Source organism: Williamsia sp. 1135, from assembly GCF_002095395.1.
In the GTDB taxonomy this organism is placed as follows: domain Bacteria; phylum Actinomycetota; class Actinomycetes; order Mycobacteriales; family Mycobacteriaceae; genus Williamsia.
Genome location: NZ_MJEI01000071.1, coordinates 1 through 56,439, shown reverse-complemented (window position 1 = coordinate 56,439; position 56,439 = coordinate 1). Strand labels below are relative to the sequence as shown.

General features: G+C 64.6%; 56 protein-coding genes and 1 pseudogene (1 of these 57 only partly in view). 30 read left to right on the top strand and 27 right to left on the bottom strand.

The genetic code is table 11. The annotated features are described in order from the left end of the window. Window positions 1-572, bottom strand: the 5' portion of a protein-coding gene (locus BFL43_RS05985) for a sigma-70 family RNA polymerase sigma factor (protein WP_084891677.1). The gene continues 7 nt to the left of window position 1, outside the view; only the first 572 of its 579 coding nucleotides appear in the window; it begins with the start codon at window positions 570-572; the stop codon falls past the left edge of the window. A gap of 375 nt (window positions 573-947) precedes the next feature. On the opposite strand from BFL43_RS05985, the gene BFL43_RS05975 reads away from it, so the two are divergent. The 3 genes from BFL43_RS05975 to BFL43_RS05965 all read left to right on the top strand — a co-directional run bounded on the left by BFL43_RS05975 (window position 948) and on the right by BFL43_RS05965 (window position 3,112). Next, complete coding sequence (locus tag BFL43_RS05975) at window positions 948-1,508, top strand: type 1 glutamine amidotransferase domain-containing protein (RefSeq protein WP_084891675.1); 561 nt, start codon at window positions 948-950, stop codon at window positions 1,506-1,508. A 61-nt stretch (window positions 1,509-1,569) separates the two neighbouring features. Then, a complete protein-coding gene (locus tag BFL43_RS05970; RefSeq protein WP_084891674.1) occupies window positions 1,570-2,430 on the top strand; it encodes an SDR family NAD(P)-dependent oxidoreductase in 861 nt (286 codons plus the stop codon). Window positions 2,431-2,476: 46 nt separating this feature from the next. Continuing rightward, window positions 2,477-3,112 carry an LON peptidase substrate-binding domain-containing protein gene (locus BFL43_RS05965; protein ID WP_084891673.1) on the top strand — a complete coding sequence of 212 codons (636 nt, stop codon included), beginning with the start codon at window positions 2,477-2,479 and terminating at the stop codon, window positions 3,110-3,112. A 39-nt stretch (window positions 3,113-3,151) separates the two neighbouring features. Here the strand turns inward: BFL43_RS05965 and BFL43_RS05960 are convergent, their stop codons facing one another. Further along, window positions 3,152-3,646, bottom strand: a complete 495-nt coding sequence (locus BFL43_RS05960) for a DUF4190 domain-containing protein (protein ID WP_168176537.1) — start codon at window positions 3,644-3,646, stop codon at window positions 3,152-3,154. Between the two features lie 89 nt (window positions 3,647-3,735). Continuing rightward, window positions 3,736-4,416 carry a hypothetical protein gene (locus tag BFL43_RS05955; RefSeq protein ID WP_143695127.1) on the bottom strand — a complete coding sequence of 227 codons (681 nt, stop codon included), beginning with the start codon at window positions 4,414-4,416 and terminating at the stop codon, window positions 3,736-3,738. A 19-nt stretch (window positions 4,417-4,435) separates the two neighbouring features. On the opposite strand from BFL43_RS05955, the gene BFL43_RS05950 reads away from it, so the two are divergent. The 4 genes from BFL43_RS05950 (at window position 4,436) to BFL43_RS05935 (ending at window position 9,025) form a co-directional block, all read left to right on the top strand. Next, complete coding sequence (locus BFL43_RS05950) at window positions 4,436-5,293, top strand: rhodanese-related sulfurtransferase (RefSeq protein WP_084891686.1); 858 nt, start codon at window positions 4,436-4,438, stop codon at window positions 5,291-5,293. Further along, on the top strand, window positions 5,290-6,318 hold the full coding sequence (locus tag BFL43_RS05945; protein WP_084891670.1) for a GTP-binding protein: 1,029 nt from the start codon (window positions 5,290-5,292) through the stop codon (window positions 6,316-6,318). Before BFL43_RS05950 ends, BFL43_RS05945 begins: the two co-directional genes overlap by 4 nt. 522 nt (window positions 6,319-6,840) lie before the next feature. Further along, on the top strand, window positions 6,841-8,046 hold the full coding sequence (locus BFL43_RS05940; protein ID WP_240498092.1) for an N-acetylmuramoyl-L-alanine amidase: 1,206 nt from the start codon (window positions 6,841-6,843) through the stop codon (window positions 8,044-8,046). A 28-nt stretch (window positions 8,047-8,074) separates the two neighbouring features. Beyond that, complete coding sequence (locus BFL43_RS05935) at window positions 8,075-9,025, top strand: SDR family oxidoreductase (protein ID WP_084891668.1); 951 nt, start codon at window positions 8,075-8,077, stop codon at window positions 9,023-9,025. On the opposite strand, the gene nadE is transcribed toward BFL43_RS05935, so the two are convergent. Further along, on the bottom strand, window positions 8,994-9,818 hold the full coding sequence (nadE, locus tag BFL43_RS05930; RefSeq protein ID WP_084891667.1) for an ammonia-dependent NAD(+) synthetase: 825 nt from the start codon (window positions 9,816-9,818) through the stop codon (window positions 8,994-8,996). The two genes, BFL43_RS05935 and nadE, sit on opposite strands and share 32 nt — an antisense overlap. Before the next feature lie 45 nt (window positions 9,819-9,863). On the opposite strand from nadE, the gene BFL43_RS05925 reads away from it, so the two are divergent. Continuing rightward, the gene (locus tag BFL43_RS05925; protein WP_240498090.1) at window positions 9,864-10,631 is read left to right on the top strand and encodes a fructosamine kinase family protein; all 768 of its coding nucleotides are present in this window, start codon (window positions 9,864-9,866) and stop codon (window positions 10,629-10,631) included. After that, the gene (locus BFL43_RS05920; RefSeq protein WP_084891665.1) at window positions 10,628-11,182 is read left to right on the top strand and encodes a nucleosidase; all 555 of its coding nucleotides are present in this window, start codon (window positions 10,628-10,630) and stop codon (window positions 11,180-11,182) included. The genes BFL43_RS05925 and BFL43_RS05920 overlap by 4 nt, the downstream gene beginning before the upstream one ends. 20 nt (window positions 11,183-11,202) lie before the next feature. Here BFL43_RS05920 and BFL43_RS05915 read toward each other — a convergent pair whose 3' ends face one another. The 5 genes from BFL43_RS05915 to BFL43_RS05895 all read right to left on the bottom strand — a co-directional run bounded on the left by BFL43_RS05915 (window position 11,203) and on the right by BFL43_RS05895 (window position 16,029). Next, window positions 11,203-12,021: a DUF6542 domain-containing protein gene (locus BFL43_RS05915; protein WP_143695125.1), complete on the bottom strand. Its 819-nt coding sequence runs from the start codon at window positions 12,019-12,021 to the stop codon at window positions 11,203-11,205. 128 nt (window positions 12,022-12,149) lie between these two features. Then, complete coding sequence (locus tag BFL43_RS05910) at window positions 12,150-12,650, bottom strand: hypothetical protein (RefSeq protein WP_084891663.1); 501 nt, start codon at window positions 12,648-12,650, stop codon at window positions 12,150-12,152. 149 nt (window positions 12,651-12,799) lie between these two features. After that, window positions 12,800-13,951: a DNA recombination protein RmuC gene (locus BFL43_RS05905; protein ID WP_240498089.1), complete on the bottom strand. Its 1,152-nt coding sequence runs from the start codon at window positions 13,949-13,951 to the stop codon at window positions 12,800-12,802. 30 nt (window positions 13,952-13,981) lie between these two features. Next, a complete protein-coding gene (locus BFL43_RS05900) occupies window positions 13,982-14,506 on the bottom strand; it encodes a methylated-DNA--[protein]-cysteine S-methyltransferase (protein WP_084891661.1) in 525 nt (174 codons plus the stop codon). Further along, a complete protein-coding gene (locus BFL43_RS05895; RefSeq protein ID WP_084891660.1) occupies window positions 14,503-16,029 on the bottom strand; it encodes an AlkA N-terminal domain-containing protein in 1,527 nt (508 codons plus the stop codon). The genes BFL43_RS05900 and BFL43_RS05895 overlap by 4 nt, the downstream gene beginning before the upstream one ends. 194 nt (window positions 16,030-16,223) lie before the next feature. Here BFL43_RS05895 and BFL43_RS05890 point away from each other — a divergent pair, with 194 nt between their 5' ends. Next, window positions 16,224-16,463, top strand: coding sequence for a hypothetical protein (locus BFL43_RS05890; protein WP_084891658.1), 240 nt, complete (start codon window positions 16,224-16,226; stop codon window positions 16,461-16,463). A 3-nt stretch (window positions 16,464-16,466) separates the two neighbouring features. Here BFL43_RS05890 and BFL43_RS05885 read toward each other — a convergent pair whose 3' ends face one another. After that, on the bottom strand, window positions 16,467-17,570 hold the full coding sequence (locus BFL43_RS05885; RefSeq protein ID WP_084891656.1) for a crosslink repair DNA glycosylase YcaQ family protein: 1,104 nt from the start codon (window positions 17,568-17,570) through the stop codon (window positions 16,467-16,469). Window positions 17,571-17,688: 118 nt separating this feature from the next. On the opposite strand from BFL43_RS05885, the gene BFL43_RS05880 reads away from it, so the two are divergent. From BFL43_RS05880 to BFL43_RS05860, 5 genes are all read left to right on the top strand, one after another. Further along, entirely contained in the window at window positions 17,689-18,915 is a 1,227-nt protein-coding gene (locus BFL43_RS05880) for an AI-2E family transporter (RefSeq protein WP_143695124.1), read from the top strand. A 79-nt stretch (window positions 18,916-18,994) separates the two neighbouring features. Then, window positions 18,995-20,074 carry a redox-regulated ATPase YchF gene (gene ychF / locus BFL43_RS05875; RefSeq protein ID WP_084891685.1) on the top strand — a complete coding sequence of 360 codons (1,080 nt, stop codon included), beginning with the start codon at window positions 18,995-18,997 and terminating at the stop codon, window positions 20,072-20,074. Between the two features lie 98 nt (window positions 20,075-20,172). Next, window positions 20,173-20,361 carry a type II toxin-antitoxin system VapB family antitoxin gene (locus BFL43_RS05870; RefSeq protein WP_084891655.1) on the top strand — a complete coding sequence of 63 codons (189 nt, stop codon included), beginning with the start codon at window positions 20,173-20,175 and terminating at the stop codon, window positions 20,359-20,361. Window positions 20,362-20,366: 5 nt separating this feature from the next. Continuing rightward, window positions 20,367-20,735, top strand: a complete 369-nt coding sequence (locus tag BFL43_RS05865) for a type II toxin-antitoxin system VapC family toxin (protein ID WP_084891684.1) — start codon at window positions 20,367-20,369, stop codon at window positions 20,733-20,735. A 63-nt stretch (window positions 20,736-20,798) separates the two neighbouring features. After that, on the top strand, window positions 20,799-21,362 hold the full coding sequence (locus BFL43_RS05860) for a dihydrofolate reductase family protein (RefSeq protein WP_084891653.1): 564 nt from the start codon (window positions 20,799-20,801) through the stop codon (window positions 21,360-21,362). A 15-nt stretch (window positions 21,363-21,377) separates the two neighbouring features. On the opposite strand, the gene BFL43_RS05855 is transcribed toward BFL43_RS05860, so the two are convergent. After that, window positions 21,378-22,190, bottom strand: a complete 813-nt coding sequence (locus BFL43_RS05855; protein WP_143695123.1) for an alpha/beta hydrolase — start codon at window positions 22,188-22,190, stop codon at window positions 21,378-21,380. A gap of 229 nt (window positions 22,191-22,419) precedes the next feature. On the opposite strand from BFL43_RS05855, the gene BFL43_RS05850 reads away from it, so the two are divergent. After that, window positions 22,420-23,544 (top strand): acyl-CoA dehydrogenase family protein, encoded by a 1,125-nt coding sequence (locus tag BFL43_RS05850; protein ID WP_206186620.1) that lies wholly within the window; start codon window positions 22,420-22,422, stop codon window positions 23,542-23,544. 10 nt (window positions 23,545-23,554) lie between these two features. Further along, a complete protein-coding gene (locus tag BFL43_RS05845) occupies window positions 23,555-24,709 on the top strand; it encodes a CaiB/BaiF CoA-transferase family protein (RefSeq protein WP_084891649.1) in 1,155 nt (384 codons plus the stop codon). 4 nt (window positions 24,710-24,713) lie between these two features. Here the strand turns inward: BFL43_RS05845 and BFL43_RS05840 are convergent, their stop codons facing one another. Further along, complete coding sequence (locus BFL43_RS05840; RefSeq protein WP_084891648.1) at window positions 24,714-25,454, bottom strand: GntR family transcriptional regulator; 741 nt, start codon at window positions 25,452-25,454, stop codon at window positions 24,714-24,716. Window positions 25,455-25,656: 202 nt separating this feature from the next. Here BFL43_RS05840 and BFL43_RS05835 point away from each other — a divergent pair, with 202 nt between their 5' ends. From BFL43_RS05835 to BFL43_RS05825, 3 genes are read left to right on the top strand one after another with little or no spacing between them, the layout of a single operon-like run. Then, window positions 25,657-26,502: a CoA ester lyase gene (locus BFL43_RS05835; protein WP_084891646.1), complete on the top strand. Its 846-nt coding sequence runs from the start codon at window positions 25,657-25,659 to the stop codon at window positions 26,500-26,502. A gap of 5 nt (window positions 26,503-26,507) precedes the next feature. After that, window positions 26,508-27,506 carry a MaoC family dehydratase gene (locus BFL43_RS05830; RefSeq protein ID WP_084891644.1) on the top strand — a complete coding sequence of 333 codons (999 nt, stop codon included), beginning with the start codon at window positions 26,508-26,510 and terminating at the stop codon, window positions 27,504-27,506. 54 nt (window positions 27,507-27,560) lie between these two features. Continuing rightward, complete coding sequence (locus BFL43_RS05825; RefSeq protein ID WP_084891683.1) at window positions 27,561-28,397, top strand: enoyl-CoA hydratase-related protein; 837 nt, start codon at window positions 27,561-27,563, stop codon at window positions 28,395-28,397. A gap of 19 nt (window positions 28,398-28,416) precedes the next feature. Here the strand turns inward: BFL43_RS05825 and BFL43_RS05820 are convergent, their stop codons facing one another. Further along, window positions 28,417-29,688 (bottom strand): benzoate/H(+) symporter BenE family transporter, encoded by a 1,272-nt coding sequence (locus tag BFL43_RS05820; RefSeq protein ID WP_084891642.1) that lies wholly within the window; start codon window positions 29,686-29,688, stop codon window positions 28,417-28,419. 183 nt (window positions 29,689-29,871) lie between these two features. Here BFL43_RS05820 and BFL43_RS28425 point away from each other — a divergent pair, with 183 nt between their 5' ends. Then, window positions 29,872-30,066 carry an iron chelate uptake ABC transporter family permease subunit gene (locus BFL43_RS28425; RefSeq protein ID WP_276206093.1) on the top strand — a complete coding sequence of 65 codons (195 nt, stop codon included), beginning with the start codon at window positions 29,872-29,874 and terminating at the stop codon, window positions 30,064-30,066. Window positions 30,067-30,104: 38 nt separating this feature from the next. Here BFL43_RS28425 and BFL43_RS05815 read toward each other — a convergent pair whose 3' ends face one another. Next, on the bottom strand, window positions 30,105-30,614 hold the full coding sequence (locus BFL43_RS05815) for a DoxX family protein (RefSeq protein ID WP_084891640.1): 510 nt from the start codon (window positions 30,612-30,614) through the stop codon (window positions 30,105-30,107). A 133-nt stretch (window positions 30,615-30,747) separates the two neighbouring features. Here BFL43_RS05815 and BFL43_RS05810 point away from each other — a divergent pair, with 133 nt between their 5' ends. From BFL43_RS05810 to BFL43_RS05790, 5 genes are all read left to right on the top strand, one after another. After that, on the top strand, window positions 30,748-32,103 hold the full coding sequence (locus tag BFL43_RS05810) for an aromatic acid/H+ symport family MFS transporter (RefSeq protein ID WP_084891638.1): 1,356 nt from the start codon (window positions 30,748-30,750) through the stop codon (window positions 32,101-32,103). A gap of 98 nt (window positions 32,104-32,201) precedes the next feature. Beyond that, entirely contained in the window at window positions 32,202-33,617 is a 1,416-nt protein-coding gene (benA, locus tag BFL43_RS05805; RefSeq protein WP_084891637.1) for a benzoate 1,2-dioxygenase large subunit, read from the top strand. 2 nt (window positions 33,618-33,619) lie between these two features. Continuing rightward, entirely contained in the window at window positions 33,620-34,135 is a 516-nt protein-coding gene (gene benB / locus BFL43_RS05800) for a benzoate 1,2-dioxygenase small subunit (protein ID WP_084891682.1), read from the top strand. Between the two features lie 11 nt (window positions 34,136-34,146). Further along, complete coding sequence (gene benC / locus BFL43_RS05795; RefSeq protein WP_084891635.1) at window positions 34,147-36,876, top strand: benzoate 1,2-dioxygenase electron transfer component BenC; 2,730 nt, start codon at window positions 34,147-34,149, stop codon at window positions 36,874-36,876. Window positions 36,877-36,916: 40 nt separating this feature from the next. Beyond that, complete coding sequence (locus BFL43_RS05790; protein WP_084891633.1) at window positions 36,917-39,580, top strand: LuxR family transcriptional regulator; 2,664 nt, start codon at window positions 36,917-36,919, stop codon at window positions 39,578-39,580. Between the two features lie 31 nt (window positions 39,581-39,611). On the opposite strand, the gene BFL43_RS05785 is transcribed toward BFL43_RS05790, so the two are convergent. Then, window positions 39,612-40,274: a lipase family protein gene (locus BFL43_RS05785; protein WP_276206092.1), complete on the bottom strand. Its 663-nt coding sequence runs from the start codon at window positions 40,272-40,274 to the stop codon at window positions 39,612-39,614. After that, window positions 40,202-40,873, bottom strand: coding sequence for a lipase family protein (locus BFL43_RS29735; RefSeq protein ID WP_276206091.1), 672 nt, complete (start codon window positions 40,871-40,873; stop codon window positions 40,202-40,204). The genes BFL43_RS05785 and BFL43_RS29735 overlap by 73 nt, the downstream gene beginning before the upstream one ends. Window positions 40,874-41,050: 177 nt before the next feature. Between BFL43_RS29735 and BFL43_RS05780 the strand changes: the two genes are divergently transcribed. Next, entirely contained in the window at window positions 41,051-42,121 is a 1,071-nt protein-coding gene (locus BFL43_RS05780) for a glycerophosphodiester phosphodiesterase family protein (protein ID WP_240498087.1), read from the top strand. A 408-nt stretch (window positions 42,122-42,529) separates the two neighbouring features. Here the strand turns inward: BFL43_RS05780 and BFL43_RS05775 are convergent. The 7 genes and pseudogenes from BFL43_RS05775 to BFL43_RS05750 all read right to left on the bottom strand — a co-directional run bounded on the left by BFL43_RS05775 (window position 42,530) and on the right by BFL43_RS05750 (window position 50,344). Continuing rightward, window positions 42,530-43,813 (bottom strand): annotated as a pseudogene (locus BFL43_RS05775) (lipase family protein). 322 nt (window positions 43,814-44,135) lie between these two features. After that, the gene (locus BFL43_RS29365; protein ID WP_240498086.1) at window positions 44,136-44,411 is read right to left on the bottom strand and encodes a hypothetical protein; all 276 of its coding nucleotides are present in this window, start codon (window positions 44,409-44,411) and stop codon (window positions 44,136-44,138) included. An 8-nt stretch (window positions 44,412-44,419) separates the two neighbouring features. Next, entirely contained in the window at window positions 44,420-45,298 is an 879-nt protein-coding gene (locus BFL43_RS05770) for an epoxide hydrolase (RefSeq protein WP_240498085.1), read from the bottom strand. 142 nt (window positions 45,299-45,440) lie between these two features. Further along, window positions 45,441-46,454, bottom strand: a complete 1,014-nt coding sequence (locus BFL43_RS05765) for a magnesium and cobalt transport protein CorA (RefSeq protein ID WP_084891631.1) — start codon at window positions 46,452-46,454, stop codon at window positions 45,441-45,443. Between the two features lie 477 nt (window positions 46,455-46,931). After that, window positions 46,932-47,261 carry a hypothetical protein gene (locus tag BFL43_RS05760; protein ID WP_084891629.1) on the bottom strand — a complete coding sequence of 110 codons (330 nt, stop codon included), beginning with the start codon at window positions 47,259-47,261 and terminating at the stop codon, window positions 46,932-46,934. A gap of 103 nt (window positions 47,262-47,364) precedes the next feature. Next, window positions 47,365-48,657, bottom strand: coding sequence for an amidohydrolase family protein (locus tag BFL43_RS05755; protein WP_084891627.1), 1,293 nt, complete (start codon window positions 48,655-48,657; stop codon window positions 47,365-47,367). A gap of 25 nt (window positions 48,658-48,682) precedes the next feature. Continuing rightward, complete coding sequence (locus tag BFL43_RS05750) at window positions 48,683-50,344, bottom strand: alpha/beta fold hydrolase (protein WP_084891625.1); 1,662 nt, start codon at window positions 50,342-50,344, stop codon at window positions 48,683-48,685. Between the two features lie 176 nt (window positions 50,345-50,520). Here BFL43_RS05750 and BFL43_RS05745 point away from each other — a divergent pair, with 176 nt between their 5' ends. Then, window positions 50,521-51,195, top strand: coding sequence for an FCD domain-containing protein (locus tag BFL43_RS05745; protein ID WP_084891622.1), 675 nt, complete (start codon window positions 50,521-50,523; stop codon window positions 51,193-51,195). Between the two features lie 46 nt (window positions 51,196-51,241). Here BFL43_RS05745 and BFL43_RS05740 read toward each other — a convergent pair whose 3' ends face one another. The 3 genes from BFL43_RS05740 to BFL43_RS05730 all read right to left on the bottom strand — a co-directional run bounded on the left by BFL43_RS05740 (window position 51,242) and on the right by BFL43_RS05730 (window position 54,092). Next, window positions 51,242-52,240: an NADP-dependent oxidoreductase gene (locus tag BFL43_RS05740; RefSeq protein ID WP_084891620.1), complete on the bottom strand. Its 999-nt coding sequence runs from the start codon at window positions 52,238-52,240 to the stop codon at window positions 51,242-51,244. 37 nt (window positions 52,241-52,277) lie between these two features. After that, entirely contained in the window at window positions 52,278-53,123 is an 846-nt protein-coding gene (locus BFL43_RS05735) for an alpha/beta hydrolase (RefSeq protein ID WP_084891618.1), read from the bottom strand. Window positions 53,124-53,201: 78 nt separating this feature from the next. After that, complete coding sequence (locus BFL43_RS05730) at window positions 53,202-54,092, bottom strand: alpha/beta hydrolase (protein WP_084891616.1); 891 nt, start codon at window positions 54,090-54,092, stop codon at window positions 53,202-53,204. Window positions 54,093-54,220: 128 nt separating this feature from the next. Between BFL43_RS05730 and BFL43_RS05725 the strand changes: the two genes are divergently transcribed. Further along, the gene (locus tag BFL43_RS05725) at window positions 54,221-54,805 is read left to right on the top strand and encodes a TetR/AcrR family transcriptional regulator (protein WP_084891614.1); all 585 of its coding nucleotides are present in this window, start codon (window positions 54,221-54,223) and stop codon (window positions 54,803-54,805) included. A 13-nt stretch (window positions 54,806-54,818) separates the two neighbouring features. On the opposite strand, the gene BFL43_RS05720 is transcribed toward BFL43_RS05725, so the two are convergent. Continuing rightward, window positions 54,819-55,166, bottom strand: a complete 348-nt coding sequence (locus BFL43_RS05720) for a hypothetical protein (protein ID WP_084889720.1) — start codon at window positions 55,164-55,166, stop codon at window positions 54,819-54,821. Window positions 55,167-55,266: 100 nt separating this feature from the next. Between BFL43_RS05720 and BFL43_RS05715 the strand changes: the two genes are divergently transcribed. Then, window positions 55,267-56,409, top strand: coding sequence for an IS630 family transposase (locus BFL43_RS05715; protein WP_084889713.1), 1,143 nt, complete (start codon window positions 55,267-55,269; stop codon window positions 56,407-56,409). Window positions 56,410-56,439: the final 30 nt, after the last annotated feature.

Here is a 56,439-nt window from a genome sequence, read left to right as displayed (position 1 = left end):
TCGGAGCGCATCTGCGTCCGTAACCGCAGGACCCCGTCGCGCAGCCGTGTCTTGAGGGCCGGCACGAGAATGTTCAGATGCTTGGCGGCCTCGCGCTGGGTGAGATCGGCGAAATAGACGAGGTTGATGCTCTGGCGCTGCAGGTTGGTGAGTGCGCTGAGATGCCGCATGAGTCGCTGATACTCGTCGCGCAGGAGAACCGGTTCGTCGGCACTCGCGGCGTCGACGTCGCACGAGATCATTGCCAGCAGCGCGGTCTTGCGGCGCAGTCTTTCCTCGGACCGGACGCGGTCCACCGCACGACGATGGCAGAGCATCATCAGCCAGGACAGGGGCTTGCCCAATTCGGGCCGATACGTATCGGCCTTCATCCAGATTTCGAGATAAACCTCTTGAAGAGTTTCCTCCGCGTAGCCGACGTCGCGAACGACCTTGTATATCAACGCGAATAGCCGTGGTCGTGTCGCATCATGCAGTTCGCGGAACGCCTGGGCATCTTTATCCGCTACTCGCGCAAGCAAATTTGCGAAGTCGACTGGCGTGTCCCGGTCAGGGTCCGACTCCGCGGTCATACTCCATTATAGGGAGCCGTCTGGGATTTGTTACACCTCGACGAGAGTTACGGAACATAACTTTACTTATATAAATGTTGCTTAGTTTTGGTAACTTCTGCACTGGGGATTGACGCAGTGGGGTTCAGACTTCGTCTTGTGGATTTCCCCGCCGAAGGTGCGGAACTCCTTGACTTCGACCTCCATGGATCGGCCGCAGTCCTCGCAGTGGTGAATGACGTGCTTGCTGTATGTCTTGGTAGCCATGACCCACGATAGGACTGTGACCCAGGTCACGTCCAGGGGGCTTGTTCGGGTGACGCCGAATCGTGTCAGGTGGGTCGGCTCCACCCCGCGAGGCGTTTGGTCCTCATCGGGCGCGGGTATTTGCCCGGCATGGCAAACGAACTTCAGGGGCAGCGGATTGCGTTTCTCGTCGCGACCGAAGGCGTCGAGCAGATCGAGCTCACCGATCCGTGGGCAGCGATCGAAAAGGCAGGGGGTACCCCAACGCTGGTGTCCACCGAGACCGGTGAGATACAGGCGTTCGATCACCTCGACAAGGCCGACACATTCCCGGTCGATGCGGTGGTCGCCGACGTGCCTGCCGCGAGCTTCGACGCACTTGTTCTTCCGGGTGGCGTGGCGAACCCGGACAACCTGCGCACCGATCAGGCGGCGGTGAAGTTCATCGCTGACTTCTTCACCGAGGGCAAACCTGTGGCGGCGATCTGCCACGCTCCGTGGACACTCGTCGAGGCCGACGTGGTGTCAGGTCGCACGCTGACGTCATACCCGAGTGTGCGCACCGACATCACCAACGCCGGAGGCACGTGGACCGATCACGAGGTGGTTGTTTGTGCCGCCGGCCCCAACACACTGATCACGAGCCGCAACCCAGGGGATCTACCGGCTTTCTGCTCGACCCTGGTCACGCACTTCGCAGCCGACAGGTAGCCGGCTGTTTTCTAGGTAGGTCATCACGGTCGGACAGACCGATATGCCAGGGTGGTCACTCATGACCACCGCTCGCCGCCTCGCAGCACGCATTGCGCAGATCGGCCTCGATCGGCCGATCTCGCTGAACGATCGACCCTTCGCTTCGTCACCCGCAAGGCTCGACGCCAAGAAGATTCTGCTGACCGGTGCGTCGTCCGGCGTCGGAGAGGCCGCGGCAGTGGCGCTCGCCGCGCAGGGAGCAGAGCTGATTCTTGTCGCACGAGGTGCCGAGGAACTGACGCGCGTCCGCGACATCATCGTCGCCCAGGGAGGCGCGGCGACCGCGTTTACCGCAGACCTGGCCGACGAGGATGACGTCGAACGTCTGGTGGCGACGGTGTCGGAGACCCGCGGGACGCCGGATGTGCTCATCAACAACGCGGGCCGTTCGATCCGGCGATCGGCGATCGATTCTGTCGACAGATTGCACGACTACCGTCGCACGATGGCCGTGAATTACTTCGGGCCCGTGGGACTCATGCTCGGGTTCTTGCCGGGGATGAAGCTGCGCGGCAGCGGCCACATCGTCAACGTCTCCACCTGGGGTGTACCTGCAGGCACCATGCCCAAATTCTCGGCCTACGCGGGGTCGAAGGCTGCGCTGAGCATCGTCGGTCGCAGCATCGGTCTCGAACTCGGAGCCGCGGGGATCGCGGTGAGTACCATCTACTTCCCGCTGATCCGAACCCCCATGATCGCGCCGACCGCCGAGTACGACACGCTGCCTGCGCTCACCGCCGAGCAGGCCGCGAGTTGGATCACCCACGCGGTCCACCACCGCCCCGAGGAACTGATGCCCCGGTACGCACGAATATTGCAGCGCGTGGCGGCGATCCGTGCGGCCGGCGCCGGAGTGGTGCTCGGTCGCCTCCCGACCTGACCCGGGCGGGTGGTTGGGTTCCGACCCGGACGGGCATGCTGGAGCCATGAGCGCACATCCGATGTTTCCGCTCGGGATGACGTTGCTTCCCGGCGAACCGCTGAGCCTGCAGATCTTCGAGCCCAGGTATGTGCAAATGGTTGCGGACTGCACCGCTGACACCGGTCACAACTCCTTCGGAGTCGTGCTGATCTCCCGCGGCCGGGAAACGGGTGGCGGCGAGGAGCGGGTCGACGTCGGGACGCTGGCACAGATCGAAGAATGCAGTCCACGCCCGGACGGTCGATTTCACCTCTCCTGCGTGGGCACCGACAGATTCCGCGTCCGCTCCTGGCTACCCGACGATCCGTATCCCCAGGCCGAGATCGAGCTGTGGCCCAGCACCGATCCGATTGCTGTGCCCGGTGCGCTCAACCCGGTGATCGCGCGGCTCGGACAACTCGCCGCGACACTGGACCGGGTGCGCGGCATCGAAGTCGGCGATCGGCTCACCGAACCCCTGGAAGCCGAGGAACCGCTGGACGCGAAGGTGTACGGCACCGCGGTTCGACTGGGTCTAGGGCCCGCCGACCGACAGAAGATCCTCTCTGCCCCGGGCACCCCTGCCCGGATCGACGCACTGTCGCAGGCTCTCGACGACTTGATAGCCGTCATCGAGTTCTCGGGATTGCCGAGCGATTAGAGACGTGGCGAAACGTTGTGAGGGCCCCCGACCCACCGATCAGGTCGAGGACGAGGCGGCTGCTGCAATGAAGATGAGGGCGAACAGAACGATTCCGATGACCCACATCGCAACAGCGACCCAGCCGATGATCTTGCCTGCCTGGGCCATCCCGCGGCCGTCCTGCCTGCCACCGGATGCGTCGATCTCGGCGATCGCTCTGTTGCCGAAGATGATCGCGGGAATCGCGCCGAGTCCGCAGATCACGAACGCGCCGATTCCGCACACCAGCGCGATGATCGCGTTCGAGTTGGTCTCCGACACCGGCGCTCCGTAGACCCCGGGAAAGCCTGGCTGCTGGTAACCCGGTTGCTGGCCGTACTGCTGCTGGCCGTATTGCTGGCCGTAGTCGAAGTTCGTCGGCTGGAAGTCGGGTTGCGGGGTGAACCCGGGGTCGGCCGGTGGTGGCCCCGACGCACTCTGGTCGTCGCCGCTCGGATCGCGCTTGCGTAGCGGGTCGTTTGACGGTGGATCGTACGGCGGAGGATAAGTCACGGCCATCACCTTTCGAGAGTGCAGATACCGGACAGGTGATACGAAAATGTGCCCTGCGACCGGCTCGTCTGCCGAGCAGTCTATCGGCCCTACCGACCCGACGTGGTGATCGTCGGCTCTGCGCCGTCGACGAGTGCGGCGGGAGCGGGGTCAGCACCCGAGACCGTTCGATATGTGCCGTCCCGCAGCGCAAAACCGTTGTCCGAACGGGTGTTGAGGCAATAGAGACCGGAGAAGTCGCTCAGGCACTGGAACGTGCCCACCGAGATGGTCGACCCGAACGGCAACACTGATCCGCGGGTCCACACCCACGGGGTGTCCGCGCAGGTTCCCTGGGAAGCCGTGTCGGTCAGCACGATGTAGCCGGCCTCCCACTTGCAGTAGTCCCGGGTCTGCGCGGGCGTGTCCGTCACGTCGCACGCCAGCGTCGGGACGTCGCGCTGCACCGTCGAACAGTTCACGGCAGCGTCCGGGGTGGAGAAGTGGAACTCAGAGGTGTCCTCGAGGCGGCCGCCCTCGAGTGCGGCCTCGTGGAAGTCGCTGTTGTTGACCCGAGCGGCCGTACTGATCGCGGTCGCGAGAGTCAGTCCGGTTGATCGGTTCGCCGTCGTGCTCCGCGTGGTGGTCGTGGTGGTCACCGATGTCTCGGTCGACAACTCGTCGATGGGAGGGATGTCTTTGGTGCTCGGGCCGTCCTCAGGGAAGCAGCCCGCGAGCACCGCTGCGGCCGCCCCCGCCGCAGCCACCATGCCGATCGTTCTTGTCCACATGTTCAGTACCCTTACCCCTGTGTCGACACCCAAGATTGTGCTTTTCTATGTCTTCACGCCGCTGGCCGACCCCGAAGCAATCCGGCTATGGCAGCAAACATTATGCGAAGCGGCCGGGGTCACGGGTCGGATCATCATCTCCGAGCACGGAATCAACAGCACCGTCGGCGGCGACATCAAGGCCGTCAAACGGTATGTGCGGGGGACACGCGCGTATGCCGCGTTCTCCGGCGCCGACATCAAGTGGTCCGACGGCGTCGGTGATGACTTCCCACGCCTGAGCGTCAAGGTGCGATCTGAGATCGTCACATTCGGGGCGCCCGACGAATTGCACGTGGATTCCGGCGGTGTGGTCGGGGGTGGAACTCACCTGAGCCCGGAGTCGCTGCACGAACTGGTGGCCGACCGCGGCGACGACGTCGTCTTCTTCGACGGGCGCAACGCCATCGAGGCGCAGATCGGGCGGTTCCGCGACGCCGTCGTGCCACCGACCGAGACCACGCGCGACTTTGTCGAGCTGATCGAGCGCGGCGACTACGACCACCTCAAGGACAAGCCCGTGGTCACCTACTGCACCGGTGGAGTGCGGTGCGAGGTGCTCTCGGTACTGATGCGCAATCGCGGTTTCAACGAGGTCTACCAACTCGACGGCGGCATCGTTCGTTACGGCGAGCGGTACGGCGACGACGGACTGTGGGACGGCTCGCTCTACGTCTTCGACAAGCGGATGAGCGTCGACTTCACCGATCACGCCAAGGTAGTCGGCACCTGCACCCAGTGCGGGGCCCCGACGAAGAACGTGGCGAACTACCCGGACGCAGGCGGTCGCGAATTGGTGGTGGTCTGCCCCGATTGTCTCGCTGGTCAGGCGTCGTGAAACGAATACCCGTTGTGATCGTGGCCGGCTTCCTCGGTGCCGGTAAGACAACGATGCTCAACCATCTGTTGCGAACACGGTCTGGTCTGCGGATCGGGGTAGTGGTCAACGACTTCGGAGCGGTCAACATCGATGCCATGCTGGTCGCCGGCCAGGTGGATGGCGCCGTGTCGCTGGGCAACGGATGCATGTGCTGCACCGTCGACGACGACGGCCTCGACGCCACCTTCGCCTCACTCGTCACACCACGCGCCGGTCTCGATCTCATCGTCGTCGAGGCCAGCGGTCTCGCCGAACCCCGCAATCTGATCCGCATGGTCGCCGGCAGCGACAATCCGAGGATCGAGTACGGAGGGTTGCTGTACCTGGTCGACGCTCGTAACTACGCAGAGACGAGGCAGCAGCATCCGCGGATCGATCAGCACCTCGCACTCGCCGACCTCGTCGTCCTGAACAAGACCGACCTCACCGGCGCTGACGAGGTGGAGCGGGCTCGAGTGCTGATCCGGGATGCGAATGCCGGCGCGCCGATCATCGCCACACAGGATGCGGTGGTCGACCTCGCGCTGCTCGCCGACCTGGAGTCCGCGCCGCGCGACGACGATTCCGCGCCGCGACAGCTCGGCCTCGACGAGCTGCTCGCCGACGACGGTGACGACGACGATGACCACCGTGGCCACCTGCACCACGACTATCAATCCGTCAGCTTCGTCGATCCCGCGTCGATGAACCCCCGGGCGCTGGCAGCGTTCCTCGAGCAGCCGCCGACCGGCGTGTTCCGGGTCAAGGGGTTCGTCCACTTCGACGTGGCGCGGCACCGTCGCAAGTATGTGGTGCACACCGTCGGGAGCTACGTCAGCGTGCACGCTCAGCCCTGGGACCCCGAGGAACCCCGCCGCACCGAACTGGTCGTCATCGGCGCCGGGATCGACGAAGAGGAAGCGAGAGCCGCCCTCGAGAAAGCTCGCGCCGACGATGTCGTGGACGCCCAATCGATGCTGAGTATCACGAGGTACGTGCGTTAGGTGGGTCTTGGGCTCGGTGTTCGTTACGTTCCCAGGTCGTCTCACCGCTGTGTTTTTTCGCTCCGCTTCGCTACGCGGGGCGTGCGGCCGCTATCGCGTCGTCTTCCTTCCTCCTCGCATCGCTTCGCTCGCTCCTCGTCTGTCCAGACAACGCGGCCGCACGCCGGGCGGGGCGAGTTCGCTCTGCTCACCGCCCCTGGTCGGCAACCGTCGAGCGTGCCAATATCTCCGCCGAGCGTGCCAAAGATGCCGTCGAGCGTGCCAAAAATCCTGAAGAGTACCGACGTCAATGCGGTCCGTCATCGTTGTGCGCCGCACGATTGTGCATCGTCCCGATCACGACCCCACAACGGTTTGCAGACCGCAGGTCCAGCATTTCCCAAAAGTCTCAACTACTGCTTCACTGTTACTGAAGTGAATATTTTGACTGATGTTGCGTCTGTTGACGCACCCGAAAGGAACACCGTGACCAAGAAGGACCTCCGCGTTGCCGGGCTCACCTGCCTGGCTCTCGCGGCCTCGCTGATCGCGATGCCCACCACGGCCTCGGCCGATCCCGCTCCTGCACAGGGTAATTCGCTGGCAGGAAAGACCGTCTTCCTCGACCCCGGGCACCAGGGGTCGGCAGCAGGCAATGACCTGAACAAGCCGGTACCCGACGGTCGTGGCAGCACCAAGCCGTGCCAGACCACAGGGGCAACCAGCCCGGACGGAATCGCCGAGCACACGGTCAACTGGGACATCACCCAGCTGGTCAAGGCCGGTTTGGAGAGCCAGGGCGCGAAGGTGGTCCTCAGTCGCCAAGACGACACCGGGTGGGGCGGATGCATCGACGAGCGCGCCAACGCGGCCAACGCCTCCAAGGCCGACATCGCCGTCAACATTCACGCCGACTCGACCTCGCCGGGCACGGACGCGGCGAAGAGCGGTTTCCACATCATCGTTCCTGAATTGCCGATCCCGGACGCCACCGTCAACGAGGTCCAGTCGGGTCCGGGCCGCAAAGCCGCAGAGCAGATGCGCGATGCGTTCAAGGCAGCCGGCCTCGTGCCCGCGAACTACGCCGGCGCCCAAGACGGTCTGCAAACCCGCGCCGACGTTGCCGCGGTGAACCTGACCAAGGTTCCTGACGTGTTCGCCGAGCTCGGCAATCTGTCCAATCCCACCGACGCCGCAACGCTGTCCAGCAAGGACGGGCAGCTCAAGTACGCCGTCGGACTTGTCGATGGCATCCTGCGCTTTCTGCTGACGGGATCGACCCCGGCGGCCTCGGCCACGACCACCGCACCGCCGGCGACCACTGCGCCCGCCACCACCCCTGCGCCGGCGACCACCACTGCGCCTGCCGCGACCGCGCCGTCGACCACGACACCCCCGACCACGGCACCGCGCACCACCGCACCCTCGGCACCGTCGACGTCCGGTCGAACGACAACGACCCCGTCCACCAAGACCACCACGACCACGCCGGTCGTTCCCGGACTGGGGCTGCCGAGCCTGCCGATCGAAGGTCAGGACCCTGCGACGCCGGGTGCCACGGGTGAGTCGGGACTCGACCTCACCGGGTTGCAGTCGATCCTGCCGCTGCTGAGTGAGCTCTCGGACACCAAGGATCCCAAGGTGATCGAGGGGCTTCTGTCGAGTGAGGGCAACGACGCCTCGTCGCAGGTTCTCAAGGCGATGCTCTCGGTGATCTATCAGATGTTTGGCGGCAAACTACCCATCTGAGGGCTGACGTTACCCGTAGGGTTGAGTCATGAGCATCAAAGATCTCCTGGTGATGAGCGTGCCCGTGAAGAACCTTCAAGGCAAACGGGTCCTGATCACCGGCGCGGGGAGCGGGATCGGCAAGGCGACTGCGATGGCGGCGGCGCGTGATGGCGCGGCCCTCGTGCTGACCGACATCGCGGCGGAGAATCTCGACGAAACCGTCGCCGAGGTCAAGCGGGCCGACGGGAAGATCCTGTTCCATCGCGCGGGCGATGTGTCCGACTACGAGTGGGTCCGCCGGTTCGCCCAGCAGGTCGACGCCGAGGTGGGCGTGATGGACGTCGTCATGAACATCGCCGGTGTATCAGCTTGGGGCACAGTAGAAAACCTCGAGCATCGGCACTGGAAGAAGATGGTCGACGTCAATCTGATGGGGCCGATCCACATCATCGAATGCTTCGTCCCGCAGATCGTGCGACGGGGCCGCGGCGGTCATCTGGTGAACGTCTCGTCGGCGGCCGGGCTGCTGGCATTGCCGTGGCACGCTGCCTACAGCGCGAGCAAGTTCGGAATCCGGGGCGTATCGGAGGTCCTTCGCATGGACTTGCGCCGCCACAAGATCGGGGTGTCGCTGGTCTGCCCTGGTGGCGTCGACACCCCTCTTGTCGGCACCGTCGACATCGCGGGTCTCGACCGCGAGAATCCGGTCATCCAGCGTGAGATCGGGCACTTCCACAAGGTCGCGGTCTCCCCGGAGAAGGCGGCCGAGGCGATCCTGACGGGGATCCGCAAGAACCAGTTCATGGTGTACACGTCGTTCGACATCCGGTTCGGCTACTTCGTGGCACGCAAGTTCGCGCTGCCCTACGAGATCGTCATGCGGATCGCGAACAACCGTTTCGACCACTTGGCCCGTATCAGTGGCCGCAATCTCGAAGACCTTGCGGCGCCGTCTGATTCGAGCTCTAGCTCTTCCACCACTCGTCAAAAGGGGTGACCGGCACGGTCCGCTTGTGCCTGGTCCGAACGAACAGTGATTCGATCCGTTCGGCGACGGCGTCGTCGACCTGGTCGCCTTCGAGGTAGTCGTCGATCTGGCTGTAGGTGACCCCGAGCACTTCTTCGTCAGGCAGCGCCGGGCGGTCGTCCTCGAGGTCGGCGGTGGGCACCTTGGACGTCACCGACTTCGGTGCGTCCAGATGCCAGAGTATCTGTGCGCCTTGCCTTTTGGTCAGACCGGTCAGAGGTGTGACGTCGACTCCGCCGTCCCCGAACTTGGTGAAGAACCCTGTGACCGCTTCTGCGGCGTGGTCGGTACCGACCACCAGGAGGTTCTCCTGGCCGGCGACCGCGTACTGCAGCACCATGCGTTCACGGGCCTTGATGTTGCCGCGGACCAGATCGAGCAGCGGCTCACCCAACGTCTGCACCACCTCTTCCGCGGTGGAGTCGGAGCCCGGTTTGACGTTGTAGACCGCGCTGCGGTCGGGCTTGATGAACTGCAGAGCGATCTGGGCGTCGTCTTCGTCGGCCTGCTCACCGTAGGGGAGGCGGACAGCGAGGAAGGTCGCCTCGCCACCGTCGGCGCGCACGGCCTCGACCGCCAGCTGGCACAGACGTCCGGCCAGGGCCGAGTCCTGTCCGCCACTGATACCGAGAATGAACCCCTTCATCCCGGTCGACGTCAGGTACCCCTTGAGAAAGCCGACGCGTCGGTCCACCTCCGACCGGGGGTCGATGGTCGCGGACACCTCGAGTTCGGCGATGATGCTCTTCTGCAGGCTGGCCATGAGCCGATGGTAGTGCGACCGACGGTGATCCGGCACGCTGGAGGGGTGACCACCGCAGAATTCGTCAAACGCCGCCCTGGCGCCCACCCCGACTTCTTCGCCGCTGAAGCGGCCGGATTGCGCTGGCTCGGCGACGCCGGGGCGCCGGTGGTGCAGGTGCTCGAGGTCTCGGCTGAGCACATCACGCTGGAGCGGGTGGGCTCCGCTGCGCCGACGCCGGTCGCCGCTGCGGACTTCGGTGCTGCGCTGGCGCGGATGCATGATGCCGGTGCCTCTGAGTTCGGCAGTCCACCAGCCGGTTTCGACGGCCAGCTGTTCATCGGGAGCAGGGCGATGCCGTCAGACCCGAGGCCTACCTGGGGCGAGTTCTACGCCGCGCAGCGAGTGCTGGCCTTCGTCGACGTTGCCGTCTCTGCGGGCAATCTCACGCACTCCGACGCCGAGGCCACCCGGGACGCCTGCGAGCTCATCGCGTCTGGGCACTTCGACGACGATGAGCCGGCGGCGCGGATCCATGGTGACCTGTGGAGCGGAAACGTGATGTGGTCACCGGAAGGGGTGGTGATGATCGATCCGGCCGCGCACGGCGGACACCGAGAGACCGACCTCGCGATGCTGGCGCTCTTCGGCTGTCCTGAGTTCGAGGCAGTGATCGACGGGTATCAGAGAGCCCATCGGCTGCGGGCGGGATGGCAGGACCGCATCCCACTGCATCAGTTGCATCCACTGGCCGTCCACGCCGCCGGGCATGGTCCCGGTTACGGCACCGAATTGGGCAGGGCGGCCCGGCGCACCCTGGAGCTCGCCGCGTGAACGAGGTGCTCGTCGTCTCGGCCACCAGCTCCGAGGCTGCCTACGTGCCCACCCGGCTGCCGCTGCTGATCTGCGGCATCGGGAAGGTCTCGGCGGCCATCGCGGTGACCCAGACCTTGGCGCACCACGCGGATACGTCCCGTCTCACGGTGCTCAACGTCGGCACCGCCGGTGCGTTGCGTCCCGCGACCGCTGGCCTGTACGTCCCGTCGGTGGTCCATCAGCACGACATCAGCAGCGCGCCGCTGAGCTCCATGGGCTACCCGGTGGTCGACCGGTATGACCTGCCGGGTGGGGACGGCAGCGAAGTGGCTACCGGGGACACTTTCGTCGCTGATCCGGTGCAACGCGATGTGCTCGCCGCGAGGGCAGGGCTGGTCGACATGGAAGGCTTTGCCATCGCCCAGGCGTGCAGTCATTTCGGTGTCGCATGCCGGCTCGTCAAGGTCGTCAGCGACGACGCAGACGAGGGTGCCATGGATTGGCCCGCCCGCGTGGATGCGGCGGCCAGGTTGATCGGGGAGTGGTTGGAGCGCAACGTCGCGGCATGACCTGGACGGCTGTCGTCAGGTCAGTGCGGGTCGCGATGGCGCAGGCGTGGTGCCGGCTCGTAACCGTCCGGGCTGCGGTAGGCGCGTGCACCGGGCTGAGGTGGATTGTCGAACGACCCTGCGTGCCGGCGGCGCGGTTCCGGAGCTTCCGGGGCCGCTCGACGGCGACGGGGTACCTCGTCACCGAGTTCAGGGTTCCGCAGTCGGGGCTCGGGGGGACGCGGAGTACGCGGGGTCTGGCCTGCCCGGGAACGCGGCGGGATCGCGGTGCTCGAGGCGTCCTCTTTGACCATCGACGGCTTGGGTGAACTCGTGCGTCTCGGCCGAGCGGTGGACTCGGACTTTGCCGCTGTCGTCTTCTTCGCCGCCGATCGGCGGCTCGGGGACGGCTTGCCGGCGTTCTTCGGATGTGTGAACCAGAAGCGGGCCGCCCCGATGGCGAACACAGCCACGAAGGTCCATCCCATCAGCGGAAACAGCTTCGCCACCGGTAGGGCCACATCGAAGACGAGCTTCTTCAGGCCCGCGCCGGAGTCCGACACCAGGAAGTACAGCGCGATGACCGCGACTCCGAACAGCACCAGCGGCGGCTGGGCGACGGCGGTGAAGAGTGCTCGGCGGCGAACGGCGAGGACCGCGGCGATGCAACCCACGAAGTACAGGGCCTTGAACGAGAACCCGAGGTTGGTCTCATCGCCGGACACAGCGATGACCGCACCGACAGTGGTCAGACCTACGGCGATCAGAACCGCACCCCACCAGGGCACGCCAGGTGCGGTGGGAAGTGCGGATTGCTCGTCGAGGGGTACCCCCGAGCGTGAGCGCGGGCCAGAAATCACATGTTGACCGTACCGGTAAATGCTGAGAATCCGGGTAACGAACGCAGTGGGGACGCCAGACGCATCGGAACGCGCGGCGGTCGCGTCGATGGAAGATCCGCGGGTCAGCGTTTCGTCGCTCTGCGCAATCAGTGGCCGGAGGCTGCGGAGGCGGCCTTGATCGCGGGTTTGGCGGGAGTCGCCTGCGTGGCGGCAAGTCTGCATGCCGTGGCGCTGACCCGGGCCACACTGGCCGGTCCGCGACTGTTCGAGGAGTGTGCCGCCCGATCAGGGGCGTGGACCCGGGAGATGGAGAGGCCGGCTCGCTGGTTCAGGCCGCAGGCGATGTCCGCGGGGAGGGACTGCACCTGCGCGGGTGTGGTGACGGCCACGGTGACGCGGCCGTCTGAGAGCGCTCCGGCGCGGGTGGGCAGATACACGGCGACGGCGGACCCTTGAGAAAGGGCCGGTGCCTCGATGGACGCGACCGCTGGCATGGGGGTCGGGGTGTCGATGGTGCTCTGGATGTTGTCACCTGCGACGAAGGCGAATCCGCCGACCGCCGCCGTGGTGAGGAGCCAGCCTCCGACGACGCATCCGGACGGGCTGATGCGGGCGGTGGCGGTGGCGGTTGAGCGGCTGACAGACATGTGACTGACTCCAGGGGTGAAGGGCGACTGGAATCAGGTTGTCGTGTACCGCTTGGAATGGGCTTGAAGTTCGCATGGAACCTCACCGCCAATGCTTCCAAGTTGCTTGGCTCAGGTACCCGAACGCGACTGGATCCGCACAATGTGCGTCAGTTGACGCGCGATTCCGCACGCCTGGGGGCGACGTCGATGGCCACCGGCGGGTCCAGATCGTCCAAGTCGGAGAACGCGTCCAGCTCGGAGAGCTTGCGGGCGGTGACGGTGACCCTCGAGTCGATGGTGCCGATCGCCGAGTTGTACGACTCGACCGCCTTGCCCAGCGATTCGCCCAGCTTGTCGAGGTGGCGGGTGACCAGACCGATCCGCTGGTAGAGCTCTTTTCCGAGCTGGTGGATCTGCTGAGCGTCTCTGGTGAGTGCTTCGTGCCGCCACCCGAGTGCAATCGTGCGCAGCAACGCGACCAGATTGGTCGGTGTCGCGATCACCACATTGTGGGTGAAGCCGTATTCGATGAGATCGGGGTCGGCCCGGCACGCCATCTCCAGGATCGCCTCACCCGGGACGAACAGGACGACGAACTCCGGTGACTGTCGCAATGCTTCCCAGTAGGCCTTGGAGGACAACTGCAGCACGTGGCCGCGCAGCGCCCGGGCATGGGCCCGATACGCCTGTGCGCGGATGGTGGGGTCAGTGCTGTCGGAGGCTTCGAGGTAGGCAGACAGGGGCACCTTCGCGTCGATCACCACGTCGCGGCCACCTGCCAGATGGACCACGAGGTCGGGGCGAACCTTGGACGAGTCGTTCGTGATCCCGCTGACCTGGCTGGTGAAATCGCAGTGCCGTTGCAGGCCGGCCGCTTCGATGACGCGCTCGAGGTGCAGTTCACCCCACCTGCCCCGGGCCTGCGGCGACCGCAGGGCGCCTGCCAGCTGCTCGGCCTGCGACCCCAGGTGAGCGGAGGTCTCGCGCATCCCTGACACCTGTTCGGTCAGGCCGGCGTAGGCCGCGATGCGGTTGCGCTCGGTGCGGCGCAGCTCCCCGGCGAGGGTGTCCAGCGTTTCCCGGAGTGGGGTGACGATGTGGGAGACCTGCTGGCCGATGGCGCCGGACTGTCGACGGGCGGCGTCCTCACTCGCGGCCGACAGCGACCGGACGAGCAGGTCGTGATTGGCGTGGGCCGCATCGGCCTCGGCGCGCGCCACGGCCAGTTCGGTGCCGGTCCGACCGGCGTGGACCAGCCAGCCGAGCGCGAATCCGATGGCCAGACCGACTATCAGCAGCACGACCGCGGTGATACTCATGAGAGTGATGGTGCACGAGAGGTCTGACAGTCAGGCGGAGGTGAACAGCGTTTCCTCTGAGTTCTCATGCGCGAGCAGCCAGGACTTGACGTCCAGTCCGTAGCGGAAGCCCCCGAGCGTCCGGTCTGAACGCAGGACCCGATGGCATGGGACGAACAGGGCCGCCGCATTGCGTGCGCACGCGCTGGCGGCGCCCCGGATGGCTGCGGGCCTGCCGCTGAGGCGGGCGTATTCGGTGTAACTGACCGGGTCGCCCGCGGGCACCTGGCGTAATACGTCCCAGGCGTGTTCGAGAAAGGCACCCGACCGTTGCTTCACCGCGATGTCGTCGATGGCCGTGACGTCGCCGCGGTGATAGGCCTCCGCGGCGGCGCTCACCGTTCCCAGATCCGGCTTGTTGACGAGAACGTCCGGTCGAATCGATTTGTGCACCAAAGCATTGAGGTAGTCGGCGTCGGCAGACCATCCGGAAGCCAGTACCTGACCGTCGCTGTCGACAACCATGGTGAACGGACCGGTCGGGGTGGTGATCGTGGTCCAGGCGGCGGTACTCATGAGACCTTCTTTCGGCTACGGGTGGTGATCGGAGGCGCCGGTGCGACGGCAAGGGTGGGTTCGACGCGAGCAACTGCGCTGCGCCACAAATGCATCGAGGCGTAGGACCGCCACGGTGACCAGCGACTCGTGTCGGTGAGGTCGATATCGAGGTCGGCCGCGGACTTGCGCAGGACCAGATCGGTGTTCAACAGGATGTCCGGGTCACCCAGCAGTCGCATGATGACGTAGTCGGCGGTCCATGCCCCGATGCCGCGTTGGGCGATCAGCTGCGTCCGCAGTTCGGCAGCCGGCAGGCCCGGGTGCATTGTCAAGCGGTCCTCGGCGATGGCCCGGCTGACGTCCACGATCGCCGTGGTCCGGGCCGCCGGCCCGGTGAGCACCTCATGGCCGCGTTCGGCGATGGCCGCGGCCGTCGGGAACAGGTGGGTGATCCCGCCGTCTGGGTTGCCGAGCGGAACACCCAGTGCTGCGACGAGTTTGGCCGCATGCGTGCGGGCGGCGGGCAGCGAGATCTGCTGGCCGATCATCGTTCGCAGGAGTAGTTCGGTCGGATCGATACTGCCCGGTGCCCGGATTCCGGGCATCGCGTCGACCAGCGGAGACAGGGCCGGGACCCGCTGCAAGACGTCGTTGGCGGCGGCGACATCGGCGTCGAGATCGAGCAGTTTGCGGACCCGGTGCACCGCGACGCCGAGGTCGCGCATGTCTTGCAGCCGAAGTTCGGCGCGAACATGGTCGGTGTCGATCTGCAGGCCGACGATGGCCGGTCCGTGCGGCAGATCGAGTGAGCGGCGGTAGGTCTGTCCGTCCCAGCTCTCGATCCCGGTCACCGCGTGCGCGGACAGGAACCAGTGCAGCCAGGGCGGCGAGAATGGTTGCCGGACGGCGAGTTTGAGTGTGACGGCGGCTCCGGCCACCCCGGGACCGCGCGGCGCGCCCTTGGCGCGGAGTTCTGTCGGCGTCTGCGCGAACACCTCGCGCACCGTGTCGTTGAACTGCCGGATGCTGGCGAAGCCGGCGGCAAACGCGATGTCAGACATGGACATGTCCGTGCACTGGATGAGCATGCGCGCCGTGGTCGCGCGGTAGGCGCGCGCCAAGGCCAGCGGTCCTGCCCCGATCTGATCTCCGAGGACCCGATTGAGCTGGCGGGGCGAATATCCGAGTTGTCCGGCCAGTCCGCTCACGCCGGTGCGATCCACCAGCCCGTCTTCGATCAGACGCATCGCCCGGGAGGCCAGATCGGAGTTGACGTTCCAGCGCGGAGATCCCGGCACCGCGTCGGGCAGGCACCGGCGGCACGCACGGTATCCCTCCTGCTGGGCGACGGCGGCAGTCAGCACGAACGACACGTTGTGTGGCTTGGGGGTGATGGCGGGGCACGACGGGCGGCAGTAGATGCCCGTCGTGCGGACTGCGACGAAGAACTGACCGTCGAATCGCGCATCCCGGGACTGGACGGCTCGGTAGCAGCTGTCGAAGTCGAGCTGACGTGCGCTCGCTGCGGGACCTGGGCTCATGCCACCACTCTGGCAGGGTTCACGGGACTTCACTAGCGGAAATCGGACGTGACGATGGACGGCCCTTCAAGACGTCTCTCGGTGTGGTCCAGATCACTGGTCGATTCCGGGCGAAGTTCTTCTTCGTGTCGCCTTTATGCCCTCTACGCAGCAAAAGGAGGACAAAACTGCCGATGCGTGCCAGAGTGTGAAATATGTACGTAACACGATGGGGACGCAAAGAAGCGCCGTTGTCGCAGTTTCCGGGCTGGGGCATCGAGATCATGATGGGTCTGTACGGCGAACAGTCCGTGAAGTCGGCGATCGAGGCCGAGAAGCCGGCAGCGACCGCGCCGGAGGCGTCGGTGGAGTCGGTCCCGCAGGCCGATCCCGTCCAGCAGGACCTCGACGCGGTCAGCGGCATGTTCCGCTGGCTACAGCGTCGGCGCGCCTGAACGTCACTTCGTTTTCACGGTTCCGGGGCCGAGGCCCCGGAACTGAGCCAGTTGCGCTGCCTGCTCGTCGATGGCGGCGGTGGTTTTTGCGGTGGTCTTGGACCACAGTTCCACGGTGATGTTGAGTTTCTTGCCTGCTTTCGCCGGCCGCCAGGTGCCAATCGGTTCGGCTGCTGAGAAGATCACGCCAGGGCGACCGAGGGCGGGCCAGGTGGCCTTGCGGAGTGTCGCGTCCGGTACCAGCAACTCGCGGTCGCGGGTCTGCAGCAAAGGGTCGTACGGACCGACCAGACGGAGGCCCGTGGGCTCCGGGGGATCGATCAGCACCTCGAGGCCATCGGTCAGCGCAGACCTCGTCTGACCGTCCACCGATACGTCTGTGACGTCAGAAGGCCAGTGGGCCTCGACGTCCCGAACGGGCGCATCGAGGAACTCCGCGACCTGTTTCGGGGTGGCGGCACCGTAGAAGCGTAGGTGGTTGCGGACGACGTCGAACCGCTCGGCGGCGTCGGTTCCCAGCCGCCGAAAATTGTTCGGACGCAACCCCTTGATCCGCTGGAGAACCGGGGGACTGGTGTCCGGCTGCAACTCGAGCCCGGCCTGGATTGCAGCGAGCCGAAACGAGTTCTCGTAGGGATGAATGGCGTCGCACGGCTTGCAGTAGCGCAGAAAGTGATCGGGCAGCACCGACGTCAGCTGCCTCGACATCTCGCCCTTGACCGTCGGAGTGGTGACGATCTTGCGCATCTCGGCCGCGAGCTCGGCCATCGCCTCGAGGGGATCGGTGCCCGCATCTCTGAACTTCTTGCTCGCGTCGTAGATCCGCTTACCCGCGTCCTCGGATGACAGGGGGCTCACTGCCACCGAGACCTCCGCGAGGTCGGCGCGCCGGTAGTAGTGCGGTGCGCCCCGGATCGTCCAGGCGACGGCCAGACTGTCGTCGGATTGTTCGAATCCGCGGATGTGAAGTGCCCAGGGGGCGCCGTCGGGTCCGGTGTCCTGGACGCCGTAGTCGAGGAGGTCGCACCCCTTCGCGCCGGGCTCGCGGCCGACTTGCTGGACGTGCCAGCGCGCCGCAAGGAGTTGAGTACGGCTGATGGTGTCCATACGGCCTCCCGACGCGAGATGTCTCTTCGGTGACGACCGTACGCACAAAGGCCGACATTCTGCAGGGCCGATGACGTCCGGGGCGTCGAACGTCCTCCGGGTGTGTGAACATCAACCAATGGCAAAAACATCGTCGGGGGAACCACTCAAGGGTGCGGCGGGGGCGGATGACAAGGATGTGGTGTCGAGTTCGCCCGCCACGCTGACCCCGAACCGGGGTTTCGTGATCGGGCAAGGCACCCAATGGCTCGCCAAGCACAGCCTGCGCCTGATCCTCATCGCCGGCGGTGCCTGGGTGCTGGCGTGGATCATCGGCAAGACCTGGGTCGTCTTGCTGCCCATCCTCCTCGCCATCATCGTGTGCACGGTGCTGTGGCCGCCGGTGGGCTGGCTCCGGCGCAAAGGCATGAACGCTGCGGCAGCGTCTGCCGTGGTCTTGCTGCTCGCGGTCGGGGTGGTCGCCGGGATCATGGGTGCGATCGCACCGTCGGTGGTCGACCAGTCAGGAGATCTGGCCTCTCAGGCCACCGACGGTGTCGTGAAGATCCAGGACTGGCTGCACGGCCCGCCGTTCAACTTCAGCGACGATCAGCTCGACAACGCGGTCAACGCGATCACGAGCCGGATCCAGGACTCGAGCGCCACCATCGCATCGGGAGTGTTCACCGGTGTCGCGGCTGCGACCTCCGTGCTGATCACGCTCTTCACCGTCTTGTTCCTGACGTTCTTCTTCCTCAAAGACGGCCCGAGGTTCGTCCCGTGGTTGCGTCGCACCAGCGGGGCGCCTGCCGCCGAGCACCTGGCCGAGGTGCTGACCAGGATCTGGTCGACTCTCGGTGGCTTTATCCGCACCCAGGCACTGGTGAGCGCCATCGATGCAGTGCTCATCGGGCTCGGACTTGTGATACTCGGTGTGCCCCTTGCCTATGCGCTCGCCATCATCACGTTCTTCGGCGGTTTCATCCCGATCGTGGGCGCGTTCGTCGCCGGAGCCCTCGCTGTTCTGGTGGCGCTCGTGGGCAACGGTCTCTGGACGGCGCTGATCGTGCTCGGCATCATCGTCGCGGTGCAACAGCTCGAGGGCAACGTGCTGCAGCCATGGCTCCAGTCGCGGTCGATGAACTTGCATGCGGCGATCGTGCTGCTCGCGGTGACCGGCGGCGGCACTCTGTTCGGCATCATCGGCGCATTCCTCGCAGTGCCGGTGGCCGCCGTGGTCGCGGTGATCCTGCGGTATCTGAACGAACAGATCGCGATCAGGGCTGGGGAGAAGGTGGTGGCCGACGACGAGGACGACGACCTCGTCGTCCCCGACGACGGCGTCGCCAGACCCGAGCAGGCCTGACCCGGACAAAAGCACATGGTGCATCTGTTCCGGCGGCGGCGCGCGAAGAGACTTCGACCGGCAACTAGACTGGTCACCCGTGAGTCTTACCCTCGGAATCGTCGGATTGCCCAACGTCGGCAAATCCACCCTGTTCAATGCGCTGACCCGCAACGATGTGCTGGCTGCGAACTACCCGTTCGCCACCATCGAGCCCAACGTCGGTGTGGTGGAGCTGCCCGATTCCCGGTTGGCGAGACTGGCTGAAATCCACTCCAGCGAGCGCATCCTGCCCGCCACGGTCTCGTTCGTCGACATCGCAGGCATCGTCAAGGGCGCCTCCGAGGGGGAGGGAATGGGCAACCAGTTCCTCGCCAACATCCGCGAGGCCGAGGCCATCTGTCAGGTCGTGCGGGTGTTCGCGGACGATGACGTGGTGCACGTGGACGGTCGCGTCGATCCGGTCTCCGACATCGAGGTGATCGAGACCGAGTTGATCCTCGCCGACATGCAGACCATCGAGAAGGCTCTGCCGCGGCTCGAGAAGGATTCGCGCAAGGACAAGGGCCTCGTCGAGGTCGTCGCCGCTGTTCAAGAAGCGCAGAAGATCCTCAACGAGGGCAAGACGCTGTTCTCGCAGAAGGACAAGCTGGACTTCGCGAAACTGCGCGAGCTGCACCTGATGACCACCAAGCCGTTCCTCTACGTGTTCAACGCCGACGAGTCGGTGCTGACCGACCCCGAGCGGATCGCAAAGCTCAAAGAGCTGGTGGCTCCGGCAGATGCGGTGTTCCTCGATGCCAAGGTCGAGAGCGAACTCCTCGAACTCGATGCGGAGGACGCCCAGGAATTGCTCGACTCGATCGGTCAGGACGAGCCCGGTCTGCATTCGCTGGCCCGCGCCGGTTTTCACACCCTGGGTCTGCAGACATACTTGACCGCTGGACCAAAAGAGTCGCGCGCCTGGACGATTCACAAGGGCGACACCGCTCCCAAGGCCGCCGGCGTCATCCACACCGACTTCGAAAAGGGCTTCATCAAAGCCGAGATCGTGTCCTTCGCCGACCTCGACGCCGCCGGTTCGATGGCCGCTGCGAAAGCTGCGGGCAAAGTGCGGATGGAAGGCAAGGACTACGTCATGGCTGACGGAGATGTCGTGGAGTTCCGCTTCAACGTGTAGTGAGCTCGCATCAGCGGCCGGGCGGTTGCGTCGTGGTCAAGATCTCATTTCGCTGTGGCATCATTGTAAGCATCAAATGATGCCGACGAAGGTGTGCGATGCGAACAACAGTCACGATCGACGACGCGCTGCTGCAACGGGCCGCCGAGCTCACTGGCGTGACGGAGAGCGCGGCACTTCTCCGTCAAGGACTGCAGACGCTGGTGAGGGTTGAGAGTGGGCGGCGGTTAGCTGCCCTGGGCGGGACCGATCGGAGTGCAACTTCCGCGCCTCGTAGAACGCCTTGAGCCGGATGATCTTGGTTGATACGTCGGTATGGATCGACCATTTACATGCCTCGGAGGAGCGTTTGGTCGGGCTCTTGATGGATGACGCCGTAGGCGGCCACCCGCTGGTCATCGAGGAGCTGGCGCTGGGTTCGCTGAAGCAGCGCGACGTGGTCCTCGAGCTCTTGGCTTCCTTGTCGCAGTTTCCGACTGTTCAGCACGAGGAGCTCCTACATCTCGTTGATCGGAAGCGATTATGGGGCCGCGGGCTCAGTGCAGTTGACGCCGGGTTGCTCGGCTCAGTTCTGTTGGTCGACGGAGCGACGCTCTGGACCAGGGACAAACGGTTGATTGCTGCGTGCACCACTTTGGGTATAACCCCTTTTGGTGAATGACAACCTGAACTTGTTCCGCCGCAATGGATAAGATGATCACCTCACACCAGGAGGTTACTGCGAATGGGAACCCTGAGCTACGCTGCAACGGTGTCTCTCGACGGCTATGCCGCCGACGCTGATGGTGACTTCCAGTGGACCGGCCCGAGCGATGCGGTGTTCGCCGTCCATCTCGACCGCATCGCGACGGTGACGACCGAGGTGTTGGGCCGGAAGACGTACGCGGGGATGGATTACTGGGAGAACTATCCCGGTGACGCAGACAGTCCTGAGGCCGCGCGGGAGTTCGGCCGACGGTGGCGGGGTATCGACAAGGTGGTGGTGTCATCAACGATGACGCCCGACGAACTCCATTCGGACCGTGCACGTCTCGTATCTGAGTTGAGCTTGGACGAGTTGCGGCGGATCGTCGACAGTGCGACTGGAGTGGTCGAGATCTTCGGCCCTACCACCGCGGCTGCGGCGATTCGTGCGGGCCTTGTCGGAGACTTCCACTTCTTCGTGGTTCCGAAGACGGTGGGCGGCGGACTGCGGGCCCTGCCTGATGGCGCTCGCCTCGATCTGGATCTTGTCGAGCACAGAATCTTCGACAACGGCATCGCATACCTGCACTACCAACCGCGCTGACGTGGCGGACTCGTTCTACAGCCCGTCGTCGAGGAAATCGATGACCTGAGCCGACACGGAGTCGGCGAATTCGTCGAAGAACCCGTGCCGACCGCCGGTGGTGATCTCGACGTGAGAGTCGCGGATGGCGTCACCGAGGCGGTGCGCGTTGACAACCGGGGCCATGAGGTCGTCGCTGCCATGCAGGATCAGTGTCGGCGAACGGATTTCGCAGAGTCGATCGACGGCGTCGTGGCCGCCGCTGGTGCGCAGATGGAGTAGCTGCGCTCGGGCCGACATATCGGGATCTCCGAGAAGGTGGCTGCGTCGCCCCGGGGCGAACCACGCCGGGGTGTACATGAGATAGAGTAGCGCATTGACCCTGGCATGCGAATCCTGTTGTGCCAGTGCGCGACGCACGTCGTTGTCGCGCTCGACCGCGAGCGCCCCGCCTGTGGTTGTGCAGGCGAGGACGAGTTGATCCACAGTCAAGGGGTGGTCGATGGCGAGCATCTGCGCTACCCGGCCACCCATCGAGGTGCCGTAGACGTGCGCGGAGTCGACTCCGAGGGTCGCCAGAACCCGAGCGGCGTCGTCGGCGAACAGGGTGGTCGACCATGTCGATGATTCCTCGGCGCGGGTGTCTCCGGCGCCTCGATAGTCGAAGCTGATCGTGCGAAATCGCTGCCCGAAGCGGTCGCGGATACCCGTCCACCACCGGTGGGAGTTGGCTTGGCCGGCAAGCAGCAGTAGCGCGGGTCCGGTGTCGGGCCCACCTTCCTGCACGGCGAGCAGGGCCCCGTCGGAGGTCTCGACAGTGCTGCGGCGCAACCCAACTGTTCGGCTCATAGTCATCCGAGAATATCGTGATCCAAATGTACGGCCAATCGGGCGTCAAGGGCCCAATCCCACCTCCGATAGTGTGCCCTTTTGGCGGAGCTCACCTGGGATTTCGTTCGCCAAAACGGCACATCATCGGGGGTGGGTTGACTTCAGGGGCAGCACCGAGCAATATGGCCGTACAAAGTTTCCCTTGCTGGAGGATCACGTGAGCTACAACCTGAACGACGAAGAAACGATGCTGGTGCGGACTGTTCGCGACTTCGTCGACCGCGAGGTGAAGCCGTCGGTACGGGAGGTCGAGAAGGCCAACGAATATCCGGAGAAGTGGATCGAGCAGATGAAGCAGATCGGCATCTACGGTCTTGCGATCGACGAGGCCTACGGTGGGTCGCCGGTGTCGATGCCCTGCTACGTCGCCGTTACCGAGGAACTGGCGCGGGGTTGGATGAGTCTGTCCGGTGCCATGGGCGGACACACGGTGGTGGCCAAGCTCATCGCGCTGTACGGCACCGAAGAGCAGAAGCAGAAGTACTTGCCCGTGATGGCCACCGGTGAGATGCGGGCGACGATGGCATTGACCGAACCGGGCGGCGGATCGGATCTGCAAGCCCTCACAACGGTCGCCAAGACCGAAGGCGATGACCTCGTCATCAGTGGGTCGAAGACGTGGATCAGCAATGCCCGTCGGTCGGGGGTGATCGCGTTGCTGTGCAAGACCGATCCCACAGCCCAGCCCCGGCACTCGGGAATCTCGATCGTGCTGGCCGAACACGGACCGGGACTGACGGTGTCGCGGGATCTGCCCAAGCTGGGCTACAAGGGCGTCGAGTCGTGTGAGCTCTCCTTCGACAACTACCGCGTCCCGCAGACAGCCATCCTCGGTGGCACCCCGGGCAAGGGATTCGCACAGATGATGAAGGGCCTGGAAACCGGCCGCATCCAGGTGGCTTCCCGTGCGCTCGGTGTTGCGACGGCAGCGCTGGAGGATTCGCTCGCCTATGCGCAGCAGCGAGAGAGCTTCGGAAAGCCGATCTGGAAGCACCAGTCGATCGGCAATTACCTCGCCGACATGGCGACGAAGCTGACCGCCGCGCGACAGCTCACCCGTTATGCCGCAGAGAAATACGACTCCGGCGAACGATGCGACATGGAAGCGGGCATGGCGAAGCTGTTCGCCTCCGAGATCGCTATGGAGATCGCGCTGAACGCGGTTCGTATTCACGGTGGCTACGGGTACTCGACCGAATACGACGTCGAACGCTACTTCCGGGATGCGCCGTTGATGATCGTCGGCGAGGGCACGAACGAGATCCAGCGCAACGTGATCGCGGGCCAGTTGGTATCCCGCGGCGGAATCTGACGATACCGCCATGACATCAGCGCAGCCGCTCGCCGGAATCACCGTCGTATCACTCGAACATGCTGTTGCCGTGCCGTTTGCGACCCGTCAGCTCGCCGATCTCGGTGCTCGGGTCATCAAGATCGAGCGCCCCGGCGTCGGCGACTTCGCGCGCGGCTACGACCGCAGCGTGCACGGCCAGTCGAGCTACTTCGTCTGGCTCAATCGCGGTAAGGAGAGTCTCGAACTCGACGTCAAAGATGCCGACGACCGGAAAGTTCTCGACGTCCTGATCGACCGGGCCGACGTGTTCGTCAGCAATCTCGGGCCGGGAGCCATCGACCGACTCGGTCTGGACGCAGTCACATTGCGCGAGGATCACCCGGATCTGGTGCACTGCAGTGTGTCAGGATACGGCACCGACGGGCCATACCAGACGAAGAAGGCGTACGACCTGCTGATTCAATGCGAAACGGGGGTGCTGGCAGTCACCGGATCACCGGATGAACCGGCCAAGGCCGGTCTCTCCATCGCCGACATCGCCGCCGGGATGTACACCTACACAGGCATCTTGACGGCGCTCTACCATCGGCAGGCGACGGGGGAGGGTGCATCGCTCGAGGTCGCCATGATCGATGCGCTCGGGGAGTGGATGAGTCAGCCGGCCCTCCTCGCAGGCTTTTCGGGGACGACCCCGCCACGCACCGGTGCCCGCCACCAGACGATCGCCCCATACGGCCCCTACGAGTGTGGTGACGGACAGGCCGTATTCTTGGCGGTGCAGAACGACAGGGAGTGGGCCTCGCTGTGCTCCTCGGTGCTGAGTCGCCCTGAACTCGCCATCGATGAACGGTTCATCCACAACCCGGACCGTGTCGAGAACACCACGGCGCTGAATATGCTCATCACCGAAGCGCTGCAGCGCAGTTCGTCGGCTGACGTCATCGAACAACTCGATCAGGCCGGTATCGCGAACGCCCGGATGCGCACGGCAGCCCAACTACTCGACCACCCGGCTCTCCGGGAGCGCGATAGATGGCGCGACGTCGACACCGAAACCGGAACTGCCCGCGGTCTACGATCCCCGGTGAACATTGCCGGGTCCGATGAGGTCCCGTTGGGGTCGGTACCCCGACTGGGCGAACACAATGATCTGATCCGGCGGGAACTGGGTGTTCAGGTGTGACCACTCAAGCGCGTTGCAGCGTCACCCGGTAGGTGTAGTGCTCCGGTAGGTAGTGACTCACCGACAGTTCCCGGGCGACACCGGCGGCATCGGTGTAGAGACGATCGATGCGCAAGACCGGGTGTCCTTCGGTGCAGGCGAGGTGCGCGGAATCCAGACCGTTCGCGGCGTCGACCGTGATGGACTGCGCTGCTTCGGAAATCGGCGAGTCGAGATGGGGTTCGAGCAGGCCGATCATGGTGTAGGTGCTGACTGCACCTGCGGCCACTTCCGGCGCATTCAGGACCAACCTTGCGGTGTCCTCGGGCAGGTGCACGGTGGTGAGGACAAACGGTATTCCATCGTGGATGCGCCGGAAGACCATGGTGTAGACGACGTCGCTGTCGAGGCGGAGTCGGCTCGCTGCTTCGACGTCGATGCGGCGCGCCAGCGCGCTGACCACTTCCATTGTCGTGTCGGTCGACAGGTTCAGCAGGTCTTGGATCGAGCCTTGCTGACGGAGGTACCGGCCGCCGGATTCGTTGACGAAGGTGCCGCGCCCTGGGACCCGGTAGACGATGCCTGCGGCAACGAGGTCGACGAACGCGCGGCGCACGGTTTGCCGGCTCACCTCGTAGCGCTCCGAGAGCTCGGCCTCGGTGGGCAGTTTCGCACCGTTGTCGTACAGCCCACCGGCGATGTCCTGTCGTAGCTGATTGGACAACACCTGATAGGCGGGTTCGGCCTCGCGCTTCTTACCGGTCATGGTTCCTCAGATGCTATGCAGGTCATGCGCGTGCACCAACCTGATACACACCTCGTGTCGGATCTGGGGGTGATCGGCTGACCTTTGGATTGTACGGCCATATCGGCGCGCGTGCTCCGATTCGAGCTGAAACCTTGACTTTGATGCAGAATCCCGCCAGTATTTGGCCGTACATATCTTTGTCGAAGTGAGGTAGTAGTCGATGCAACGACGCAGATCGGTGTTGGTCGTACCCGGGTCCGACCAACGAAAGATCGACAAAGCTCTGACGCTCGAGGTCGATGAGGTGGTGCTCGACCTCGAGGATGCCGTGGTTCCGGCGCAGAAGGACACAGCGCGGGCACTGGTGATCGAGACGCTGACGGGCGATGCGTCGCCCAGCGGTCCGTTGCTGTCGGTCAGGATCAACAGCATCGATTCTCCCTGGGCACTTGATGATCTGGCCGCGCTGTCGACGACAGGCTCTGGGCTGACGAGTGTGGTCGTGCCGAAGGTCGAGAGCGCCGAGCATCTCACCGCGGCCGTCCAGGCGTTGGGCACGCACCCGGCCGAACTGCAGGCACTGATCGAAACGCCGGCCGGCCTCACCCATCTCGACGACATCTGCGGCGCCACCGAGCGCCTGGCTGCGATAGTCATTGGCTATGCCGATCTCGCGGCAGCGCTCGGGCGCGAGCGCAACCTCCCGCCGCATCGATGGTCGGCCGTTCAGGACCGAATACTGATCGCCGCCCGTACCGCCGGTATCGCAGCCATCGACGGACCGCACCTGTCGATCGCTGATGACGCGGACTTCCACGCTGCGACCCGTTGGACGCGCGAGCTCGGGTTCGACGGCAAATGGGTCATCCACCCGGCCCAGATCGCCTTCACAGCAAAGGAATTCACCCGGACAGCCGATGCCCTCGCCGAGGCAAGACAAATCTTGGGTGCTCTCGCGGAGGCCGAGGCCAAGGGCGCGGGAGCCGCGTCGCTCGATGGTCAGATGCTCGATGAGGCCGTCGCGGTGTCCGCGCGGCGGGTGCTGGCGCTGGCGGAAGGGCGCTGAGGGCCATGACCGAACCAAACCACATCGACGTGGGCGGTCCGTACTTCGACGAGCTGGCAGTGGGTCAGGTTTTCGACACCGCGCCGTCGATGACCCTCACGGACGGCGCCGCCGCGATGCATCAGGCCATTCTCGGGGATCGCCTGCGTTTGCCGCTCGATGCGCACCTGTCCGCAGCCGTCACCGGAGGGTCCACCGCGCTGGCTCACCCCGGGTTGGTCTGCGACATAGCCATCGGGCAATCCACTCTGGCAACCCATCACGTCAAAGCAAATCTGTTCTACCGTGGCCTGCGGTTTCACGCCTTTCCGCACCTCGGCGACTCCCTCTACACCCGTACCGAAGTCGTCGGTCTCAAGGCGAACACCGTCAAGCCGGGTAGGCGCCCGACCGGGTTGGCCGCGCTGCGGATGGAGACCGTCGACCAGACCGGCCGCAAGATCTTGGACTTCTACCGGTGTGCCATGATCCCGTTCTCGGATTCACCGCGCGGTAGCGGCGAACCGGCGTCCGACGACCTGGCGGCCATCGGGCCGGCCGACGAACCTGCGTATCGGATCCCGGAGGGCTGGGATCTCTCGGGGATGCCGGCGACCAGCACCGACCTTGCCGGGGTCACATTTCTCAGCAGCGCCGATGTTGTCTCGAGCGCACCGGAACTCGCCCGGTTGTCCTTGAACATCGCCGCGACACATCATGATTCACGCGTCAACGGTGGCGCTCGACTGGTGTACGGCGGGCATACCATCGGAATCGCGCTGTCACAGGCGACCCGGGCGTTGCCGAACCTCGTCACCGTTCTCGGCTGGCAGTCGTGCGATCACCTCGGTCCGGTGCGTGAGGGCGATACCATCACGAGTCGGCTTCATGTCGACTCCGCCGAAACGATCGACGGAGGGGCAACGCTGCTGCGACTCCGGTCGATTGCCGAGGTCGCGGGCGGCGAAGACGGGCCGATTCCTGTCCTGGACTGGCGGTTCACAGCACTTGCGGCCGTCGGGTAGCGGCGGCGGGTCTACCGTGTGATCCAGAGCACCTGGACCCAAGGAGGAGACGTTGTGACCGCATGGAACTCAGGCGTGGTGGAACTGGAGCGCCGGGGGCCGATCGCGATCGTCCGGCTGAATCGGCCCGAGCGCCTGAATGCGTTCACCAGCGAGATGCACGACCGGATCATCGAGGCGTTCGACGAGTGCGACGCCGACGACTCGGTCCGGGCCGTGGTGATCACCGGTGCGGGTCGGGCATTTTGTGCGGGCGCGGACCTCGGCGGAGGTGGCGACACCTTCGTACTCGATGACAAGGGATCCGGCGAAGCGCCGCCCGATGAGGGTGGCCGGGTCAGTCTGCGCATCTACCGGTCACTCAAGCCGGTGATCGCGGCCATCAACGGTCCGGCGGCAGGTGTCGGCGTCACGATGACGCTTCCCGCCGACATCCGCATCGCCGCGGACAATGCAAAATTCGGATTCGTCTTCACCCGCAGAGGCTTGGTGCCAGAAGCCTGCTCCAACTGGTTCCTGCCCCGCATCGTCGGGATCTCCACGGCACTCGAGTGGACCATCGGCGGCAAGATGGTGACCGCCGACGAAGCGCTCGAGCGGGGTTTGGTTCGTGAGCTGGTGCCGGCAGATCAGGTGCTGGATCGGGCCATCGCTGTAGCAATCGAGTTGACAGCAGGTGTGTCACCGGTGTCGGCAGCACTGACCCGACAGCTGATGTGGCAGATGCTCGGCGCCGAGAGCCCTGAGGTCGCGCACCGTGCCGAGTCGAAGGCCATCTTCATTCGAGGTACCTCCGACGATGTGCGAGAAGGAGTTACCGCGTTTCTCGACAAGCGTGTGCCGGAGTTCCCGCAGCAGGTATCCGAGGGGCTGCCACCGATCTTCGGGTAGCGACTGCGGAGCGTGCGGCTCAACCGCGGTCGTCGAGCAACCGGGTGACGACAACTCCGGCGACCAGCCCCCAGAAGGGGGCGCCGAGCCCTGCGACCTGAATACTCGAAATCGTCACCAGCAGTGTGATCAGCGGGCCCAGCGGTGGACGTTTCGATGTGTCCTCTGGTGAGTCCCTGAATGCTCCGACGAAGGCCCCGCGCAGGGCTTCGAGCATCGCCAGTCCGGCCAGTGCCGCGACGAAACTCATTGGCACAACGGTGAGCAGCCTGACCAACATCGGGGCACTCAATCCGACGCCGATGGCCAGGACACCGCACGTGATCCCTGCTGTGTACTGGCGGTGCCGTTCGCCGACCGCGGTGAGCAGGGCGTTGGTCGGCCCGGCCAAACATGTGGAGATCGCGCCCAGGGGAGCCGCGAGCACCGACCAGACACCGCACAGGACCGTGACCACCTTCATCGGTGGGTGGTGACCCGCGGCAGTCAAGACGGCGGCGCCCTGCCCGTTCTGCACAGCGATGACGGTGATCGACAGCGGAACCACCAGCTGTGCGCACGCCGGCCAACTCCACACCGGTGCAACGAATTCTGGAGCGGCGACCAGCGGTAGCGACGCCGCCGCCGCCCCGAGTGGTTCGAATCCGCCGGTCGCTGCCAACGCGCCGAGACCGACGACAAGCGCGATGAGCACCGCGGGGACTCTGGCCGCCAACGCGGAGGATCTCGTCACCAGCAGCCATGCCACAACCATCAGTCCGGCGACAAGAACGTCAGAGGTGACAGCGCGGACCAGGCCGGTTCCGAAAGAGAGAAACGCCCCGGCGACCATCGCCATCACGACGCGGTGGGGGATCAGGGCCATGAGTCTCGCGACCAGGCCAGTCGCCCCGAGGACAGTCATCAGGATGCCGGTCGCGATGTAGGCACCGACCACCTCGGGCCACGTCAACGACCCCAGTGCCTGACCCACGAGAACAGTGCCGGGGATTGTCCAGAAAAAGCTCAGCGGTAGCCGGTACACCCAGCTCGCGACGATCGTCAGAAGCCCGTTGAGAACGAAGACGCCGAAGATCCACGATGCCGTCTGGGACGCGGTCAGAGAACCGGCCGACGCCGCACCCATTATCACCGCGACGGGTCCGGTGGCGGAGAACAGCACACCGGTCGCGCCCGCCCCGACGTATCGGCCGCCGAAATCGGCGGCCAGCTGCCGACGACTTGGCGGTCGTTGCGCCGGACGCTCGAATCCGCCTGCTGTGGGGCGAAGTTCAGCTTCAGTGGAGCTCATGGGTCGTCACCGGTCGTGTGCCAATTCTGTTTTATCGCCGAAATAGTGAGGCCCGGGGATGACTGTGGACCCCGTCGCAAGGGTGTACGCGACGGCTTCGATCGTCGCCGAGTGTGCTCCACATCACATCAGGGTTTTGCCTAGGGCTGACCTAGGGGCGGGCACCCGCGCGGCGCTGGCGTCATCGGCGTCGGGCTTTGGCAAGCTCGGCTCTTAGTCTCCGCCTGCGGCTTCACGGGAGCTTTCTTGCTCGCCGGGGCCGACGTCACCGCGCAGCATCTGCTTCCGGTTGCGCTGCCTGTCGGTTTCGTGACCGTGGTCGCGGGAGGCGGATATCTCGTGTGGTTGCTCGTCCGAGAGGTGCGTCGTCGACGCTGAGATTTGTGCCCTCGGAGGTGTCGTCTCGTCAGTTCCGCCTACTGCGGCCGGTGAAACGCCGCCAACTGCGCACCGGCGGCCACCAGGCCAACTCCGGCGGCGACTGCGGTCGCCTGTCCGGAGGTGAGTTTGTTGTCGAGTCCGAGGGCGCGGTCGACGCTGAAGCGTCCCGGTCCGATGGCCGCGAGCGCAATGGCGGCCACGGATAGGTTGGCGACATACTCCCAGCCTTCGGAGGTGATGAAGAAGCCGTTCGGCTGGTGGACGGAACGGGCCGCGACGGCCATGGTGCCGACAACTGCGGCCGCAGCCAGCGGGGTGCCGGCGCCGGCGACGATGGCAGTGCCTGCGCCGACTTCGACGACGGCGGAGGCTTGGGCCTGCAGTTTGGGTTGCTTGAATCCGATGGAGCCGAACCAACCGGCGGTGCCTTCGATGCTGCGACCGTGCTTGACGCCGTGCGCGATCATGGTGCCGCCGATGGCTGCGCGGAGCAGCAGTTGAACCGCGGTGTGGTCGGACGTCGGCTTGGTGAACAGGCGTGTCATTGTCTCGAAAACCCTTCGCTGTGTCTGATGGCCCAATGCAGAACCCCAGGTCGACACTAGGCAAGACCCTGGTGTGACGGACAACACAGCCCTCCATGATTCGTGAAGCAGCCCACCACAATCGGGAGTTCTCATGACGACCTCACCACCGACCTGGTCCGGACCGGAGCACCGCAAGAGTGTTCTGTGGATCGTCGCCCTCGCCACAGCCGCCATCGTCTTCGACGGATACGACCTGGTCGTCTACGGCACCGTACTGCCAACCCTGCTCGACGATCCGACGCAACTGGGCGCTCTGAACCCGGGAACGGCCGGGGCGCTCGGATCGTACGCGCTCGTCGGTGTGATGGTCGGAGCCCTCGCAGCTGGAGCCTTCGGAGACCGCATCGGCCGACGTCGGATGATGCTCATCAACATCGTGTGGTTCTCGATCGGTATGGCGGTGACGGCGACTGCGCAGAGCATCGTGTCGTTCGGCGTGCTGCGCTTCTTGACCGGCATCGGAGTCGGCGGACTGGTCGCCACGGTTGGCGCCATGATCGCCGAGTTCGCTCCGCCGGGAAAGCGGAACCTGTACAACGCCATTGTCTACAGCGGAATCCCCGTCGGCGGCGTGCTCGCCGCGACCCTCGCGATTTTGCTGGAAGATCACATCGGCTGGCGTGGTCTGTTCTGGATCGGCGCGCTGCCGCTCGTCCTTCTACTCCCGCTGGCGATGCGCAAGATGCCGGAATCGCCTCGCTGGTTGATCTCCCGAGGACGCGTGGACGATGCGCGAAAAGTCTGCGCCGCAACGGGTATTCCGTTCCCCGAGGACACGGCCGTCGCGCCGGATGCCGATAAGGTCGGCTTCGCGGAGTTGGCGACCAGGACGTACATCAAGCCGACTGCCCTGCTCGGGGTGATGAGCTTCTCGGGTCTGTTGCTGACTTACGGCCTCAACACCTGGTTGCCGCAGATCATGAAGAACGCAGGGTTCAACGCGAAGGGTTCGCTCGCGTTTCTGCTCGTCCTCAATGGCGGCGCCATCGTGGGCGGCCTCATCGCATCCCGGCTTGCCGACAAGCGTGGTCCGCAACGCGTGGTGGCCACCAGCTTTTGCCTGGCGACATTTGCTCTGATCTGCTTGACCCTCGGATTTCCCTTGCCGATCCTGCTCGCGGCCGTTGCCGTAGCGGGCACGGGAACGATCGGCACGCAGGTGCTGATCTACGGATACGTCTCGAACTACTACCCGACGAACGCGCGGGCTGCCGGTGTGGCCTGGTGTGCCGGTTTCGGACGTCTCGGCGGCATCGTCGGTCCGATGATCGGAGGGTTGCTCCAGGGCGCCGGGATCAGCTCGGCAAGTGCCTTCTACATATTTGCCGGGGTCGCGCTGGTCGGCGCCGGCGTCACCATGCTGGTGCCGAGGAGGGCTGAGAACACCGTGGTCACTGACGCAGCGGGCCAGGTCAGGCCCTCGCTGACCCCCCTGGGTAGTGACTAGGCATATGCCTAGTGTGACCCAGGACACTCACTGCCAATCTGGCAACAGCCCACTTTCTTACACTGGCGACGGCGCCAGACCTTTTCAGGAGGTACATCATGAGCGCACCCACCGCTGACAATCTCGGCCACATTGCGACGGTTCTGTCCGACGCCGTCATCGACGACCACGACGCCGGGATCTTCCGCGCGAACCGTCGGATCTTCACCGACGAAGACGTCTTCGAACTGGAGATGAAGCACATCTTCGAGGGCAACTGGATCTACCTGGCTCACGAGAGTCAGCTCCCCAACCCAGGGGACTACTTCACGACCTACATCGGTAGGCAGCCGGTCGTGATCACCCGCGCCAAAGACGGCGAGATCCACTGCCTGATCAACGCCTGCGCACATCGCGGCGCCATGCTGTGTAGACGCAAGACCGACAACCGGATGACGCTGACCTGCCCGTTCCACGGCTGGACCTTCCGCAACGACGGCACCCTATTGAAAGTCAAAGACCCGGACGATGCCGGGTACCCGGACACGTTCGACGTCAACGGATCTCACAATTTGACGAAGGTCGCGCGGTTCGACAGCTACCGCGGTTTCCTGTTCGGCAGCCTGAACCCCGACGTGCTCACACTCGACGAGCACCTCGGCGACACCATCAAGGTCATCGACATGCTCGTCGATCAGTCGCCCGAGGGCCTAGAGGTCCTGCGTGGGTCGTCGACTTACACCTTCGACGGGAACTGGAAGGTGCAGGCGGAGAACGGCGCCGACGGCTACCACGTCAGCGCGGTCCACTGGAACTACGCGGCGACCACGTCCCGTCGTGGCACGGGGGAGTCGAAGAACGACACCAAGGCGCTCGACGCCGGCGGCTGGGGCAAATCCGGTGGTGGCTATTGGTCGTACCCGAATGGGCACCTGTGCCTGTGGACCTGGGCGGCCAACCCTCAGGACCGTCCGCTGTGGGACCAGATGGATGAGCTCAAGAAGCAGCACGGAGATGCCAAGGGCGAGTTCATGGTCAAGGGCTCCCGAAATCTCTGCCTGTACCCGAACGTGTACCTGATGGACCAATTCTCCACGCAGATACGACACTTCCGGCCCATCGCACCCGACAAGACCGAGGTCACCATCTACTGCATCGCCCCCAAAGGCGAAAGCGACGCGGCCCGGTCTCATCGGATCCGGCAGTACGAGGACTTCTTCAACGCCTCCGGCATGGCCACCCCCGACGACCTCGAGGAGTTCCGGTCCTGCCAGCTCACCTTCCGCGCCCAGGCCTCGCCATGGAACGACATGAGTCGCGGCGCCGAGCACTGGAAGAACGGACCCGATCCTGTCGCGGAGTCCCTGGGTATGGACGGCGTGATCTCGTCCGGGCTCAAGAACGAAGACGAGGGTCTGTACCCGGTGCAACACGGCTACTGGCTCTCGGCCATGCACACCGCCCTCGACAACGAACGTCTCGTCGAATCCGACGGTGTCGCGTCTCGCAATGGCACAGCCACGAAGGAGGCATGATCATGACCACCACCGAAACCTCCAGCACCCTGATCACGCAGAATGCGATCGAGCAGTTCTTGTACCGCGAGGCCCGGTATCTCGATGACCGTGAGTTCGAGACGTGGCTGGAGTGTTACGCCGACGACGTCGTCTACTGGATGCCGTCGTGGGACGACGCCGACCTGCTCGTCGAGGATCCGCAACGCGACATCTCCCTGATCTACTACGGCAACAAGGGTGGGCTGGAAGATCGTGTCTTCCGGATCCGGACTGAGCGTTCCTCGGCGACGTCGCTTCCCGAGCCGCGCACGAGTCACAACATCAGCAACGTCGAGGTGATCGAACGCCGCGGAGACCTGGTCGACGTCCGATTCAATTGGCACACCATGTATTTCCGCTACAAGACCGTCGACCCCTACTACGGGACGTCCTTCTACACGATCGACTTCTCGGGGGAGCAGCCTCTCATCCGGCGCAAGACGATCGTGTTGAAGAACGACTACATCCACCACGTGGTGGACATCTACCACTTCTGAAGGGCTCTCCGATGACAACCACCCAGGAGGCACCCGCCGACACGGGCGGTCACCAGGTCGCCCTCTCGTTCGAAGACGGCGTCACCCGTTTCATCAACTGCCGTACCGATCAGACGGTCGCGGACGCGGCCTACCGTCAGCGGATCAACATTCCGCTCGACTGCCGCGACGGGGCGTGCGGAACGTGCAAGGCGCTCTGCGAATCGGGCGATTTCGACGGTGGCACGTACCTGTCCGATGCACTGTCCGACGATGAGGCAGCAGCGGGGTACAGCCTGCCCTGCAGCATGAAGCCGCGGTCCGACCTCGTGCTGCAGATCGCTGCAACGTCAGCCATCGCCAAGACCGAGGCCGCTACGTTCTCCGGAAAACTTACGGAGCTGGAGAGGATTTCGCCGACCACAGTGCGGTTCGGCGTCGAGATCCCCAACCGGTCCGACCTGGTGTTCTTGCCTGGCCAGTACGTGAACGTCTCGGTGCCTGGAACCGATGTCAAGCGCTCGTACTCGTTCAGCAACGGCCCACACGAGGAGCGGCTGACCTTCCTCGTCAAGCTCAATTCCGGTGGCGCCATGTCGGACTACCTGACCGAGCGGGCGGAAGTCGGTGACGCACTGACGTTCACCGGCCCCCACGGATCGTTCTTCCTGCGCGAAGCCGATCGGCCGGTGCTGCTGCTCGCCGGCGGAACCGGTTTGGCGCCGATCCTCTCGATGCTGCGCAAGCTCCGCCGCGAGGGAAGTGAGCGCACTGCCCACCTGATCTATGGGGTCAGCACAGACGACGACCTGGTCGAAACCGCAGAACTCGACGAACTCGCTTCGACGCTCAGTGGTTTCACCTGGGATCACTGCGTCTCCGACTCTGCGACCACTGCGGTCAACAAGGGCTACGTGATGAGTCTGATGAAGCCGGAGCATCTCCACGATGGCGATGTGGCCATGTACCTCTGCGGCCCTCCGCCGATGGTCGAATCGGTCCGGGGGCACGTCAAGGACTCCGGTATCGACCCGACCGGGTTCTACTACGAGAAGTTCGCCCTCGCGGCAGCGCCCGGTTCGCCCGATGCGGCGTCGGCGGCACCGGCGGCCGATTCCGGACCGGAGATGGTGGAAGAATTGCTGTTGTCTCCTGATGCCCGGGCGATCGCGGGCCAGGAAGTGCTGCACGTTTCGACTCTCGAGGCCTGGCCGAAGTCGGTCACGGTCTCCGATCACGGCGACGTGGTTCGGCGTATCGCCGGGCAGCTGGTTTCACCGCGGTTCGCCGGCGGCGACGAGAAGTCCCCAGCCTCGGTTGATCCGGATTCGGGCCTCGTCTCCGGTCCCGATACCGGGGCTCGCACCATCGCTGGACAAACGGTGTTCCCGGCAGTCGAAGCCGTCGACCCTGCAGCGCCAGCTGCCGAAGCCACCCCGGCGGCACCGGCCACGTCTGTTGAGCCGGCACCGATCACCGTCGGCGACGGTGGCTACGAGATCGGCGAGGATCATCCGGCCGTGCACGAATCTGACGCGATCTTCGAAGCGCGGCGGGCCTTGGAGCTGGGCGCTCTCGAAGTGACCCTTGGACGGCTGAACAGCAGACAACTCGCCGGATACCGGTTGCTCGCCGAGTCGACGCTGCCACACGTCGAAGACGATCATTTCGTGAACGCGGCGGAGTACACAGAGACCAATGCCGCGTTCCACGACTACCTGTTCACACTTACCGGCAATCAGCATCTGCTGCAGGCATATACGGCGCTGGGTGTGAAGGGGCGGATGAGTGAGGTTCTCCGGAACGCGACATGGTGTCACCCGCTGTGCGCACAGGACCACATGGACATCGTCTCGGCGTTCGAGGCGGGGGACCGCAACGAAGCTCGTTCGCTGATCGTCGCGCATGCCGATCGCTCGAAGGAGACGATGCGGCGCGCGATGGCGGACAATCTGGCCGCGCAGGCGCCGCGATTTGTGACACCCGGTAGATTCGCCGGCAAAGTCGTTGTCGTCACGGGAGCGGCGCAGGGCATCGGCGAGCGCATTGCCCGTCGGATCAGCGCCGAGGGTGGCAAACTCGTGGTTGCCGACCGTTCCGAGATCGTCAAGGAGTTGGCCGACGAACTATCTGTCAACGGCCCCGAAACCTGTCCTGTCACAACAGATCTTGAACACTGGGAGGGCGCGGACAACCTTGTCCAGGGGGCTTTGTCGGCATTCGGACGAATCGACGTCCTGATCAACAACGTGGGCGGCGCGATCAATTTCAAACCGTTCATCGAGTTCACGGACGCCGAGATTCGAGCCGAGATCGATCGGTCGCTGTTCACGACGCTGTACGCCTGCCGGGCGGCGCTACCGTCGATGGTGGAACGGGGAGAAGGCGTCATCGTCAACGTATCGTCGGCCGCCACCCGGGGCATCAACCGGATCCCGTACTCCGCGGCCAAAGGTGGCATCAACGCCATCACAGCGTCGCTCGCCATGGAGTACGCCGATGCCGGAATCCGCGTGGTCGCGACGGCGCCGGGTGGGACGGAGGCGCCTCCGCGGCGTATTTCGCGCGGTACGCCGGAGCCGCAGGACAGCACCGAGCAAGGCTGGTTTCAGGCGCACATCGACCAAACGCTCTCGTCGTCGCTGATGCACCGGTACGGCACCCTCGACGAGCAGGCAGCGCCGATCTGCTTCCTGGCCTCGCCAGAGGCGTCGTACCTGACCGGGACGGTGTTGCCGGTCGCGGGCGGTGATCTGGGCTGAACGCGCAAGTCGGTGGTCGGTCGACGATTAGGCTTGATCGATGAGATCGGCGACGGTGTGTGTCGGACGAGAAGGCGAACTCGCCGCGCTCGCCGGGCACCTGTCGGACGCCGGGACCGGTGACGCCACGATCGTGGCCGTGACGGGCGAGCCGGGCATTGGGAAGAGCTCGGTCGTGCGATGTCTCGCCGAGCATCACAAGGGACCCGTGTGGCGGGCGCGCTGCGCATCATGGGAAACGGAAACCCCTGGCGCTGTTCTCCACCAGCTGTTTCAGCAGGATCTGCCCGGCTCGCCGATAATTGTCGCCGACCAGATTCTTGATCACCTGGAGTTCGAGGACGGCACGGGCGGCGTCCGTCTCATCGTGATCGAGGATGCCGAGTTCGCCGATGAAACCTCGCTCCACGCGCTGGTGTCCGCGGTGCGCCACCATCGGGGTCTACCACTGCTGGTGGTGCTCACCGTGGGAGATGCCGACTCTGCTGCTACGACGCTCGCGTCGGAGGTCATTGTGATGTCTGGGTTGGCGGTCTCTGGTGTCGCCGAACTCGCCGGGAATCACGGGTACACATTGCATCCGGCCGTCGCTCAGGCCCTCACCGATCACACGGGAGGGAGCCCGGGACACGTGGTCGCGTTGCTTGACGAAGTCTCGGACTCGGTGTGGACGACACCGGGGTCGTCGCTGCCGGCACCGAGGCATGTTGTTGCAGACGTCCGCGAGCGGTTGTCGCGGTGCGGTGCGCAGGGACAGGCATTGGCGATGGCCTTGGCCATCCTCGGTGAGGAAGGCTCGCTCACCGAAGCCGCGCAACTGGCAGATCTGACATCTCCACTGGCTGCGATCGATGAGGCTTCCGCGGCCCGTCTGGTGACCCGGTCGCTCGAACCCGGGCGGATCTACGAGGTGGATCTGATTGATTCGATGACGCGCGTTGCGCTGGTGGAACTGATGGGCGCGCACGCCGCCGGGGAAGCGCACCAACGCGCCGCCGAAATCGTGATCGACCGTGGACGCAGCTTGATCCACCGTGTCAGTGCGACTCCGATGCCCGACGCCGAACTTGCTGACGAAGTCGAAGCGCTGGCCCGAGAACGTGGTGCCGGTGGGGCCTGGGCCGAGGCGGCTGGGCTCTTCCAGGAAGCGAGTCGCCTCTCGCTCGATTCAGTGCTGCGTGATCAGAGGCTCATCCGCACAGCGGATTCGCTGGTCGCAGCCGGCGACGTCACGAGTGCGCTCGCCTTGGTTCCAGCCCTCGAGGCATTGCGGGAGACACCGCTGCGGGACGCCGTTCTCGCGTACCTCGCAATCGTTCGCGGTCGCGCCGCCGAGGCGGAACTCCGTCTGGGTCGTGCCTGGGACATCGTCGATCCCGAATCCGATCCCGATTCGGCGGCGCTGATCGCTCAACGGTTCGTCCTGCATTCATTGAGTCGTTGCCGGAGTGCAGAATTGGTTGAATGGGCCGACAGAGCGCTGGAGCTCGCAGACTACGACTCGCCGGCGGGTATCGAGGCCGCCGCCATACGTGGTCTCGGTCTGGGCTCGTCCGGCCGGCCTGATCTGGCCGCCGAGGCGTATGCGAGCCTTTCCGAACGGGTGCACCACGGAGTCCAGGCTCAGCGGGTGACTCTGGGGCGCGGGTGGCTACAGCTGGCCCAGGATGATCTCGACGGGGCCAGGAGCACACTGGAGACGGCGGTGGCCACCGCGCACCTGGGAGGGTCAGCGCGAATCACATTGTGGGCGTACGGGTGGCTCGGACGTGTGCAGTTCCTCACCGGTGACTGGGATCAAGCTCTGCGGACCGTGGCTGCCGGTCGTGTGCTTGCGGAGTCCAGTGGGATCGTGTTGGCGACGCCGCTCTTGGAGTGGACCGTCGCACAGATCGGCGCACTTCGAGGCACGTGGCAGGACGCCGACGCAGCGGTGCAGAGAGCGAGCGCCGTGACCCAAGACTACGAGATCATGCGCGCGCCGGTGTTCTTCGCGCGAGCACACATAGCCGAAGCGTCCGCCGACTACGGCGCCGTGGTCAGAGCGCTCGACGCAGTCCGCAAGATGGCGTCGACCACGTCTTTGAGACACCCCGGATTCTGGCCGTGGGCGGACATACTCGCCAACGCACTGGTTGTGGACGGCAAACTTGATGCCGCCGAGGAGTTCCTGCAGTCTCAAGAATTGGTTGCCGACGAGATGGGCCATCGATCCACCCAGGCGCGGCTCGGCTACGCGCGCGGCAGATTGCTCGGCGCGACAGGCGATCTGGTCGGTGCCCGACGATCCTTCGAGCGTTCACTGTCGCTGCTCGACGGGCTGCCGCTGCGATACGATCTGGCCCGCGTGAACTTCGCCTACGGGCAGACCCTGCGACGAGCGGGCAAGCGCGGAGAGGCCGATCCGGTGCTGGCGGCCGCACGCGACATCTATCAGTCCCTCGGGGCGACCACACTGGTGGAGCGCTGCGAGCGTGAGCTCCGCGCGGGCGGCGTCAACGCCAAGCTGCCCCGCGGCGACATCAGCCTCACGCCCCAGGAGGAGGCTGTGACCAGGCTTGTCTGCCAGGGCTTTTCGAACCGCGAGGTGGCCTCGGAGCTGTTTGTGTCAGCAAAGACGGTCCAGTATCACCTGACGCATGTATACGCCAAGCTGGGGATCCGGTCACGGGTCGACCTGGCTCGGGTGTACGGCACGAACTGACACTTTGCCGGCGTGTCTGGGGAAAGGTGACTCAGACGTTGCATGCGTCGCGGACCGGGATGCCGGCGAGCCGGTCGCGGATGAAGCCGAGCCCGACCGGGTAGTCGACCGCCGACGGCGCCAGGTGATTGTTTCCGCTGCCCTGATTGACGGCCGGTAGCTCGTTGGTGTTCAGGACGGCGGTGCCGCCCTGGGCGCACCAGTCGCGAACCAGTCCGACGGTCTGACCGTAGGGGATGAAGTCGTCGTGCCGGGCTCCGGTCACCATCACCGGTATGGCCGGGACTCGGCGTCCGATGCGCTGCTCGTCGGCAACTGTGCGCGCCACCGGGACGTCGCGGATGACCTCGTCGAGACGGCGACCGTCGGTGGTCCACTCCGAGGTCGAATGCCCGCCGTACTTGCCCCGCGAATCGAGCAGGCACTGAGTCGCGACATCGGCCAGCACCGCACGACCGTGATCGTTCAGTCGGCTGCCGAGCGGTTCGCGCAATTCGGGATACCGGGCGAGGAAGCCGTTGATCGTATACCCGATCGCGGCAACCAATCCGGTGCCGTCGATGTGCTCCTGCACGGCCAGCAGATCGGCAGGTGGTGAGCTGGCATACCCGGCAACCAGATTCAGCTCGGGCGCGTATTCCGGTCCGAGCTCTGCAGCCGAGGCAACCGCGCTCCGCCTTGCGAATGGCCCCACAGCACCACTGGCCGGTCTGGTGTCGCGGCCGCGCGTGCGTCGTCCAAGATGGCGTGACCGGACTCTGCGCGGTTTGCGTACGTGTGCGTTCCGGGAGTCCCGAGGCCGACGTAGTCGGTGACGAACACCCGAAAACCTTGCGCCAGGAACGTCGACGCGAAGATCCCCTCGTAGTTGATGTGGGTGCTGGTCCCGGTGTGCTGGAACCCGGTGTCGAAGATTCGGGACGGCGCACATTGATCGCCTTGTCCCTGGGTTCCGGGGCCGATGACGGCCAGTGGTTGTGGACCGGTCCCGCCCCAGCCGACCGGCGGCTCGAGCATTGTGCCGGATACGGGAACCGGTGCGCCGTGCACGTCGGTGGTGGAGTAGATCAGGCGCTGACCCGCGCCCGCGCCTCCGGCCGCCACCAGCGGTTGAGACCTCAGCACTGCACCGGGAGGACCTGGAACGAGCGAGCTGGTGTCGTAGAAGTGGTCCAGACTCGCCTCGTGGTCGTCGGGTGCCGACGTCGCCATGCCCGGGATGCCGAATCCTATTGCCAGTGCGGTCAATACGGAGACGACGACACTCTTCCTGCGTCTGTTGCTCAGGTGCACGTCAGGGACCCTAACCGCCGTCCGGGTCGTGTTCAAGGGTTCGAATCGGCGGGGTCCTGATAGTGACTGCAGGCGTGCTAGTGGTAACAGGAAGTGAATTCGAGATCGGTGCGGTAGCCGCGTCGGATCGGGCGGGATAGGTTCGCGGTGTCGGGACAACTGCGTGTGGGGAGATGTGTGAGCAAGCGATCTGCGTTGACGATGGTGGCGACGGCGGCTGTGGTGGCCGCGCTCGTGTCGTGCTCGGACGACTCCGGCGACAGTGGCACGGCCAGTTCTTCGGCGTCGGTGGCGCCGGCGTCGGGCGAATCGTTCGATCTCCAGGCTCACCGGGGTGGCCGAGGTGAGTACACCGAAGAATCCCTGGAAGCATTCGACAAGGCGCTGTCGCTCGGTGTCAGCACCCTGGAGTTGGACATCGTGCTGACCAAGGACAAACAACCGCTGATCTGGCACGATCCGAAGATCGACGCGACCAAGTGCAGCGACACCGCACCGGCCGAACCCGGCGACCCTCAGTTCCCGTACGTCGGAAAGCTTGTTCATGAGCTGACGCTGGCCCAGGTACGAACTCTCGACTGCGGTAAGGTGCTCGAGGGCTATCCCGATGCACAACCTGTGGTGGGCAACAAGATTGCGGTACTCCCCGAATTGTTCGAGCTGGTCGACGAGCGTGGCGCCGACGCCGTGCGGTTCAACATCGAGACGAAGGTCGAGGGGGGGAACCGCACCGAGTCCGCGACGCCCGAGGAGTTCGTCGACGTGATCCTGTCTGAGGTCACCGCCGCGGACAAGGTCGATCGGGTGAGCATTCAGAGTTTCGACTGGCGCACCTTGCCACTCGTTCACCAGGCTCAGCCTTCGATTCCGCTGGTGGCGCTCTGGGACGAGACCACGTGGAAGCAGGACTCGCCCTGGCTCGGGCCGGTGGACTACGACGCGGCCGGAGGCGATGTGATCGCCGGTGTGCAGACGATCGACGGGGTGTCGGTGCTCTCGCCCGGTTACGTCGATCCCTACCCGGATGGTCAGGTGCCGCCCGCCGGCTACACCCTGGTTGCGAACCAGGATTTCGTGACCCGCGCGCACGATGCCGGATTCACCGTGATCCCGTGGACCGTCAACGATGCCGCGGTGATGAACGCCCAGATCGAGGCCGGCGCCGACGGGATCATCACCGACTATCCGACGAGGCTGCGTGAGGTCATGTCCGAGCGGGGTATGGCAGTGCCACCACCTGTCCAGTAGCTCTCTCTCCGAGAAGTCGTGTTACACAGGCGCACTACAGTCCGTCGATGGCCGATGTGGGCTCATGTTCAATGATGAAGCGGAAGCCGGCGTTCCGATCGCTGAATCCATGTGCATGCCAGGGCTAAGGGGTCGGCGGTGCTCGGTGAACCCGCCGCCACGCAGACGGATGGGCTTGAGTGGCCAGGAGTCGAGGCGCCAGGGCATGGTGATGGTGCCTGCTGACCGCTCGGGTGAAGGCGTGTCGGTGGTCCCGCCGACCTGACGCCAGCCCGCCCACACCACAGGAAATCGTTCCCGGATCAATGGCGCCCGGTGCATTCCCCGAGTCAGCTGATCGGGTGTGGCTTCGCGATGGCGCCGCCGAACGACGAGGCAGACCGCACCCCGCGGTCGCTACCTAGAGCGTCACTGCACAGTGGCCGGTGCGAGGCTGTTGCCGACGGGGATGGTGGCGCAGTTGCTGTGGGTGGGCAGCCCAGCGAACCGTGCGGAGAGGTAGGGAAATGCTTGGGCTTCGAACGGCGGGAACGCTTCTTGGTGGGTGAGCCCGTTGTACTGGGCGTAGGTGACGTCGACACCGCGGCGGCAGTATTCGTGGGCCAGGGCTTGTACGTCGCCGGTGATCATGACGGTGTCGCCGATGGCATTGGCGTGCCCGACCGCGAGCAACATCGGAACGTCCGGGGTGCCTTGGCTGCCCATGATGTTGTCGTTGATCGCCTCGACCACCTGCGGCACGTCCAGGAGCGAGGTGTAGGGCGCTTTGACCATGTCGGCGTCTGTGAGACCGGGGTAGTCCGAGGCGAATTCGGCGATGCACAGTGAGCTGACTGCGTCAGTGATTTGTTGTCCCTGCGCGGAGAGGAAGGTGCTTGTGTCGATGTCGTAGGTGCGTTGGTAGGCGACGATGAGTGCCGGGATGACCCCGGCCCACTGCTTACTGCCGCTGACGTAGGGAAGGTTGTGGGCCAGATCGACCGGCAATCCTCCGGCGGCCACTCCGACGATGTTGAGTTCCGGCGCGTACGCCGGTGCGATCTCGGCTCCCCACTGCGTCGGTACCGAGCCGCCGGAGTATCCGAGCAACCCGACCGGCGTCGAGGCGGGTACACCCAGGAGAGCTTCGGCGGCGCGAATCCCGTCGAGCGCTGCGTACCCGGATAGGCGGCCGATGGTCCATTCGAGGTTTTCGCCCTCGTAGTCGGGTGCGACGACGGTGTACCCGGCGGCGAGGTACCCGGCGATCACTGCTTGTTCGGCCTCGGCGATGGTGCTGGTCGAGCCGCCGCTCAGGACGTACGACGGGTCGTATTGGGACCCCAGTGCGTCGTAGGCCATGTGGTAGGAGATGAGCTTGGTGGGGCCCGGGACCAGCGGTCGCAGCACCGTTGCGACGGTGACCGCGCCGGCGCCGAATTGATCGGTCGTGCGGTAGAGAACCTGGGTGCCGGTGATGGGCGTCGTGATGGTCGGGGTCTGGAACGTCATGGGCCGAGTCCGCAGCACCGCCCCACGGTCGATGTTCGTCAACGACCCGTCGTAGGCTTAGAAGGGATCTGCCGAAGGTATGGGCGAGCCGGGTCCGGGGTCAGCGTGTGCGGCAGGCACCGACACTGCTGTGACGGACAGGAGAAGAAGGAGCGATACGGCGGCAGCACGAAGGCCTTTGGCCCGACCACGAGTTGGCATAGGAGTATTAGAACACTGACTCCGCAGATAGCCCTGACGTACATGCATACCTATCGAATGGGAGTGTGGCCTCCTTTGCGCAGTATTGACGGCCATGTCATCGACTGTTGGCCAGACTGGCGGACCGCCAAGCCGGCGGACGTATGTGCCGGTGTCCGGCAACGTAACTCGAGCTATGGGTGCATGGATCAGATGTTGCGCGTAGCGCGAGCCTGACTGATTCGGTGTCTGCTGGGCATCCGGATTCTCGGTGCGCGGAATTCAGAGCCGGTCTGTCAGGTCGCGGCACGGCGCATGCGGCATATGTGGTGGCGGTCGGCGGCTAGGTGCTGCGCAGGGGGCGGAAGAACTCGCTGATGTCGTGGATGAGGATGGCGGGTTCTTCCAGCGCTGCGAAATGCCCGCCGCGGTCAGTGATGTCGGTCCATCGGGTGATGTTGTTCTCGGTCTCGGCGTAGCGCCGGATGCCGACGTCGTGGGCGAACTGCAGGGCCGCGGTGGGTACGCCGGATATTTCTTTGGCGGCGCCCCAGCCCGAGTGTTGTGCGTAACCGATATAGGCCGCGCTGGCGGCGGTGTTGGTCAGCCAGTAGATCATCGCGTTTGTCAGCAGCCGGTCGTGGCCGATGATCGTCTCGGGCAGCGCTTCGGGCGGAAAGGTCCAGGCGCGGAACTTGTCGACGAGCCACGCGAGCTGGCCGGCGGGGAGTCAGCGAGGCCGGCTCCCACCGTTTGCGGGCGGGTCGACTGGATGGAGATGTAGCCGAACTCGCGGTCCATGAACTCAGCGATCCTGCGTAGACGGTCTCGTTCGATGTCGGTGAAGGAGGCCAGTTCTGCCTCATCGGGTGGTTCGGTGGGGAGCACGAGTGCGCCGTTGACGTGGACTCCGACAACGTGTTCGGGTGCCGCGCGGGCCACTTCCGGCGAGACGTCGGCCCCAATGTCGCCGCCCTGCACGCCGTATTTGTCGTATCCGAGCCTGTCCATCAGCTCGGCCCAGGCGCTGCCGATGTGTGCGACATCCCAGCCCGTCGTGGTGACGGGGTTGGAGAACCCGAATCCGGGCAGCGACGGGATCACCAGGTGGAAAGCGTCCTCGGTGTTCAGGCCGTGTGATGCCGGGTCGGTCAGCGGCCCGATCACGTCCAGGAACTCCACGAATGATCCGGGCCAGCCGTGCGTCAGTAGCAGCGGAAGCGCGTCCTGGTGGCTGGAGCGGATGTGCAGGAAGTGGATGGTTTGTTCGTCGATTTTGGTGGTGAATTGGGGGTAGCTGTTGAGCAATGTCTGTTGTGCGGACCAGTTGTAGCTGTGGGCCCAGTACGCGGTCAGTTGTTTGAGGTAGGAGACGGGGACGCCGGTGTCCCAGCTGTCGCCGGGAAGGGCTGCGGGATACCGCGTGTTCTCGAGGCGTCGGGACAGGTCGGCGAGCGTCGACTCGGGGACATCGATGCGGAATGGATGGATCGTTGCGTCGGTCATGGGACCCAGTTTCGCGCGGATTGCGGTCAGGGATCGTCCTGAATGCCAGGGATGTCAGAGGCATTCATGTCGCGTTCAATCCTTCGCTGCCGCTGCGTCCCGTGCTGTGAGACGCCGGGAAGAGCCCCGGCACGTGACCTCGTTACAGCCATCGTTGTCGGCGGAACACGACATAGAGCGCGATGGAAGACGTCACCATCGCCAGCACCGCCATCGGGTACCCGCCCAGCCAGCGTAGTTCGGGCATGTGCTCAAAGTTCATGCCGTAGATCCCAGCGATCAGGGTGGGCGCGAACAGGATTGCGCCCCACGCGGAGATCTTCTTGACCTGCTCGTTTTGTTCGATGCTGACCTGGGTCATCGCCCGGATCTCTTCGTTTTGCTGCTGGGTCACCAGCGTCGCGTGAACAGTCAGCGCGTTCTGCAATGTCATCCGGAACGCGTCCGCTCGTTCAGTGACGCGCAGGATGTGATCAAGCACGTCGCGGAAACTGCGACGCAACTCGAGGTTGCCGTCAGCTTTGGCGTCTTCGCGCAGCGCTTCGACCATCACGACAAGCGGTGCGGTCGCCCGCTGGAACTCCATCACCTCCCGCGACAGGTCATATATGCGGCGCGCAACTTCGGGCTGGCCAGTGAACAGCTGGTCTTCGATTTCGTCGATATCGGTCTGGAGCCCGTCAATGACCGGTTCGTATTCGTCGACGACCTGGTCGATTATCGCGTAGAGCACGGCGTCGGTTCCCAGGCCCAGCAACTCCGGGGTGTCCTCTAGGCGGTGGCGCACGCGACCGAGGTCGGGGGCTTCGGCGTGGCGAATGGTGACCACGAAGTCCGGGCCCACGAATACATGGACTTCGCCGAACTCGACTTTCTCGGTCGCCTCGATGTACCGCGCCGGGCGTAGCACCATGAACAGTTGATCGCCATACCCTTCGAGCTTGGGGCGCTGATGGGCCGCGATCGCATCTTCGACCGGCAGATGATGCAAGCTGAATTCAGCGGCGACGGAATCGATCTCGGCCCGTCCGGGGCGGTAAAGCCCAATCCATGCCGTGCCGCCGCGTTCGCGCATCACCTCGTAGGTCAGGTCGAGACTTTCGGGGTTCTTCGTTCGTTTGCCGTCGACGTACACCGCGTTGTCGATGATCGCCACTACGTCACCCTCCGGTCGCTGCCCTTTGATGGCATGTACTCGATCGCATGGTAGACCTACGTTTGGGACAGACCGCTGCGACGCGGTCAGGCGGAACTTACGCGGCGCCTTGCCGGCGGATGTTTGCATGTTGAGCGCGCACGTACGTTATGCGGCTGCAGCCGGGAAGGCGGCATCGGTTCCCACCTTCATGGCACTGGCTCCGGGGAGCCTCTGAGACGGCACACGCCACAAATTATCTCCGCGATAAGCGCACCACCTACCCGAGAAGTCAACGCCTTGCCAAGGCGTCGTGCACCATTCGACCGGTACTGCGCGCCCCGGCCATCATGCGCTTAGGGGTCGCAGACGCGGCAAGTACGGCGCGTCTCCATTGGCCATTGCACTGTTCGTCGATCTCCGCTGTCAGCCCAGTGACGTTGTGCTGTCGTCATTGTCGCCGACCATCGGTCTGAGGTCCGGGAGAGTACAACAGCCTCAGTGGGACGTTCGGGTCTGCCTTCCGGAATCTATCCAGGGATATCCGAGTTTTTCGACGACGGGGGCGTCCGAGAAACGAAACAGGTCGAGCTGAGTGTCTGCGTGCAGGGACCACGGTATCCAGGACGGGACGACGAACAGGTCGCCGGTGACCAAGGAATGGCGCTGTGTACCGAGCGTCACTTCGCCGGAACCCTCGAACACCTGGAAGATCGAGGATCCGACCTCGCGACGGGTCGCTGTGGTTGTTGCCGGACGCAGGCGGTGGAACTCGCACCGTATCGTCGGGATGATCGCTGTGCCGGGCTGCGTGAGCCTGTGTGGCAAGGACCCCTGGACCAGGTGATTACCTCTGGTTCACGCGGGCGCTCTGATGTCATCGGTCGGGCAGAACCCGGGCGACACAGCCGAGCTCGATGACAATTAATGCTCAGGCGGGCAACGGCGTTCCGCGGTGGGTTTCTTTGAGTTCGCTGGGTCGGGCTTCGGTGCCGTCGCCCGGATCTTTGTGAAATTTACCGTCTTTCATGATCGCGACGATGCGGGAGCGGTCTTGCAGGATGGTGATGTCTTGGAGGGGATCGCCGTCGATAAGGATGAGGTCGGCGAGGAATCCGGCCTTGACCTGACCGAGCTGGTCTGGCATCCGCATGATCTCGCCACCCAGCGCGGTTGCTGCGAGCAGCGCTTCCTTTGGCGTGTAGCCGAGGAGCTCGACGAAGTGCTGTAGGTCGCGGGCGTAGGTGCCGTGTGGGGTCCACGCGAAGCCGTAGTCGCCGCCGGGCAGGACGCGGATGCCGCGCTCTTTCATCTTCTTCAAACCTGCGATGGCGCAGTCGAGTTCGTGTTTGTAGCCGGCTGCTTGGGCTGCTTCGGGTGGGTATCCGAAGGCGGCGGCGTCTTTGAGGGTGGCGACGAGCCAGTTCAGGCCGGGCGCGACGAAGACCTCGTCCTTCTTGGCTTCGAGCATGTCGAGGCCCTCTTCGTCGATGAAGGAGGCGTGGTAGATGATGTCGACGCCGTTGCGCAGGGACATCTTCACTGATTCGCCGGAGCGGGCGTGGGAGCAGACTCGCAGGCCCCGCCGGTGGGCTTCGGTGGTGGCAGCGAGTGTTTCCTCGTCGGAGAAGTAGTTGTCCTCCGCGTGTTGGTTGCCGGTGATCTCTTCGCCGGACATGCTCAGCTTGACCAGGTCCGCGCCCATTTCGACGTTGCGGCGCACCTGTTTACGCATTTCCTCGGGCCCGTCGGCGAACGCGGTGATGCCGTCTACGAGGGCGCCGCCGGTGACTGCGATCTCCTGGCAGTTGGCCAGGTAACGCGGTCCGGGGATCTGTCCGTCGTTGATGGCGTTGCGAATTACGACGTCCAGGCGCGGTTTGGCGGCAGCTGCCCCGACGCACATGGTGTAGCCGTAGTCGATGTAGGTCTGCGCCGAACGGGCGCACAGCAGGGTGTGTTCCTCGACGCCCATGGTTCCGAGACCGGGAAGGTCGGCAGAGTTGACCCACGAGAAGTGGGTGTGGGCATCGCACAGGCCGGACATGAGGAACTTGCCCTGGCCGTCGATGACCCGGACGCCGTCCCGGGGGAGGTCTCCGGATTTGGGGCGGACATCGGCAATGGTGTTGCCGGTGACCAGGACTTCGCCTTCGAAGGGGTCGGAGCCAGAGGAGTCGAAGATGCGGACGTTGGTGAAGAGGACGGACTGTTCAGACGACATTCGTCGTCTCCTTTCAGGAAGGCGATCAGGGTTTGGTGAGGAACTCGGTGAGCAGGTGGGACACGCTCTCGGGGTCTTCGAGGCTGTGCCAATGTCCAACGCCCTCAAGGACTTGGAGTTGGGCGTGCGGGTAGGTCGAGAGGAGGTCGTCGTTGGTGGCGACCGGGCTCACTTTGTCCTCATCGCCGGTGATCAGCAGGACCGGAGCGTTGATCGATGAGAAATCGGGTTCGACGGCGGCAGCGAGTGCTTCGCAGGCGCTGGCGTATCCGTCGGGATTCTGGCCGAGCAGCAGTTCGCGGACCGCTGCCACACTGAGCGGCCGTTCACTTTTGCTCTTCTCCGACAGTGCGGCGGCGACGATGGTGTCGGCGGCTGCTGACATCCCGCCTTCCCGGACCGCACGGGCCCGAGCCCGGGTCGCGGTCTTTGCCTGATCGGGCTGCTGGCGAACTGCCCCGAGCAGTGCGACCTTGCTGACCCGGTCGGGATGACTCGCCGCGAACGTCGTGGCCACCAGCGTGCCCATCGAGTGCGCCACCAGGGCGACCTGGTCGATGCCTTCGCCATCGAGTAACGCCAGCAGTTCGCTGACCCAGCCGTCGATGCTGTTCGGGCCGGCGACGGGGGAGCGCCCATGACCCGACAAGTCGTAGCGCAGCACCCGATGTGTTTCCGCCAGTGCTTTGACCTGCGGCTCGTAGATAGTGGTCGCGCCACCGAGTCCGTGGATGAGGACGGCGACAGGGCCTTCTCCGGTTTGCTCGGTGAACAGTTGGTGTGAGCCGGCGCGGGTGAGGTGGTCACGGTCGGCCGGTTCGCCGATGACGTTTCGCAGTACGCCGAGTCCGGTGGCCGAGACGGTGATCTCGTCGCCGATCTGCAAGTACTTGGGTGGGTCGAATCCGATCCCGACGCCGACCGGGGTTCCGGTGGCGATCACGTCACCGGGCTCGAGTGTGATTCCGGCTGAGAGGGTTTCGATGATGGTGGGCACGTCGAAGATGAGCTGTGCGGTGCTGGCGTTCTGGCGCTGCTCACCGTTGACATGGGTCTGCAGTTGCAGGTCGGTGATGTCGACCTCGTCGGCGCTGACTGCCCATGGACCCAGGGGGCAGAACGTGTCGAGGGATTTTCCGATGAACCACTGCTTGTGATCGCGTTGCAGATCTCGGGCGGTCATGTCGTTGACCAGCGTGTAGCCCCAGACGTAGTCGAGGGCGTCGGCCTTGCTGACCTTCGAGGCGCGTTTGCCGATGATGACGCCGATCTCGCCCTCGTAGTCCAGAGCCGAGGTGATGTCGGTATGCGGATCGATGGCGTCGCCGGAGGCGATGATCGAGGCAGCCGGTTTGGTGAACACCACCGGATGCTCGGGTACGTGCTGACCGTCGGCCGACCCGGTGGCGTCAAAACCGCTCTTGGCGAACTCGGCGGCATGTTCGGAGTAATTGCGACCCACGCAGAACACATTGCGGTGCGGAACGATCGGGGCGAGGAGCTTGCCGGGTTCGGCGGTATCGGCGACGGTGAGTCGCTCAGAGGCCGCCGGACCGCGGGAGATCACCGACTGCAGGTCCCGGACCTGTTCGCCGGTGTCGGCGAAACTGATGGCGCGAGCTGCACCTTCCTCATCGACTGCACACAGACGTGCGCCGTCCGAGCTTTGTATCCGTGCAAAACGCACTACTGCCTCCCAGGGTTAACCAATGTGAACCAAATGCGGTGTTTGGTTTGTATTGGTCAGAATAGGTCGAGATGGTGTGATCGTCAACACTCATCTGGTGGTGCATCGATCGCAACTCCTGGGCCGTTGCGCGCTATATTGGTTCGAATTGGTCCTCAGAAAGGGGGTTGGTAGTCGTGACGCTTGCAGTAGGTCCGGTGGCAACAGCGCGGCGCCACCTCGAATCGGTGATCGGCGACGGCGGGTTCGCGCCCGGCGACAAGCTGCCCACGGAGCGGGAGCTCGCTGCCAGTGCTGGGGTCAGCCGTGCGGTCATTCGTACTGCGCTGGACGAACTTGCCGATTCCGGCGTCGTGGTCCGCTACGTCGGCCGCGGAACGTTCTTGGCCCCGCAGGCGATTCCCGAGTCCTCCACCAGTGCCTCATTTCCCAGTCCGGCGGAGATCATGACCTCCCGGCTGGTTCTCGAGCCCGAGATATTGCCGGTGACCGTTTCGGCCGCGACGCAGCAGGACATCGACGAGATGCACCGCTGCCTGCGTGGCGGCGACGCAGCTCGCGCGTCGGAAGACTTCGAACGCTGGGACACGCTGCTACATCACAGTTTTGCTCTCGCTACCCACAATGCTGTGCTGATAAGTCTCAGCCAGTTGCTGATCGACAGTCGTAATCAACCTGTCTGGGGCGGACTCAAGCGCCGCACCTTCAGTGCCGAACGGCGCCAATGCTATTGCGATGAACACAAAGCTATCGTCAGTGCGATCGAAGATCGAGACCCGGACGCCGCGCGTGAAGCCATGCGGGTACACCTACGGCATGTGCGCACAACGCTTCTCGGTGACCACGCCTGACGTGTGGGTGACGCCCGGTCCACATGGTGGACGTCGCACCGGGACATCAGTTGTGGGTGATGACAACTTTCCCGGCTTTCGTCTTACCGGCTTCGACGTAGGCGAGTGCTTCGACGGTCTTGTCGAACGGGAACGTGGAGTCGATGACGGGGCGTAGGTGACAGGCGTCGTAGAGTGCGGCCAGAGTGCGGAGTTGCTCTCCGCTGGATCGCATGAAGAAGAACGAGTACCGCACGCCGCGCTTCTTTGCTGCTGCCCGGACCTTTCGGCTGAGCAGGGACAGGATGAGTTTGAAGGGTGCGGGGGCGCCGAGTTGGGTGGCAAATCCGGCGTCGGGTGGGCCGGCGACGCCGATGGCGAGGCCTCCGGGTGCGAGGACGGTCAGGGTTTTCAGGAGGTTGTCGCCGCCGACGGCATCGACGGCGAGGTCGTAGCCCGAGAGCACGTCGGCGAAATCGGTGGTGCGATAGTCGATCACGACGTCGGCGCCCAAGTTGGTGACCAGGTCCGTCGACGCGCTTCCGGCGGTGGTGGCCACGTGCGCACCCAAGTGTTTGGCCAACTGGATCACGGTCGACCCCAGACCGCCGGCGCCGGCATGGACGAGGACCTTCTGGCCGGGCCTGATGTGGGCCTTCTCGACGAGCATCTGCCACGCCGCCAGGGCGACCAGGGGGACCGCAGCCGCTTCGGAGAGCGAGAGTGTCTTCGGTTTATGGGCTGCATCGTCCTGGTGGATCGCGATGTATTCGGCGAACGTTCCGATTCTCAGGTCGCGGGGTCGGGCATAGATCTCGTCGCCGATGGCGAAGTCGGTGACCTCGGGGCCGATGTCGGTCACGACGCCGGACACGTCGTGTCCGAGGATCATGGGCATCGGGTATTTGAGGAGTTGTTTGAACTCGCCACTGCGGACCAGTTGATCGAGTGGGTTCACGCTGGCGGCAATTACTTTGACGTAGATGTCGCGCGGTCCGACCGTGGGTGTGGGTACCTCGGCGGCGTGAATCGGGCCGTTGTATTTGTCGATGACGAACGCTTTCACCGGATTCTTCTTTCTCGAGTTTGTTCGATGAACGGGGTCAGGTGTTGTCGGGGCCGTCGAGGAACTCGAGGACTTCGGGTACGAACTCGCGGTAGTGCTGGAAGACGCCCCCGTGGCCGGAGTCGGGGTAGATCACGACTTTCGCGTGGGGCAGTCGGTTGGCCAGGTCCACCGAGTGTTCACTGGCGACCATCACATCGTGATCGCCGTTGGCCACCAGGACCGGGTGGGTAATTGCGGTCAGGTCATCGGGTGCAGCTTTGCCGCCGGCGATGATGGCCCGCAGCTGGGCGAGGCGTGCCTGCAGGGAGATGGTGGTGTCGCGGTCGGTGGTGCGTTCGGCAAGCCGGTCGAAATACGCTGCGGCCGCTCGTTTGCCGTCGGGGGTACGTGGAAAGAACAGGTAGTTGCGGGCATCTTTCCGGGTGAGGGCCGCTTTGAGGTAGGCGCCGCCGACGATGGTGGCCATCTTGTCGATGCCGCCGCCACCACGCGGTCCGGTGCCTGCCAGCACAATCTTGCGCACGAGGTCGGGGGCCTCGAGCGCAATGACCTGAGCGACACCACCGCCAAGGGAGAAACCGAACAGGTCGACCTTGTTCACACCAAGGGCGCGGATGAAAACGATGGCGTCCGAGGCCATGTCGTCGATGGTGGCGGGAACTTTCGATCCGGATCCACCGACCCCACGGTTGTCGAAGGCGATGACCCGGTGTTTGCCGGCGACGCCGTCGATCACCCGGGGATCCCAATCGTCCAGGGTTGCGGTGAAGTGGTGCAGGAACACCACCGGCACACCGCCGGTGGGGCCGAGGTCGCGATAGACAAAGCGGACGCCATTGACGTCGATGTTCTTGGTTGGTGCGTTCTTCCAGTCGGTCACAGGTGAACTTCCTCAGAGGTCGGGTGCAGGTCCGCAGCAGCAGGGGAGTGCGGCGAGAATGGCAGGAGCGCGGTGTGGCTAGGCCGCCAGGAACTCCAGTGCGGCGGAAACGAATTGGTCGTGTGCCTGGAAGATGCCGCCGTGCCCGGCGTCGAGGTAGATGCGCAGGGTGGCGTTCGGCAGCCGGCGGGCCAGGTCGTGGGAATTGCTGGTCGGCACCATCCGATCGTCTTCGCCGTTGGCAACCAGCACAGGGTGGGTGATCACGCTCAAGTCGGCCGGTGCCGCGGCGCCCCAGCTGTGGATCGCGCGAAGCTGAGTGCGGAAGGCTCGCAGCGAGATCTTCTTGTCGCGGTGGGTTGTCCGTTCACCCAAACGGGCGATGAACTCCCGCGACTGCGCTTTGCCGTGGGCGGTGCGGGTGAAGAAGAGGTTCTGCTTGGGGTCTTTACGCGTCAGCACGGCTGTGATCGAGTCCGCGTAGGTCACCCGGGTGACCTTGTCGATACCTTCACTGCCGGCCGGGCCGGTACCGGCGAGGATGATTCTGCGGACCAGCGCGGGGCGCTCGGCGGCGATGACCTGCGCGATGAATCCGCCCATCGAGAAGCCGAGCAGGTCAACCGTCTCGAGCCCGAGGGCGTCGATGACGGCGGTCGCGTCGTGGGCCATCTCCTCGATGGTTGCCGGCGTCGTACCGCCCGAACCGCCGACGCCCCGGTTGTCGATGACGACCACGCGATGTTTCGCGGCGATGCCATCGACGACGCGTGGATCCCAGTTGTCCAGGGTGGCACCGAGGTGGTTCAGGAACACCACCGGGATTCCTTCGGCCGGCCCGTAGGCGCGGTAAACGAAGTCGGTGCCGTCGACCGAGATCGTCTGATTCGCAACGGTTGTCCATGATGTGGCCGGTGCCACGCCCGGCGATGTTGTGTCGTCCCTGTTGTCAGCGCTGTGGTGTGTCATGGGTGCCTTCCACTGTTGTAAACAGATCTGTGTACTTGCACAGTAGGGCACCCTCGAGCAGATGTAAACAGATCTGTGTACTATCAGTGGGGCACGCAACAGTTCGAGTTGATTGGTCGGTGGTTTCGATGGCAGAGGCAACGCAGGCCGACAGTCCACGCCGGGGCGGTCGGGGGGCCCGGGACCGCATACTCGCGAGCGCGGCCGAACTCTTCTATGTAGAGGGGATCAATGCGACGGGCGTCGACCTGATCGCGTCCCAAGCTGACGTCTCCAAAAGGACTCTGTACAAGTACTTCCCGAGCAAGACGGTGCTGGTGGAGCAGTACCTGGCGTTTGTTCGTGAGATGGTGACCGACCCTCGGGAGGCTGACGCAAGCGGGCCCCGGGAACGCCTGATGATGCTGTTTCCGATCCCTGATCCGGGTGACGGCCGTATGCGCGGCTGCCCCTTCCACAATGCGGCGGTGGAAGCCGCCGCCGTGATGCCAGAGGTCGCGGACTTCGTGCACGTCCAGAAGCAGGCCTTCGCGGCGGCGATCATCGAACTCTGCCGCGATTACGGCGCTGCCGATCCAGAGCTGTTGGGACACCAGATCGCGCTGCTCTACGAAGGCGCCGCGGCACTGTCGACATCGCTCAACGACCCCCAGCCCTGGGTGTACGCACGAACGACCGTCGAGATGCTGCTCGATCAATCGCGACCCGACTAAGTGGTCTGAGCCGTTAGTTCGTCGGGGGTATTTGCCAGGCTGTCGGGTCGCCGAGGTAGAGCCCGCATGCGGTGTCGAGTGCGTCTTCAGGGCTGCCGGTGAAGTCGCCTGTAGGCAGCAGCGAATCTTCGTACTTGCCCTTGGACGCGAGGTGGATCGCGAAGCCCCATCTGCTAGCGGAGCCGTTGTATCGCAGCCGCATCAACACCAGGACCGACTCGTCCGGTAGTACACCGTCGACGTAGGCGAACGCGCCACGAAATCGGACGTTGACTCGCGCGAGTTGCGGCCACCTCGTTCGGGCGTGGCCGCTGAGCTTGAGGCGCAGTGAGCTTTTCGTCGATTCCGGTGGTGTCGGCACGCATCCGATCGTGCCCGATCCGTGTGGTCCACCCAACATTTCGCGGATCATCGGCGTGCCGCGGCCCGAGACAGGTGTGACTCAGGTGTCCTTTTGAGGCATGAGTGACAAAACCGCTCGACCCTCGGCCTGCGTGATCGTCCTGTCCACCAGCGACCGTCAGGTTCTCGAAACATGGGTGAGGTGTGGGTCGACACCGCAGAAGACAGTGCTGCGGTCTCTGATCGTGCTGCTCGCCGCGGACGGCTGCACCAACGCAAGTATCGCCATCGAACTCGACGTTCATCCCGACACGGTCCGTAAGTGGCGCAGCCGGTTCCACCATCACGGTATCGATGCCCTCGCCGACGCACCACGGTCGGGCCGGCCACCGATCTACACCCCCGCTGACATCGCTGCAGTGAAAGCGTGGGCGTGTCAGATCCCGGCCGATCACGATATTCCGATCGCACGGTGGTCCACCCCGGAACTCGCCGCCCAACTCGCACGCGACGGCATGACCGTCTCGGTGTCGACGGTGCGCCGGTGGCTGGACGAGGATGCGCTCAAACCGTGGCAGCATCGCTCCTGGATCGCCGCCCGCGACCCGAACTTCGAGATGAGAGCATCTGTCGTTCTCGACCTGTACGCACGCCGCTACGCAGGCAAACCGTTGGGCAGCAACGAGTTTGTGATCTCGGCCGATGAAAAGCCGTCGATCCAAGCCCGCGACCGCTGCCACCGCACCACCGCCGCCGCACCAGGTCGCCCGATGCGCGTCAGCCACGACTACCGCCGCCGCGGCGCGCTCACCTACCTCGCTGCCTACGACGTCCACACCGCACGGGTCTTCGGCCGCTGCGAGCAAAGCACCGGCATCACCGAGTTCACCGCCCTCGTCGATCAGGTCATGACGAGCGAACCGTACGCGTCCGCCGACCGGGTGTTTTGGGTCGTCGACAACGGCTCCTCGCACCGCGGACAAGCATCGATCGACCGCCTCACCGCCCGATACCCGAACGCGGTCATGGTGCACACCCCGGTGCACGCATCATGGCTCAACCAAGTCGAGATCTACTTTTCCATCGTCCAACGCAAAGTCCTCACGCCCAATGACTTTCCCGACCTCACCTCAGTCGAGAACCGGTTGCACACCTTCGCCGAACGCTACAACCGCACCGCCGAACCCTTCGCCTGGAAATACACCCGCCGGGACCTCCACCGCCAACTCAAACTGATCGATCAAAGCAGCGAGGCGGCATGACCCCCCGACGAACTAACGGCTCAGACCACT

Excerpts from the sequence above, each read along its gene's own strand:
- BFL43_RS05975 (WP_084891675.1), top strand. The coding sequence starts at position 948 with ATGGCAAACGAACTTCAGGGGCAGCGGATTGCGTTTCTCGTCGCGACC.
- BFL43_RS05970 (WP_084891674.1), top strand. The coding sequence starts at position 1,570 with ATGACCACCGCTCGCCGCCTCGCAGCACGCATTGCGCAGATCGGCCTC.
- BFL43_RS05965 (WP_084891673.1), top strand. The coding sequence starts at position 2,477 with ATGAGCGCACATCCGATGTTTCCGCTCGGGATGACGTTGCTTCCCGGC.
- BFL43_RS05955 (WP_143695127.1), bottom strand. The coding sequence starts at position 4,416 with ATGTGGACAAGAACGATCGGCATGGTGGCTGCGGCGGGGGCGGCCGCA.
- BFL43_RS05935 (WP_084891668.1), top strand. The coding sequence starts at position 8,075 with ATGAGCATCAAAGATCTCCTGGTGATGAGCGTGCCCGTGAAGAACCTT.
- nadE (WP_084891667.1), bottom strand. The coding sequence starts at position 9,818 with ATGGCCAGCCTGCAGAAGAGCATCATCGCCGAACTCGAGGTGTCCGCG.
- BFL43_RS05910 (WP_084891663.1), bottom strand. The coding sequence starts at position 12,650 with ATGTCTGTCAGCCGCTCAACCGCCACCGCCACCGCCCGCATCAGCCCG.
- BFL43_RS05905 (WP_240498089.1), bottom strand. The coding sequence starts at position 13,951 with ATGAGTATCACCGCGGTCGTGCTGCTGATAGTCGGTCTGGCCATCGGA.
- BFL43_RS05900 (WP_084891661.1), bottom strand. The coding sequence starts at position 14,506 with ATGAGTACCGCCGCCTGGACCACGATCACCACCCCGACCGGTCCGTTC.
- BFL43_RS05895 (WP_084891660.1), bottom strand. The coding sequence starts at position 16,029 with ATGAGCCCAGGTCCCGCAGCGAGCGCACGTCAGCTCGACTTCGACAGC.
- BFL43_RS05890 (WP_084891658.1), top strand. The coding sequence starts at position 16,224 with ATGTACGTAACACGATGGGGACGCAAAGAAGCGCCGTTGTCGCAGTTT.
- BFL43_RS05885 (WP_084891656.1), bottom strand. The coding sequence starts at position 17,570 with ATGGACACCATCAGCCGTACTCAACTCCTTGCGGCGCGCTGGCACGTC.
- BFL43_RS05880 (WP_143695124.1), top strand. The coding sequence starts at position 17,689 with ATGGCAAAAACATCGTCGGGGGAACCACTCAAGGGTGCGGCGGGGGCG.
- BFL43_RS05870 (WP_084891655.1), top strand. The coding sequence starts at position 20,173 with ATGCGAACAACAGTCACGATCGACGACGCGCTGCTGCAACGGGCCGCC.
- BFL43_RS05865 (WP_084891684.1), top strand. The coding sequence starts at position 20,367 with ATGATCTTGGTTGATACGTCGGTATGGATCGACCATTTACATGCCTCG.
- BFL43_RS05860 (WP_084891653.1), top strand. The coding sequence starts at position 20,799 with ATGGGAACCCTGAGCTACGCTGCAACGGTGTCTCTCGACGGCTATGCC.
- BFL43_RS05855 (WP_143695123.1), bottom strand. The coding sequence starts at position 22,190 with ATGAGCCGAACAGTTGGGTTGCGCCGCAGCACTGTCGAGACCTCCGAC.
- BFL43_RS05850 (WP_206186620.1), top strand. The coding sequence starts at position 22,420 with ATGCTGGTGCGGACTGTTCGCGACTTCGTCGACCGCGAGGTGAAGCCG.
- BFL43_RS05845 (WP_084891649.1), top strand. The coding sequence starts at position 23,555 with ATGACATCAGCGCAGCCGCTCGCCGGAATCACCGTCGTATCACTCGAA.
- BFL43_RS05840 (WP_084891648.1), bottom strand. The coding sequence starts at position 25,454 with ATGACCGGTAAGAAGCGCGAGGCCGAACCCGCCTATCAGGTGTTGTCC.
- BFL43_RS05835 (WP_084891646.1), top strand. The coding sequence starts at position 25,657 with ATGCAACGACGCAGATCGGTGTTGGTCGTACCCGGGTCCGACCAACGA.
- BFL43_RS05830 (WP_084891644.1), top strand. The coding sequence starts at position 26,508 with ATGACCGAACCAAACCACATCGACGTGGGCGGTCCGTACTTCGACGAG.
- BFL43_RS05820 (WP_084891642.1), bottom strand. The coding sequence starts at position 29,688 with ATGAGCTCCACTGAAGCTGAACTTCGCCCCACAGCAGGCGGATTCGAG.
- BFL43_RS05815 (WP_084891640.1), bottom strand. The coding sequence starts at position 30,614 with ATGACACGCCTGTTCACCAAGCCGACGTCCGACCACACCGCGGTTCAA.
- BFL43_RS05810 (WP_084891638.1), top strand. The coding sequence starts at position 30,748 with ATGACGACCTCACCACCGACCTGGTCCGGACCGGAGCACCGCAAGAGT.
- benA (WP_084891637.1), top strand. The coding sequence starts at position 32,202 with ATGAGCGCACCCACCGCTGACAATCTCGGCCACATTGCGACGGTTCTG.
- benB (WP_084891682.1), top strand. The coding sequence starts at position 33,620 with ATGACCACCACCGAAACCTCCAGCACCCTGATCACGCAGAATGCGATC.
- benC (WP_084891635.1), top strand. The coding sequence starts at position 34,147 with ATGACAACCACCCAGGAGGCACCCGCCGACACGGGCGGTCACCAGGTC.
- BFL43_RS05790 (WP_084891633.1), top strand. The coding sequence starts at position 36,917 with ATGAGATCGGCGACGGTGTGTGTCGGACGAGAAGGCGAACTCGCCGCG.
- BFL43_RS29365 (WP_240498086.1), bottom strand. The coding sequence starts at position 44,411 with ATGATCTACTGGCTGACCAACACCGCCGCCAGCGCGGCCTATATCGGT.
- BFL43_RS05770 (WP_240498085.1), bottom strand. The coding sequence starts at position 45,298 with ATGACCGACGCAACGATCCATCCATTCCGCATCGATGTCCCCGAGTCG.
- BFL43_RS05755 (WP_084891627.1), bottom strand. The coding sequence starts at position 48,657 with ATGTCGTCTGAACAGTCCGTCCTCTTCACCAACGTCCGCATCTTCGAC.
- BFL43_RS05730 (WP_084891616.1), bottom strand. The coding sequence starts at position 54,092 with ATGACACACCACAGCGCTGACAACAGGGACGACACAACATCGCCGGGC.
- BFL43_RS05725 (WP_084891614.1), top strand. The coding sequence starts at position 54,221 with ATGGCAGAGGCAACGCAGGCCGACAGTCCACGCCGGGGCGGTCGGGGG.
- BFL43_RS05715 (WP_084889713.1), top strand. The coding sequence starts at position 55,267 with ATGAGTGACAAAACCGCTCGACCCTCGGCCTGCGTGATCGTCCTGTCC.